Raw genomic sequence first — 57,671 nt, 5'->3', positions numbered from 1 at the left:
CGGGGCATTGAGCCCGGGCCAATCCCGGCTGGGTAGGCCTTCATTCAAAGGGTAGACCAATGCTGCACCATGCCTCCCTCGGCGTTTCCGATATTGAACGGTCGGCGGCATTTTACGATGCCACGCTGGCCGCGCTCGGTTATGTCAGGGTCTGGGACGACATCAGGCCGGGGCAAACAGGGCAGGCAATCGGCTACGGCCATCCCGGCGGCGGGGACAAATTGGCGATCAAGCATCGGCCGGATGGCCAGCGCCCGCCCGGTCCGGGCTTCCATCTGGCGTTTGCCGCTCCGAGCCGCCAGGCGGTCGATCGGTTTCATGCCGCGGCAATCGCGCAAGGCGGCAGTGACAATGGCCGTCCCGGCTTGCGATCTCATTACGGTGAGCACTATTATGCGGCGTTCGTCATCGATCCCGACGGACACGCTCTCGAAGCTGTGTTCAATTCGGCTGAGTAACAAAAGCAGTTTTGCTCAAACGTCCTCGGGACGGTCCTTTGGGTCGAATTGGATGATGGTGATCCACTTTGCCGTCAGCGCCGGCTTCCTCTCGTTTTCGATCTCGATCGTGACGTCATAGGTGGTCATCAGCATGCCGGCGCCGCGGAAGCGGGCTTCGGAGAGCAGGAAGCGGCCGCGGACGCGGGCGCCGCTTTTCACCGGCGTCATGAAGCGGACGCGATCGAAGCCGTAATTGATGCCCAGGGTCTGCTCGCGCACTTTTGGCAGGCAATTGTAGTTCATCGTCGACAGCAGAGACAGTGTCAGAAAGCCATGGGCGATGGTTCCTCCAAAGGGGCTCTCGGCGGCCGCTCGCTCAGGGTCGACGTGGATGAACTGATGGTCGTCGGTCGCCGCCGCGAAAGCGTCGATCATCGTCTGGTCGACGGTGACCCAATCCGAAAGGCCCGTTTCCATACCGATCAATCCCCGCACGTCGGAGAGTGAAATTTCCGTGACCATGAATTCCTCGTAAAATAAGCCGCCGCGGCAAAGCCTTATCGTGCATTTGTGACGATTGCGACAAGGATTTGGGTGAGGGAGGGGAGGCGGTCAATTTTCTACAAAAAAGGCGACGGAGCGCGGCTCGACGGTTGCGCGGCCACCGGCTTTCTTTGCACCATCCGGCGTCAACTGGCGCCAGGCCGGTTCGCTCTTAGACGGAAGCGTGAAAAATTGGCGGCTCCCCGAGCGGTTGAAAAGCACGCCAAGCCGGGTCTGCCTGCCGCGCGCGGAGCGGTCACCGGTCGATAGCAACATGCCGAGGGTGGACAGCGACGGCGTCTCCCAATCGGCAACGGTCATCGGCTCCCCGGAAAGCGAAATCCATTCGACATCGCCATTTCCCGCCAGGAAGCCCATTTCGGAAAAGACGGTGAAGCGGCGACGCAACCCCGCAAGGAAGGCGGTATGGGCGATGAGACTCTCGTCCAACGCCTTCCAGTCCAGCCAGGTGATCTCGTTGTCCTGGCAATAGGCGTTATTGTTGCCGTGCTGGCTGCGGCCACCCTCATCGCCCGCCGTCAGCATGATGCTGCCGCGGGTGGCAAAGAGCGTTGATATCAGCGCCATCACATCGTCCCGGCGACGCTTGCGGATCGTCGGATAGACGGTTTCCCCCTCGACGCCGTTGTTCCAGGAGTGGTTCTCGTTATGGCCGTCACGATTGTGTTCGCCGTTGGCGTCGTTGTGCTTTCCGGCGTAGGAGACGAGATCGATCAGCGTGAAACCGTCATGGGCGGCGAGGAAATTGACGCTGCGTGTTTCCTTGCCGTCGTTGCGGGAGAAGATGTCGGAGGAGCCGGCAAGTGCGGCTGCCAGCGCGCCGGTCTTCCAATCGTCGCCGCGCCAGTAGCAGCGCAGGTCGTCGCGAACCCGGTCGTTCCATTCAAGGAAGGGCAGCGGGAAATTGCCGAGCTGGTAACCGCCCGGGCCGATATCCCAGGGTTCGGCGATCATGATCCGGTCGGCCAGCGCATCGTCGGCCAGGATCGCGGCCAGTGTTCCGCCGTCACGCTCGAAGCCTGTCGCGGTGCGGCCGAGCACCGGGGCGAGATCGAAACGAAAACCGTCGACGCCGGCGTTCAGCACGAAATGGCGCAGACTGTCGATGACGAGACGACGGACCTCAGGATGATCGCAGGCGAGCGTGTTGCCGGTGCCTGTGTCGTTGACGAGTTCGCCCGGCCAATTCTGGGCGTGGCGATAATAATGCAGGTTGTCGAGGCCGCGCAGCGACAGCGTCGCGCCGTAACGGTCGCTCTCGCCGGTATGGTTGAAGACGAGGTCGAGGATGACGGCGATGCCTTCGGCATGGAGGGCCGCGACCGTCTCGCGCAATTCCGTCATGCCGCCGGGGACAAGCCGCGGATCGAGCGCCATGAAGGCAACGGGATTGTAGCCCCAACCGTTGGTAAGGCCGAGCGGCGGCAGGTGGCGTTCATCGATCCAGGCAGTGATCGGCATCAGTTCGACGGCATCGACACCGATCCGCTTCAGATGCGCGACGACGGAGGGATGGGCAAGCGCTGCGACCGTGCCGCGCTGGGCCTCCGGCACGTCGGGATGGAGAATGGTGAAGGGCCGTACCGCCACCTCATAGATAAAGCCGCCCGGTTTGAAGAGCGGCTTGCTGATCGCGGCTGGGGTATCGGTGGTGACGATCGCCTTCGGCATCAGATCCTGGCTGTCCTCGCCATAGATGCCGAGGCGGGGATCGTAGCGGAACGGCCTATCGATCTCCTTGGCGTAGGGATCGATCAGCAGTTTGGAGGGATCGTACCAGAGGCCGTTGTCAGGCGCGTAGATACCATCGGCGCGATAGCCGTAGCGCGCGCCCGCCTTCAATCCGTCGACAAAGAGACGATGGATGTGGTTGCTGTCGCGCGCCATCGGCAGGCGCGCGAATTCCCTGTTGCCGTCATCCTCGAAGAGGCAGAGTTCGATCTGTGCGGCATGATGCGACCACACGGCAAATTCGACGCCGGTCTCGAAGACGATCGCTCCGGCTTGCGCCGAACTGCTTCCCCGCATGTTCCCCCCGGATCAGGTGATCACGGTTGGCGCATCGCGTCCCGTGCGTTCACGAATGCTGGCAATGCTTTCGGCGGCCGCGATCAGATCGGCGAGCGCTTCCTGCGTTTCGATGTTGTGGCGAGTCGAATCCGGCTCGTAACGTTCGATATAGACACGCAAGGTTGCGCCAGACGTGCCGGTGCCGGACAGGCGGAAGACGACGCGGGAGCCGCCCTCGAAGAGCACGCGGATACCTTGATGTTCGCTCACCGATTTGTCGATCGGGTCGTGATAGGCGAAGTCGTCGGCCTTCTCGACCTTCAGGTTGCCGAAGCTCTCGCCGGGCAGGGTGGAAAGCTGGCTGCGCAGATTGTCCACTAGCCCGTTTGCGGCATCGGTGTCGAGGCCTTCATAATCATGGCGTGAGTAATAGTTGCGGCCGTAGGTCTGCCAGTGCTGAGTGACGATATCGGCGACGCTCTCGCCGCGCACGGCAAGAATGTTCAGCCACAGCAGCACCGCCCAGAGGCCATCCTTTTCGCGGACGTGACTGGAGCCCGTGCCGGAACTTTCTTCACCGCAGATCGTCGCCATGCCGGCGTCGAGCAGGTTGCCGAAGAACTTCCAGCCGGTCGGCGTTTCATACATGCCGATGCCGCGCTTTTCAGCGACGCGGTCGGCCGCGCCTGATGTCGGCATCGAGCGAGCGATGCCGGCAAGGCCGCCGGAATAGCCGGGGGCGAGATTGGCGTTGGCGGCAAGGATCGCCAAGCTGTCGGAAGGGGTGACGAAGATGCCCCGGCCGATGATCAGGTTGCGGTCGCCGTCGCCGTCGGAGGCGGCGCCAAAATCGGGCGCGTCATCGCCCATCATCTCATCGAAGAGTTCTTTGCAGTGAACCGGGTTCGGGTCCGGATGATGGCCGCCGAAATCCGGCAGCGGCATGAAATTGCGCACCGAGCCCGAGGGCGCGCCGAGACGATTTTCGAAGATTTCCTTGGCATAGGGGCCGGTGACAGCGCTCATTCCATCGAAGGCAATGCGGAAGCCGAGGCTGATCAGATTGCGGATGGCGCCGAAATCGAACAGCTCTTCCATCAGCGCGGCATAGTCCTCGACCGGGTCGATGACCGAGAGGATCGTGCCGCCGGGAAGCTCGTCCTTGCCGATGCGGTCGAGATTGACGTCGGCGAAATCAGCGATCTTGTAGCTGTCGATCGTCTTGGAGCGCGCATAGATCGCGTCGGTGATCTTTTCCGGCGCCGGGCCGCCATTGTTGATGTTGTATTTGATGCCGAAGTCTTCGGTCGGGCCGCCGGGATTGTGGCTGGCGGAGAGGATGATGCCGCCGAAAGCCTTGTATTTGCGGATGATGTGGGAAGCGGCCGGCGTCGAGAGGATGCCGCCCTTGCCGACCATGACCTTGCCGAAGCCATTGGCCGCGGCCATCTTGACCGCCTTCTGGATGACCTCGCGATTGTAGTAGCGTCCGTCGCCGCCGATGACGAGGCACTTGCCCTGATAACCTTCCAGCGAATCGAAGATCGACTGGATGAAGTTCTCCGCATAGTTCGGCTGTTGGAAGACCGGAACCTTCTTGCGCAGGCCCGACGTGCCGGGTTTCTGATCCAGATAGGGCGTGGTGGGGACGGACTTGATCATTTTAGGTCACATGCCTTTCGAGACGAGGCTTGAATAGAGGGCAGCGTAGCGTTCGGCGCTCTTCTCCCAGGAGACATCCGATTTCATGCCCTGCTTTTGCAATTGGGTCCAGAGTTTTCGGTCCTGATAAAAATGCATCGCACGGCGGATTGCCTGTAGCATGCCTGTTTCGGTTACGGGCGCAAATTGTATGCCGGTTGCGACTTTCGCCGCAAGTGCGGCGTGATTGGCGTCGATCACCGTGTCATTCAAGCCGCCGGTGCGGGCGACGATCGGCAGGCAGCCGTAACGCAGGCCGTAAAGCTGGGTCAGGCCACAGGGTTCGAAGCGCGAGGGGATGATGATCGCATCGCAGCCGGCCTGCATCAGGTGCGACATTGGCTCGTTATAGCCGATCGAGACGCCGATGCGGCCGGGATGGCGGGCAGCTGCGGCGAGCAGCGCGCCTTCAAGTGCGGCTTCGCCGGAGCCGAGCACGACGAGCTTACCGCCCATGGCGACGATCTCGTCGGCGACGTTAGCGACGATATCCATGCCCTTCTGCCAGGTGAGGCGGCTGATGACGCAGAAGATCGGGGAGTCGTCATTGTCGAGGTGGAAGAATTCGGCGATCGAGCGACGGTTCTCCTCGCGGTTCTTCAGCGTCGTCGGGCCGTAATGGGTGTGGACGACGGGATCGGTCGCCGGGTTCCAGATATCGGCGTCGATGCCGTTGACGATGCCGTGCAGATCGTCGATGCGGCTGGCAATGACGCCCTCCAGCCCCATGCCGAATTCCGACGTCAGAATCTCATCGGCATAGGTCGGGCTGACTGTCGTGATCGCATGCGCGGTCTTAAGCCCACCCTTGAGGAAGCCGACAGTGCCGTAATATTCGACGCTGTCGGTGGCGAAGGCATGGGCAGGCAGGCGCAGGCCGGGAAAGATCTCGGAACCGAACTGGCCCTGGAAGGCGATGTTGTGGATAGTCAGCACGCTCGGCAGTTCCGGCGTCGGATAATAACGCATATAGACCGACGTCAGCGCCGCCTGCCAGTCGTGGGTGTGGACGAGATCCGGCCGCCAGCCGGGCAGCAGGCCGGCGGCGATCTCGGAGGCGGCGAGCGACAGAGCGGCGAACCGACGCCAGTTGTCGGGATAGTCCTTGCCGAGCGGATCGAGATAGGGCCCGCCCGGCCTGTCGTAATAGGCCGGCGCATCGAGGATGAGCAGATCGAGGCCCTCGTGCTGGACCTCGAGCACGGTCGCTCGCTCACCGAGCAGGTCAGGGAATTCGAGCCTGACGACCGGGTCGCGAATGACCTTCATGACGGCGGGATAGCCGGGCAGAAGGGTCTTGGTCTCGACCCCGAAGGCTTTCAGAGCAATCGGCAGGGCGCCGGACACATCGGCCAGACCCCCTGTCTTGATCAAAGGGAAGACTTCGGACGAAACCGAAAGAACTTTCATAAGTCAGATATCCAGCTTGTCGATCATCGGTTGCGTGATCAGGCAAATGCCGCTTTCCGTCCGCCGGAAGCGCTTGGCATCGAGCTCGGGATCCTCGCCGACGACCAGGCCTTCCGGAATGACGACGACATGGTCGATCACCACATTCTTGAGCTGCGCGCGCCGCCCGATCTTCACGTTCGGCAGGATGACGGCCCCTTCCATCTTGGAGAAGGAGTTGGCCCTGACACCCGTGAAGAGCAGGCTGTTGTTGAGCATGGCGCCCGAGATGATGCAGTCGCCTGACACGACGGAGGAGGTGGCCGAGCCGCGGCGATCCTCGTCGTCATGGACGAATTTCGCCGGCGGGGTGATCTCGGCATAAGTCCAGATCGGCCAGGACTTGTCGTAGATGTCGAGCTCCGGAACGATCGCCGTCAGGTCGATATTGGCCTGCCAATAGGCATCGATCGTGCCGACGTCGCGCCAGTAGGGCTCGTGCTCGAAATCCGAACGGACGCAGGACTTGGCGAAGCGGTGGGCGACCGCCTTACCGTTCTTGACGATATAGGGGATAATGTCCTTGCCGAAGTCGCGGCTCGAGGTCGGGTCGGCGGCGTCGCGGCGTAGCGCATCGAGCAGGAACTTGGTGTGGAAGACGTAGATGCCCATCGAGGCGAGGGCGAAATCCGGCTTGTCGGGAATGGGCGGCGGATCGGCCGGTTTCTCGACGAAGGCGATGATCTCGTCCTTGTCGTTGACATGCATGACGCCGAAGCCGACCGCTTCCATGCGCGGCACTTCCAGGCAGCCGATGGTGACGTCGGCGCCGGAATCGACGTGCTGCTGCAGCATCCATTCATAGTCCATCTTGTAGACGTGGTCACCGGCGAGAATGACCATGTATTCGACGCCGTAATCCTGGATGATGTCGATGTTCTGATAGACGGCGTCGGCCGTGCCTTCATACCATTGCGTCTCGGAGACGCGCTGGCTGGCGGGCAGAATATCGAAGCTCTCGTTACGCTCGGGGCGGAAGAAGTTCCAGCCGCGCTGCATGTGACGGATCAGCGAATGGGCCTTGTATTGCGTCGCGACGCCGATGCGGCGGATGCCGGAATTCAGGGCGTTCGACAGGGCGAAATCGATGATGCGGGCCTTGCCGCCAAAATAGACGGCCGGCTTGGCACGCCGGTCGGTGAGTTCCTTGAGACGGCTTCCCCTACCGCCTGCCAGGACATAAGCCATTGCATCGCGGGCAAGTGGCTGAACGCGCTTTTCTACCATTTTCTCCTCCCACCAGTCACTAATTTTCAGGTTCAAGCATGATTGTCGCCAAGGGCGGCAAGGTAATCGAGCAGGTGATGTTGCCGCCGGCATCGACGGCCTGCACGCGCCCGCCATTGCCCTTGCCGCTGCCGCCGTAAATGTCGGCATCGGTGTTCAGGATTTCCCGCCAGCGGCCTGCGGACGGCAGGCGGATCGAGTAGTTCTCGCGATAGACAGGGGTGAAATTGGTGATGACGGCGACCGGCTTCTGGCCCGGCGCCTTGCGCAGCCAGGCAAAGACGGAATTCTGGTGGTCGTCTGCGACCAGCCATTCGAAACCTTCGCCCTCGCAGTCACGCTCATGCAGTGCCGGCTTGCTGCGATAGGTGAAATTGAGGTCGCGCACCAGGCGCCGCATGCCCTCGTGCATGCGATACTGAAGCAGGTTCCAGTCGAGGGCCTTCTCCTCGCTCCACTCGCTCCACTGGGCGAATTCCTGGCCCATGAACAGCAGCTTCTTGCCGGGATAGCCCCACATATAAGCGTAGTAGGCGCGCAGATTGGCGAATTTCTGCCAATCATCGCCTGGCATTTTGGCGATCAGCGAGCCTTTTCCGTGGACAACCTCGTCATGCGAGAGCGGCAGGACGAAATTTTCCGAATAGGCGTAGAGTAGGCCGAAGGTGAGCTCGTTGTGGTGGTGCCCGCGGTAGATGGGATCGCGGCTCATGTAGCTCAGCGTGTCGTGCATGAAGCCCATGTTCCACTTGAAGCCGAAGCCGAGGCCGCCTTCATGGACGGGCTGCGAGACCTTCGGCCAGGAGGTCGATTCCTCGGCGATGGTCATGACGTTGGAATTTTTGCCGTAGATGCGGATGTTGAGATCCTGCAGAAAACGCACCGCTTCGAGGTTCTCGTTGCCGCCATATTCGTTCGGGATCCATTCGCCGTGCTTGCGTGAATAATCAAGGTAGAGCATCGAGGCGACGGCATCGACGCGCAAACCGTCGAGATGGAATTTTTCGGCCCAGTAGAGCGCGTTGTTGACGAGATAGGAAACGACCTCGGTGCGGCCGAAATTGTAGATCGCCGTGCTCCAGTCCGGGTGGAAGCCCTTGCGCGGGTCTTCGTGCTCGTAGAGCGCCGTACCGTCGAACCAGCCGAGACCGTGTTCGTCGGTCGGGAAATGCGCCGGCACCCAGTCGAGGATGACGCCGATGCCGACCTTATGGCAGCCATTGACGAAACGGGCGAAACCTTCCGGCTCGCCGAAACGCGCGGTCGGCGCGTAGAGGCCGGTCGTCTGGTAACCCCAGGAGGGATCATAGGGGTGCTCGGTGATCGGCAGGAATTCGATATGGGTGAAGCCCATGTCGGCGCAATAGGGGATGAGGCTGGAGGCGAGCTCGTCCCAGGACAGCATTGTGCCGTCCTGCCGGCGTTGCCAGGAGGCGGCATGCACCTCGTAGATCGAGATTGGCTGGCGGCGCTTGTCGGTCTCGCGCCAGTGCTTCAGATGGGCTTCGTCTTCCCACTCCTGCACCAGTTCGGCGGCGGTGATGGAAGCGGTCTTCGGTCGGAGCTCACTGCGGCGGGCAAAGGGGTCGGCCTTCAACGGCAGCAATACGCCGTCCTGGCCGCGGATCTCGAACTTGTAGGCGACGCCGATCGGTACGTCAGGGGCAAAGATTTCCCAGATGCCGCTATCGGCGCGGAAGCGCATCACGTGGCGACGGCCGTCCCAATTGTTGAAATCACCGACGACGGAGACGCGCTGCGCATTCGGCGCCCAGACGGCGAAATGGATGCCCTGGGCGCCGTCATGCTTGATGAGGTGGGCGCCCATCTTGTCGAACAGGCGCAGGTGCGAACCCTCGCGGGCGAAATAATCGTCCATCGGTCCGAGCACCGGACCGAAACTGTAGGGATCAGTGACTGCCCATTCGGCATCCCCGCGCCGGGCGCGGTAACGCACCGGCTGGAGCTTGGTGAGGGAAACCGGGCCGGCAAAGATGCCGTCGGCATGGAGCTGTTTCAGTTCGCCGATGACGCTGCCGTCAAGCGTCATGGCGGTTACCTCCTCCGCGCCCGGGATGAAACACCGGGCGACGAAAGCGTCGCCGGCCTGGTGCACACCCAGGACGGCAAAGGGATTGGAATGCGAGCCGGCAAGGATTGCCGTGATTTCATCTGCCGAAATTTCCCAGGAAAGCTTTACTTCAGGGACGGTCTTCGGCGTTTTCATCCGGCTCTCCAGATTTCGTCTGCATATTGCCTGATGGTACGATCGGAAGAGAACCAGCCCATCCGCGCCGTATTGTTGATCGTCTTGGTGTACCAAGCGGACTGGTTGGTCCAGATCTGGTCGACTTCCCGCTGGGCCTGGGCATAGGCGTCGAAGTCGGCGGCGACCATGAACCAGTCATGCGAATAGATGCCGTCGATCAGCGCCGTGTAGCGATTGCGGTCATCAGGCGAGAAGACGCCAGAACCGATAGCGGCAAGCGCCTGGGCGAGTTCGCGCGATCCCTCGATGATGGCGCGAGGATTGTGGCCGTCACTACGGACCTTCGACACCTCGTCGGCCTTGAGGCCGAAGATGACGATGTTGTCCTCGCCGACATTGTCGCGCATCTCGACATTGGCGCCATCGAGCGTGCCGATCGTCAGCGCGCCGTTCAGGCCGAACTTCATATTGCCCGTGCCGGAGGCTTCCATGCCGGCGGTCGAGATCTGCTCCGAGAGGTCGGCGGCCGGAACCATGACTTCGGCGAGCGAGACATTGTAATTCGGCACGAAGACGATTTTCAGCAGGCCGCGTACCGACGGATCGTTGTTGATCGTGCGGGAGACGTCGTTGATCAGCTTGATGATGAGCTTGGCATTGTAATAACTCGGCGCCGCCTTGCCGGCGAAGAGTTTCACGCGCGGCACCCAGTCGAGCTCGGGATGCGAGCGAATCTGGTCGTAGAGCGCGACGGCCTCGATGATGTTCAGCAGCTGGCGCTTGTATTCGTGGATGCGCTTGATCTGGATATCGAACATCGCCGACGGATCGAGCTTCACACCCATGCGGCTGGCGACGAGGTTGGAGAGTGCCACCTTGTTGGCGCGCTTTACCGCTGCGAATTTCTGCTGGAAAGCCGGATCGGAGGAATGCACGTCGAGCGCACGCAGCTTCTCGGCATCATCGAGGAATTCGTCGCCGATCGCTTCTCGGATCAGGCCGGTGAGACCAGGATTGCACTGCTGCAGCCAGCGGCGCGGCGTGATGCCGTTGGTCTTGTTGTTGATGCGGTTGGGATAGAGCTTGTGCAGGTCGGCGAAGACCGTGACCTTCATCAGGTCGGTGTGCAGGGCCGAGACGCCGTTGATCGAATGCGAGCCGACAAAAGCGAGGTTGCCCATGCGCACGCGGCGATCGCCACTTTCATCGATCAGCGAGATCGAGCGGATTTCCGCATCGGAGAAGTTCTTGCCCTTGCGAGCGTCGATCAGGATCTTGGCATTGATCGCATAGATGATCTGCATGTGACGCGGCAGCAGACGCTCGAACAGCGGCACCGCCCAGCTTTCCAGCGCTTCGGGCAGAAGCGTGTGGTTGGTGTAGGAGAAGGTATGGCGGGTGATTTCCCAGGCCTGGTCGAAATCCATCCCGTGTACGTCACAGAGCAGGCGGACGAGTTCGGCGACGGAGACGGCGGGGTGAGTGTCGTTCAGCTGGATCGCCACCTTGTCCGGCAGCGAGGTGAAGTCGTCATATTGCTGCAGATGGCGGCGCAGAATGTCCTGCAGCGAGGCCGATGAGAAGAAGAATTCCTGGCGCAGGCGCAGTTCCTGGCCGGCCGGGGTGGCGTCGGCAGGATAGAGAACCCGGGTCAGGCTCTCGGCCTTGTTGCTTTCGCGGAGCGCGCCGATGTGATCGCCGGCGTTGAAGGCATCGAGCAGGATCGGATCGATCGGTTGCGCCGACCAGAGGCGCAGCGTGTTGACGCGCTTGCCGCGCCAGCCGACGGCCGGCGTGTCGAAGGCGGCGGCAATGACGCGCTCGGCCGGTTTCCAGACGTAGCGCGGCTGGTCGTCATGGGTGGTAATGAATTCGACGGCGCCGCCGAAGCCGATTTCATAGGCGCTTTCGCGGCGCTCGAATTCCCAGGGATTGCCATGGGCGAGCCAGTTTTCCGGCAGTTCCACCTGCCAGCCGTCGGCCAGCTGCTGGCGGAAGAGGCCGTGGACATAGCGGATGCCGTAGCCATAAGCGGGCACGTCGACCGTCGCCATGCTCTCCATGAAACAGGCAGCCAGACGGCCGAGGCCGCCGTTGCCGAGCGCGGCATCCGGCTCCAGGCCGGCGATGACGTTGACATCGACGCCGAGCGAGGCGAGTGCATCGCGCACCTCCTCCATCAGGCCGAGGTTGGAGACGGCGTCGCGCATCAGGCGGCCGATCAGGAATTCAAGAGAAAGATAATAGACGCGCTTGGCGCCGGTCGCATAAACCTCGCGGGTGGACGCCATCCACCTGTCGATGATGCGGTCGCGCACCACCAGGATCGTCGCCGTCAGCCAGTCATGCGGCTTTGCCACCTTGGCATCCTTGCCGATGCGGTAGGTCAGACGTTCGATGATTTCTTCAGCGAGAATTTCCGGCCTTGAACTGCGAGGGGCGGGGGAGGGGATGATCGGCTTGGAAACAGTGTTCATCGTCAGGTCTCGCCAATTTTAATTTGGTTTCAGGATGTTATGCCTGATTTAATCAATTCGTCGCTTGCGCCGGCGACAGTTTATGCATCGTTACTAAGCACTTGCAACAAGGGATTTGGACAAACGAAAAATTTGCGAAACCTTCATAATCAGGTGGGCCGAGGGGGTTGATTTCAATCGCTTTTCCCGATCAGATGGGTGGGATAGCGATAACGAAAAGCCGCTCCCTTTGTTCCGGAGCGGCTTTTTGTTCGGCTTTTCGCCGGGACCGATCGTCAGTTCGTCAGACGCGTCAGCTGCGCGGAGGCCTTCGCTCCGATCGCCTTGAAGGCGGCAAGCAGATCTTCCATCTTTTCCGCCTGGAAATAATGGGCGTCATCGGAGGCGCAATAATGCAGCAGCGCCTGTCCGCCGGAGGGTGCCATGAAGGCGATCGTATAGATTTCGATGCCCTTGGACTTTGCTGTGTCGCATGTCGTCTTGGTCAGTGTGTCGTATGAACGGCCGTTGCTGCTATCATTGTTATTGTCGCCGTCGGTCATGAAGACGATATACTTTTTCGGCACTTGCCCGGTTTTCTGCTTGTGGGCGGCGTCTTCGGCGTCGTTCCCAGCGGCGTTCTTAGCGGTCAAAGACGAGTAGGCCGTGTTCATTGCGCCGCTGGAATTTGTGCCGCCATTTGCCTGAAGTGCGTTGACATAGCTTGAGACACCGACAGTCCCCCAGGCGAGACTGCTAGCTGGGTATTCAACGATATCGTAGGATACCGCGCCTGTGCGCACATATTCTGCGTTGGGATCCGCGCTATTGAGTTGACCAAAAAGATTGCCGGCAGCGAGCTTCAGCGCCTCTATCTTGGTGTAGTAATTTGTGCGGCTGCCGGTGCATTTGTCGTAAACCCACTTATTATTCTTGCTGTTGTAGTGGAGGTTGCAGTCATAGGTAAAGGATTCGGTCGGATCATCTGCGTTAACGGTTGCGGTAGGGTCTCCCATCGACCCTGATTTATCGAGGGCGAGATACATCGAGATGGAGCCCTGGGTTTGCGAATGGCCGCTAACCGTCGTGCCCGACGTCGAAAGATGTTGCGTGCTGAAGCCGACCGCCTGCATGAGCGGGTTAACCGCTAGGTCATAACTCGGTGAAACAGTTACCTGGTAGGATGTCGACTTTCCCGATGTCGTTGCCCGGACATCGACGCCTGTCGTGCTTTTGATATCGACGCTGCTCTGCATGTAATTCGCCATTTGCCCGGCGACGAAATCCCGCGCGAAGGCCTCTGCCTGCGAGGTTTGGATCGTGCCGTTTGCCAGCGCGGTCGCGGTTGCCAGCGCGGCCGAATCGGCTGCTTCCTGCAACTGCTGCTTCGAGAGCAATATGTCGCCCACCTGGATCGCCATGCCGGCCGCCCCGAAAAGGACGGGCAGCAGGATCGCCGTCATGATTCCGAAATTACCGCCACGGTCGCCAAGCATGCGACGTAGGCAGGGAGTCTGTAGAAAGGAGGTGCTCATCATGTTCACCCGTATATGGAGGCCCTGTGGGGTGATATTAGGCACGCTCCTCCTTTCCGCTGTCCTTACGGCGTCAATACAATTTTAACGAATCGTCGGATTTTTCCAGTTTTGGGATTATTTCAGCGGAATGACGTCGACCGCCTGGACGGCGCGGTGGCCGCCATAACTCTTCAAGACACCGATGACGGGGACGACATCGGAATAGTCCCGGCCGTAGGCGACGACGATGTGGTCCATGCCGGCGGGAATGTTGTTGGTCGGGTCCAGTTCGATCCAGCCGATCGTCTCGCCGCACCAGATGCGCACCCAGGCATGCATGGCGTCCGCCCCTTCCAGCCGTTCCTTGCCTGGTGGCGGGATGGTGCGCAGGAAGCCGGAGACGTAGCCGGCCGGAATGCCGAGGCTTCTGAGAGCCTGGATCATCACATGGGTGAAATCCTGGCAGACGCCGCGCTTCAGCTTGAACGCCTCKATCGGCGTGGTGTCGACCGTCGTCGCCTCCGGGTCGTAGGTGAAATCCTTGTTGATGCGGGCGCAGAGCGCATGAGCGATCTGGATGGCCGTCAGATCAGGCGTGGCGCAGCTTCGCGCATAGTCGGCGATCTCGCGCGCTTCGGTGAGGCGCGGGCTGTCCCCGAGGAAGTGGTGCGGCGAATCCGGCGCCAGCGACCACATGCCTGATATCTCCTCCGGCAGGTCGGCAAGCAGCGGCGAGAAATCGGCGGCGATCGGCTGGCTTTCCACCTGCACGCGGGCCTGCATACGAATGTCAAGCGTCTCGTGCGGCGCGCGCAGCAGGAAGGAGGTGGTGGGGTGATGGAAGAAATCGACGAAATGCGACTGCTCGTCCGGCGAGGGCGAAATGGTGATCGAGCCGGCGATCAGCCGCTGCCGATTGGTGAGCGACAGGGGCATCAGGCGCATGATGTGGCGGGCGCCGGAGGCTGGCGCGTCGTAGCTGTAACCCATGTGCAGCGAGAGATCGTAGAGCATCGCCGTCACCCGAGATAAGTCTGGGCGAGCAGATCGGAAAGCTGCTCCAATTCGCGCTCGAGCCGTTGATAGACCTCGACCCCCATGCCCTCCGGAGTCATCACCGCCAGGCCGGAATGGAGCCGCATCGCCTCGCGGTAGAAGGGCGACATCTGGCCGTTGATCATGGCATTCGGCAGTTGTTCGACTTCGTGATGGATCTCGTTCACCTGGAAGAGGACCGAACGCGGGTTGAGCGGGTCGAGCGCCAAGAGGTCGGTGACAGTCAGCCGAGCGGTGTTGACGTTATAGCGGCGGCGATGGGTCATGACGCTGTCGCCGATCTCTAGCAGCATGTCGAGCGCGCCGTCAGGCGCTTCCGGGCCTGACATGTGGCCGAGCAGGCGCGTCATGTGCAGGCCGCGTTCGATATAACGGCCGAGCGAAAGGAACCGCCAGCCGGTGAAGCGGTACATGTTTTCGTGCATGAGACCGGCGAAGCCTGCAAGCTTCCGCAAGAGGATTGTCATCGCGTGGCTGGCATCGTCGCCGGCAGCGACGGTGACGTGGAAGCGGCGGGCGGTCTTGGCGAGATCGTTGAGCGCCAGCCAGCCGTCCGGCGAGAAACGGTCGCGGATGTTGCTGGCCGAATAAACAGCGCTGTCGATGTTGCGCAGCAGCGTTTCCGGCACGGCGTCGGCGGTATCGATATCGACGGCCGTGAGATAGTCGGAGACGTCGGCGAGCAGCGGCTGGCTCGGATCGGCGGCTTCGGCGAAACGCGCATGCCAGGCGCGCAGGATGCGTAGCGCCCCTTCGGCGCGCTCGATGTAGCGGCCGAGCCAGAACAGGTTGTCGGCAGCCCGACTCGGCAGGCTGCCCGGCATGTTGCGGGTGAAGCTGCCTTCGGCGGGCAGCAGCGTGTGGCGCTCGACCGGTTTGTCGCTGACGATCCAGACATCGGCGGCCGCACCACCGGACTGCATGGCGATCGCCGCAACATCGGCGCCGGAGCCGATGCGGGCAAAACCGCCGGGCATGATCTGCCAGCCGTTTGCGGTGCGCGCGGCGAATACGCGCAGCGACATCGGCCGCGGCACGAGCTTGCCGTCCACCCAGGCGGGTGTGGTCGACAGCGTGACGACCTCCTGGCCGACGAGCTTCGGGCCGTCCGAACTCAGCCAGTCGGTTATCGAATCCTTGGCAGCCGCGCGCAGCGATGAGCCGAGCACGGATTCGCCGTTATCGTCGAAGAAGGGAGCACGGGAATAGGCCGGGCCGATGACCATCTTTTCGATGTTTTTTGCCACGTGCTCGCGCTCTTCCTCCTGACCGCACCACCAGGTAGCGATCGAGGGCAAATGCAGATCCTCGCCAAGCAGATGGTGACAGATGGTCGGCATGAAGGCGAGAAGCGCCCGGGTTTCAAGAATGCCGGTGCCGAGCGCATTGACGATGGTGAGGCTTTCGGCGCGCAGCGCTTCCACGAGGCCGGGCGTGCCGATATGCGAATTTTGGTTCAACTCCAGCGGGTCGGCAAAAGCTGAATCGAGACGGCGCCAGAGCACGCCGATCGGCTTCAAGCCGGCGACGGTGCGCACCATGACACGGCCCTTGACGACGGTCAGATCTTCGCCCTCGAGCAGCATGAAGCCGAGATAGCGGGCGATGTAGGCGTGTTCGTAGTAGGTCTCGTTGGCGGGGCCGGGTGTCAGCACGGCGATGCGGTCGTCGCCCGAATGTTTCATGCCCTGTAGCGCGTCGCGGAAGGCGCCGAAGAAGGAGGCGAGGCGATGGACCGGGGTTTCAGCATAGATATCCGAGAAGGCACGAGTCGTCGCGACGCGGCTTTCCAGCGCGAAACCAGCGCCTGAGGGAGCCTGCGTCCTGTCGGCGAGCACCCACCAGTTGCCGTCGGGCCCGCGGCCGATCTCGAAGGCGCAGAAATGCAGATAATGGCCGGATGCCGGCTTGATGCCGGCGAGCGGGCGCTGGAATTCGGGATTGGCGGCGATCAGTGCCGGTGGGAGGAAACCTTCCTCCACCAGCCGGTTGTCGCCGTAGATATCGGCGATGATCGCTTCCAGCAGGTCGGCGCGCTGGACGAGGCCCGCCGACAGCGTCTGCCATTCGCGCTCGTCGATCAGCACCGGGATATGCGAGATCGGCCAGGCTCGCTCGCCGGTGCCCTTGCTGCCATAGGCGCGATAGAAGACGCCGGCATCACGGAGGTAGCGGTCGGCGCGGGCGAAACGCTCGGCGAGATCCTTTTCCGGCATTGCGCTCAGATGCGAGAGGAAATTCTGCCAGACGGGGCGGACGACGCCGTCGTTGTCGACCATCTCATCGGCGGTATCGGGCAGCGGCGCATAGTCGAAGGCCGCATTCTTGGCGATGCGGTCCTCTGCCTCTTCCTTGCGCTCCACTGCCGGCTTCTTGCCCATCAAAACTTAAGCCTCAAACCCTCGGCCTCAAACCCCGGCGGGCCGCCTCAGATCCAGCGTCAGCGGAAATTCCGGCGAACCCGTCTCGACGCGCGGAATGTATCCGCCCGCCGTATGCCCCCACGGCTCGAACCGGGTGAGCCGTCTTGCTTCCGCCTCGTTACCGTTGACCGGGAAGGTGTCATAGGTCCGGCCACCCGGATGGGCAACATGATAGATGCAGCCGCCGATCGAACGTTTCGACCATGTATCATAAATGTCAAAAGTCAAAGGTGTGTTGATCGGCAGGACGGGATGCAGACCCGAGGCCGGCTGCCACGCCTTGTAACGGACACCGGCGACCGACACGCCCGACGTACCTGTCGGCGTCAGCGGCAGGGTGCGGCCATTGCAGGTGACGGTATAACGCGAGGCATTGTCGGTTTCGAGCCGCACCTGCAGGCGTTCGACGGAGCTGTCGACGTAACGGGCGGTGCCGCCCGGCGCGCCTTCCTCGCCCATGACATGCCAGGGCTCCAGCGCCTGGCGCAGTTCCAGCTTCGAGCCCTCGTATTCGACCTCGCCGCAGAAGGGGAAGCGGAATTCGAGCTGGGCCTTGAACCATTCCGGGCTGACGTCGAAGCCGTTTTCGCGAAGATCGGCAAGCACGTCGAGGAAGTCGGCCCAGACGAAATGTGGCAGCATGAAACGGTCGTGCAGGGTCGTGCCCCAGCGGACGAACTTGCCGTCGACGGGATTGACCCAGAAGCGGGCGATCAGCGCGCGCACCAGCAATTGCTGGGCAAGCGACATGCGCGCGTTCGGCGGCATCTCGAAACCGCGGAACTCGATGAGGCCGAGCCGTCCTGTCGGGCCGTCGGGCGAGAACAGCTTGTCGATGCAGAWCTCGGCGCGGTGGGTGTTGCCGGTGACGTCGGTCAGAAGATTGCGGAACAGGCGGTCGACGAGCCAGGGCAGCGGCTGCTGGCCACGGCCGGGGGCTCCGATCTGCGCCATGGCGATCTCCAGCTCGTAGAGGCTGTCGTGACGAGCCTCGTCGATACGCGGCGCCTGGCTGGTCGGGCCGATGAACATGCCGGAGAAGAGGTAGGAGAGCGAGGGGTGACGCTGCCAGTGGAGGACGACGCTCTTTAAGAGATCGGGACGGCGCAGGAAGGGGCTGTTGTTCGGATTGGCGCTGCCGACGACGACATGGTTGCCGCCGCCGGTACCGGTATGGCGACCATCGATCATGAACTTGTCGGCGCCGAGCCGGGTGGCGCGCGCCTCCTCGTAGATCGCCGTGGTGATGTCGACGCAGTCCTTCCAGTTGGAGGCCGGATGGATATTGACCTCGATGACACCGGGATCCGGGGCGACGCGGATGACGTTGATGCGCTCGTCCTGCGGTGGCGGGTAACCTTCGATATGGACGGGAAGCTTAAGTTCGGCTGCGGCGTTTTCGGCGGCGGCGATCAGCTCGAGATAATCCTCGATGCGCTCGACCGGCGGCATGAAGATGCAGAGCCTGCCGTCGCGCGGCTCGACCGACATGGCGGTGCGCACAGCGCCGCGGAGCTCGCCGAGCGTCTGTTCGACCCGGCCGCGATTGCTCTCGTCGGCATGGAAAGAGGCTTCCGGCATGGCCCGGCCAGCCGGTACGAAGACATCAGGTAGCGGTTCGCGTGGGATCGTCGGATCGGCCGGGTGGATATAGGGGTAACGCGCCGGGGGAACATAGGGCAGTGTGCCGAGCGGCAGACGGTAACCGATCGGACTGTCGCCCGGGACGAGGAAGATTTTGCCGCGTCGGGTGCGCCATTTCTCGCTGACCCAGACTCGGCTTTGCGCTGCCTTGGCATTCCAAGCCTGAACCGGAAGGATGTAACCGGTCGGGGTGGTGAGGCCGCGGGCGAAGACGCGGGCGATGCGGTTGCGTTCCTCGGGATCCTTCAGCTTCGAATTCGCCGGGTCGACGTTTTCGGGAAGGCTGCCTTCCTTGATGATCCAGTCAGCGGGATCCTCATAGGCCGGCTGCACCATATCAGGCTTGATCGCCAGCTCCTTTGCGATTGCCGTCAGGAGCTTTTCGGCATCCTCGGCTTTGACGCCGGTATCCTTGCCTTCGGCGGCGACCAGATCGAGGTTCTGCCAGACCGGCTTGCCGTCGCGGCGCCAGTAAAGCGAGAAGGTCCAGCGCGGCAAGCTTTCGCCCGGATACCATTTGCCCTGGCCATAATGCAGGAAACCGCCAGGGGCGAAGCGTTCGTGCAGCTTGCGGATCAGGATGTCGGCCTTTTCGCGCTTGGTCGGGCCGACGGCGGCGGTGTTCCACTCCTCGGACTGGAAATCGTCGATCGAAACGAAGGTCGGCTCGCCGCCCATCGTCAGATGCACGTCCTCGGCTTCGAGGACGCGGTCGACCTTCTCGCCGAGTTCGTTGAGTTCCTCCCAGCTTTCATCGGAGAAGGGCTTGGTGATGCGCGGGTGTTCGGCGACGCGCGAGACCTTCATGTCGAAGGCGAATTCGGTTTCGGCCTCGCCGAAATAACCGCCGGAAATCGGTGCGGCGTTGCGGTAATGCGGCGTTGCGGCAAGCGGGATATGGCTTTCGCCGGTCAGCAGGCCGGACGTCGGATCGAGGCCAACCCAGCCGGCGCCGGGCAGATAGACCTCTGCCCAGGCATGCAGGTCGGTGAAATCGACTTCGGTGCCGGAGGGGCCGTCGAGCGCCTTCAGGTCCGGCGTCAGCTGGATGAGGTAACCGGAGACGAAGCGGGCGGCAAGGCCGAGATGGCGAAGGATCTGGACGAGCAGCCAGCTGGTGTCGCGGCAAGAGCCTTTGGCGGTTTCCAGCGTTTCTTCCGGCGTCTGCACGCCGGTTTCCATGCGGATGACATAGCCGATCTGCCGCTGCAGACGGGCATTCAGGCCGACGATCATATCGACCGTCGGCTGGTCGGGCGACCAGTCGAGCGTCGGCAGCAGCGCCTTCAAGCGCGGACCGGCCGGCTCCGGCGTCATGTAGATCGACAGATCCTCCTGGATCGTTTCAGGGTATCCGAAGGGCCACTTGGTCGCCTCTTCCTCGACGAAGAAGTCGAAGGGATTGTAGACCGTCATGTCGGCGACGAGATCGACCTCGATCTTGAACTCCGTCACCGGGTCCGGGAAGACGTAGCGGGCAAGGTAGTTGCCGTAAGGATCCTGCTGCAGGTTGACGAAATGGTTGGAGGGCGTGACCTTCAGCGAGTGGCTGAGCACCCGTGTCTTCGAATGCGAGGCAGGTTTCAGTCTGATGATCTGTGGGCCGAGACRGATCGGCTTGTCATAGGTGTAGTGCGTCAGATGATAGATACTGGCTTTGATCGACATATTTCTTTTTATCCGGCGCGCATCGTCGTGCGGCTTGCTGTTCCCAAAAAGCACTGTGTGCAATGCAGCGAAAGAAAGCAAGGTGGAAGGTCAAGGGGCCGACGGCTTTACGCCGCCTTGGTAAATGTGACGGCAGCCTTCAGGCCCCTGCCGTCCTTGCCCGGCTCCAGCGTCAGGGCGGCGTTGAAAAGATTGGCGATTTCATCGACGATCGGCAGGCCGAGGCCGGCACCCGGCGCACCTGTCTCATTGCCGCGCGAAAAACGTCCACGCACCGCCGCCAGCTTTTCTCGCGGAATGCCGGGGCCGTTGTCCTCGACTTCGAGGCGGATCGTCTCTGATGCGGCGATGATGCGGACGGTGACCTCAGCTCCCTTGCCGGCATAAGCGATGGCATTGCCGGCAAGGTTGCGCAGCATTTCGCCGATCAGCAGCGGCTCGGCGCGGACCATTGCCGGGCTTTCGCCCTCAAATCCGAGATCAATGCCGGCGACGGCGGCCGTCGGGATCTGCTCGCCGGTGATTTCTTGAGCGATGGCGGCAAGATCGATGGCGGAGGCGGTCAGCGCCTCCTTGGCGGTGGCGGCGTCGATCTTCGCCATCAGGAGAAGCTGGGCAAGGATGCGCTCGGCATGCGCCACGGCCTGATCGCCCTTCAGCGCTGCGGCCTGCGCCTCATTAAGCGAGCCGGCGCGGGCGGACAGGGCAAGCTGGGTACGGATGATCGCCAGCGGTGTGCGCAGCTGATGGCTGGCATTGCCGGTGAAATGGCGCAGCGCATCGAGCGCCGACTGCAGGCGGACCATAAAGGAATTCACCGTTTCGACCAGCGGCTCGACCTCGCTCGGTACGGTCTGCTTGATCGGATGCAGGTCATCGGGGCTGCGTTCGCCGATGGCGTCGCCGAGCTTGTAGAGCGGGCGGAGCGCCACCGTGACCGAGATCCAGACGATGACGGCCGCGCCCGCGATCATGAAGGCGAGGCGGAGTGCGGAGCGGACGAGAATCGCCTGCGCCAACTGCCGGCGGGCGATAGTGGTTTCGGCGACCGTCACGACAAAGGGCACGGACCGGATGCCCGTCGAGGCCGAGCGTTCGAGCGTGGCGATGCGGATCGGCTCGTCGCGGAAGGTATCGTCGGCGAAGGCGGCCGCATCGCCCGGCGTCTTCTTCAGGACCGGCAAGGACTGGTAGCCGGTGATGAATTGGCCCGGCGGGCCGTCGACGCGGTAGAAGACTCGATCCTGCGCGGCCGAGGTCAGCATCTCAAGTGCGACATAGGGGATATCGACCTGCAGCGTGCCGTCCTCGGCGACGACGACGCGTTCGGCGATCGCCAACGCGGAGCCGGCAAGCACGCGGTCGGAGACGATGTTCGATGTCTGGACCGCCTCGCGATAGGTATCGGCGAGTGCCAGCGTGCCGATGACGGCTGTGGAGACGAGCAGCCAGAAGAGCAGCCGGCGTCTGAGGGAATAGGCGGCTTTCATGAGGCCTCGGGCAGCTTGTCGAGATAATAGCCGATGCCGCGGGCAGTCTTCACAGTCAGGCCGTGCGGCGAGAGGCGCTTTCGCAGGCGGCTGACATATTGCTCGATGGCGTTTGCGGAAATGTCGTCGTCGAAGGCCGTCAGCGATTGAATGATCGCCTCCTTGGCGACGACCTTGCCGGCCCGCATGAACAGAATTTCGAGCAGGCCGAGTTCGCGGGCGGGAATATCGAGGGGCGTGGCGCCCGATGAAAAGGTGCGGGAATTGAGATCGAAGGAGATGCCGCCGAAGCTGACCATCGCCGAACGCAGGCCGGCCTGGCGACGCAGCAGCACGCGCACACGGGCCTCGAACTCGGCGATATCAAAGGGCTTGATCAGATAATCGTCGGCGCCGAGATCGAGCCCCTTCACGCGCTCTTCCGGCGTGCCGCGCGCGGTCAGGATGAGGACGGCCGCCTGGTTCTGCCGGGCGCGCATGGCGCGCAGCACGTCGAGTCCGTCCATCTCGGGCAGGTTGAGGTCGAGGATCACCAGATCGAAATTTTCTGCGGCGATGACCGCATTGGCAGACGCCCCGTCATGGACGACATCGACGGCATGGCCCGTGCCGCGCAAGATCGCCGACAGGCCGTCGGCCAGCGCGATATTGTCTTCGGTGAGCAGGATGCGCACGGATGTTTCCCCTGTTTTTCAAAGGAGATTACAGAGGTGAAGGAGGGATGTCACAGCGATTTTGAAATCTACGGTGCCGCGCGTCCTTCAGACGCGCAAAGGACGCTGTCATGCTTTGCACCTACGCATCGTGCTTTCCGAAAATCGATTCCGGTTTCGGGCCGAGGCGCTGGGTGAACGGCCGGGAAAGGCTCGATCTCAGCTTCCGGTTCTTTCGATCCGCTCGCGTTGCGTCATCGCGGCGGCGAGGAGTTTCCGGAAGCGGGGATCGCCGCGGATGTTGTCGAGGTCGGAATCGTTGTTAAACCATTTGATATGGTAGACGGAGCTGTTCGGCAGCAGCCTTTCAAGAAGGTCGATCGCCTGTTCGGCGTCGCCGAGGACGGAATAGACGCAGGCGAGATTATACTGCGCGACAATGTCATCAGGATCGATGGCGATCGCGCGGGCGGCCCAGTCGCGTGCCCTTGCCGCATCGCCGAGATGAGCTAGCGCCAGCGCGCCGCGATGGGCGGGGCCTGAATTTTCCGGATTGAGGTTCAGGGCGCGTTCGGCGCGTAGCAGGCCGAGGCGCGCCCAGTTTTCCGTGTCCAACACACGGCCGAGCGAGCGGTAGGCGGACATCAGATGGATCGGTGAGACATAGTCATCCGGGCGGATTGCGGCGGCGCGGGTGAAATATTGAACGGATTCGGCAAAGTTGCCGCGCATGAAGAAGAACCGGGCATAGTGGAAATTCGCCTCGAAGAGGTTCGGGTCGAGCGCCAGGGCACGTTCGAAGGCCGCCGCCGCCCTATCATCATAGCCGCTCTGATGCAGGGCGAGGCCGTGAGACGCATGGGCTTCGGGAAGGTCAGGGTCGAGCGCCAGGGCGCGGGCGCTCATGTCGAGGATGCGCCTCAGCGGCACGTCATCAGCTGCCCAATCGCGGATCGCCGCGTCGCAATCGGCGATGCCGGCATAGGCGCGGGCATAGTCCGGGTCGAGCTCGACCGCCTTGCAGAACATCCGCCTTGCGAGCTGGAGATAGGACTTTGTCCAGGTGTGGGAGAGCTGGCGGCCCCTGAGATAATAGGTATAGGCCTCGACATTGGCGGTCGGTTCATTGGCGATCGCCTTCTTCTCTTCCGGCAACAGACGCACCTTCAACTGGCCGACGATCGCATGGGTGATCTCGTCCTGGATGGCGAAGATGTCGGTCAGGTCGCGGTCGTAACGCTCGGCCCAGAGATGGTCTCCATTGGCCGTGTCGATCAGCTGACCGGAGATGCGCACGCGATTGCCGACGATGCGCACACTTCCCTCAAGCACGTAGCGCACGCCAAGCTCCTGAGCGAGCCGCTTCACCTTTACCGATATGCCCTTGTAGGTGAAGATGGTGTTGCGCGGCACGACGTGCAGGCTGGAGATCTTCGAGAGATCGGTGATGATGTCTTCGGTAATGCCGTCGGAGAAATAATCCTGATCGGCATCGCCGCTCATGTTGGTGAAGGGCAGCACGGCAATGAAGCAGGTGTTGCGGTTCTGCGCGACCAATCTGGCGGAGGAGGGTGGCGCCAAGCTGACGGTATAGACCTGGACGGGTTGTCTGATGTTTTTCAGCATATGTTCGCCGATGAATTCGAAGCCGAGATTGAGGCGCGAGCCGACCTGGTCACGCACCGAGGCCGACACGGCGATGCCGCCCGGCGTTGCGATACGCTCAAGCCTGGCGGCGAGATTGACGCCATCTCCGAATATGTCGCCGTTCTCGACCACGACGTCGCCGAGATTGATGCCGATGCGGAATTCGACGCGCTCGTCCTTGGGCACGTTCTCGTTGCGGGCCGCCATGCTGCGCTGGATCTCGGCGGCGCAGGCGACCGCATTCACCACGCTCTGGAATTCGGCAAGGATGCCGTCGCCGGTGAGTTTGAAGATCCGGCCCTTGTAGTCTGAAATACGAATATCGACCAGCTCACAGCGATGGCGGTTCAACGCCTGCAACGTGCCGGATTCATCGATGCCCATCAGCCGGCTGTAGCCGACGACGTCTGCAGCAAGAATAGCGCTCAGTCGTCGTTCYATGACCCCTCCCATGGATCTTCCCAGTTTAGTCTAGCTTTTTATAGAGTTTTTGTCGCGTAGAGTCGTCCCCCGAATAATAAATTCGGGCGGTCTCGACGTTTTTAACGCGGCAGCGCGACCATATAACGTCGTCGATCTTCATCAATACTCTAAATGGGTGAAGGATGGCGGTCGTCCCTAATCCTTTGTGATGAAAATGGGATTCTAACCGGAGAAGGCGGCAGTGTTCTGCTTTGGCCGATGCTTCTGGAATCGGCATCATGAAACCGATCGCCGATGGATTTAGGGCTTGAGCCGGACCTAATGGCATAACTTAGAAGACGAATCGCGAGGGAAACAACACGGACGAAATGGTGATTTGCGCTTGCTTCAACCGTTGCCGTGAGACCGGCGCAGGTTATTGTGGCGACGTTTCATGCGCAAAAGAGGTTTTGGATGACAGCTTCGACCCGAAATTTTCTGGAGTTTCATAATATTCCGGAGGCCGGGCTTCGATCGATTGTCGCTCGCGCCGGCGAGCTCGCCGGCGCCTGGGATGAGCGTGCGATGCCGCAGAGCCTTGCGGGAAAACGCGTCGCGCTGATTGTCGACGACGGCGGCTGGCGCAATACGACCGCCTTCGATCTCGGCATCCAGGCGATGGGCGGCATCTGCGTGCATGTACCAATCAGCTTTAATACCAGGGAGGAAACCAGCGATCTTGCGGGTTATCTTGGAAACTGGTTCGACATGCTGGTGATCCGCACGAAGGAGCTTGCGACACTGAAGGCGGTCGCTGCTGTCTCGCCGGTGCCTGTCATCAACGCGCGGACGCGTTCCAACCACCCTTGCGAGACGCTCGGCGACCTTGCCTATATCAAGAGCCGGCGCGGCTCGATCGACGGGTTGAAGGTAGCCGGCGTGGCGGCGGACGCGAATATCTTCCGCTCCTGGGTCGAAGCGTCGATTGCGCTGCCGATCGAGGTGGTGCAGGTCTATCCCGAACGCTGGCATGTCCGAGACAGCGCGCTGCTCAATGGGCGCTTCCGCGCGAGCACCGACATGGGCGAGCTATCGGATGCCGACCTCGTAATCACCGATTCATGGCCTGGTGACGCCGCCTCGGACGCGCTGGCCGGCTACCGGATCGGAGCCGATGTGCTCGACCGTTTGCGGGAGGACGCGATCTTCCTGCCATGCCCGCCGGTTAAGCGCGGCCAGGAGGTGACGGCCGAGGCGATGGAGCATCCGCTCTGCCAAAGTCGCGCCGCCAAGGCCTTTCTGCTGCATGCGCAAAATGCACTGATGGAGTGGGTCGCCTCCTAGTTCCGGCCTTCGATCTCCACCGCGCAACACGTTCATGATAGAAGAGGCGAGGGATCGGGAGGTTTGGCAGATGGGAGAGTTGACGATCGAGCTCGCGAAAGGTCCGGTAGAGATCGCCGCAGTGCGGGATCTCTGCCGATCATTCCGGCAATGGCTCTATGACAATTATCCCCAGCATCGGCCGGTGATCGATCTCTATTACAATCCGCAAAAATTCGAGGCGCTGCTCATCGACCTGCCGCAGATTCACGCAAGGCCGAAGGGCGCGATCTTCCTGGCGCGGCTCGACGGAGAGCCTGTCGGCTGCGTCATGCATCACGAGCAGGCGCCTGACATTGCTGAGATGAAAAGGCTTTTCGTCTCGGCCGTCGCTCGCGGTCATGGTGTTGCCGTTGCGCTCTGCGAGGCATCGATCGCCCAGGCGAGAGCTGACGACTATCACTCGATGCGGCTTGACACCGGCATTTTTCAGACGGCAGCGCAGGGGCTCTATCGGCGCCTCGGCTTCCGGGAGCGGAATGCCTACTATCAGGTCCCGCCGGAGCTCGAACAGATCCTGCTCTTCTTCGAGCGGGAACTGTGATCCCGTCACGCACCGCGTGCCGCCTCGGTCGCGGCCTTGCTCCTCCCGGCGTGCTCAGGCATTGTTGCAGGATGAGGAGAGCTTTCATCTTGCTGCTGGCGTTCTGGCCGGGTTTTGCCTTGGCGGATCAGGCCTTCTATCCGGCAAAATCGGGCAACGCCGATGCGCCGGTGCTGACGGTTTATTCCTCGCTCGACGAACCGTTGGCGCGGCCGATGATCCGGGGTTTCCAGGAGGCCAATCCCGACGTTGCGGTCAAATATGAGGACATGCTGACCGGCGACATCTACGACCGGATCGTCCGGGAAACGGATGCCGGCAAGAAGACGGCGGACTTCGCCTTTTCCTCGGCGATGGACCTGCAGGTGAAGCTCTCCAACGACGGATATGCGCAGGTCAGCAACCTGCCGATGAGTGCGCCATGGCCGAAATGGGCGAACTGGCGTAACACCGCCTACGCGCTCACCTTCGAGCCGGCTGTGTTCGTCTATCACAAGCCGAGCTTCGCGCATGAGCCGGTGCCGAGCTCGCGGGCTGAATTCGTCGATTATCTGAAGCGCAAGGGCAACGACGTCCATGGGCGGATCGGTACCTACGATATCGAGCGCTCCGGCGTCGGCTTCCTTTTCATGGCGCGCGACCAGGAGCAGTTCGGCGACATCTGGTCGGTGATCGGGGCGATGGGGGCTGCCGGCGTCAAGCTTTATTCGACGAGTTCGGCGATCCTCGAACGCGTTGCCGACGGGCGCTTCGTGCTCGGCTACAATATTCTCGGCTCCTATGCGGCCGACTGGGCCTCGCGCTATCCCGACGTCGGCATCGTGCTGCCGAAGGATTATACGGTAGTGATGTCGCGGATCGGACTGGTGCCGCAGGCGGCCGCCGAGCCGGAGCTCGGGCGGCGTTACCTCACCTTCTTCATGTCGCGGGAAGGGCAGACGATCATGGCGCGCGAACTGCAGATTCCGGCCGTCAGCCCCGAAGTGGCGGGGGAGAATACCGCCAATACGCTGCAGGAACTGCTCGGTGCCCAACTGCGGCCGGTGCCGGTCAGCCCCGGGTTGATGGTCTATCTTGACCAGGTGAAGCGGGCGCGGCTGATCGCGCACTGGAACGAGGTTCTGCGGACGCAGTGAAGGCGCTTTCGGTGGGCTTCGCTCTCCTTAGAGAGCTTTGGGTCGCTGCGCCCGGAGTCTCGCCAGACAAAGCCCTGCAGCCGTACTTCGGCGGCGGGTAATGCACCTGCCATCGGCAGCGAAGAACCGGGATTTAGATTGGCGCCTGCCAATTACGGCAAAAAAGTGTCGTCTCCTTCTGGATATCTCGCCGATGTCAGCTAAATGACAGGTTGTTGTGGTCGCTTTGGCTACTTCTTCTCCGTGGAGGCGGAGAGTTGAAGCCTTGGGAGGTATTCCGCTCGTCATTCAGGACACGTGTGTCCGCTGGCCGGCCATTCCTCCCGATTCCCAGAGAACAACAGGTGGTTCGCTCAGCCGCCGACGGAGGACACATCGTGAAGCATACGTTCATCGCAACCCTTTTCGCAGCGACTATCGCGCTGCCGGCCTATGCGGCCGACTACACCATCATCGCGCCGGCCGCGCCCGGCGGCGGCTGGGACCAGACGGCCCGTTCGCTGCAGACCGCGCTGCAGCAGGAGAAGATCTCCGGCAACGTGCAGGTCCAGAATGTTCCCGGCGCGGGCGGCACCATCGGCCTTGCGCAGTTCAGCAGCCAGGCTGCCGGCAACCCGAATTCGCTGATCGTCGGCGGCTATGTCATGGTCGGCGCGATCCTCACCAACAAGTCGCCGGTGACACTGAAGGACGTCACGCCGATCGCCCGTCTGACCGGCGAGTATGAGGCCGTCGTCGTTCCCGCCGCGTCCGAGATCAAGACGATGGCCGATCTGGTCGCTGCGCTGAAGAAGGATCCGGGTGCGGTTTCCTGGGGCGGCGGCTCTGCCGGCGGCACCGACCACATCGCCGTCGGCCTGATCGCCAAGGCTTCGGGCGTAGATCCGACCAAGATCAACTATGTCGCCTTCTCCGGCGGCGGTGAAGCGCTCGCCGCCATTCTCGGCGGCCAGGTCACGGCCGGCGTCTCGAGCTATAGTGAGTTCGAATCGCAGGTGAAATCCGGCACGCTCCGTCTTCTCGCCGTATCCAGCGACAAGCGTATCGACGGCGTCGATGCCCCGACGCTGAAGGAAGCCGGCACCGACGTCACCATCCAGAACTGGCGCATGGTTGCCGCTGCTCCCGGCCTGTCGGCAGAGCAGGTGGCAAGCGTCACCGCCGATTTCGAGAAGCTGCACAGCTCCGCCACCTGGCAGGAAACTCTGAAGACCAAGGGCTGGGCCGACACCTATCTGTCCGGCGACGCCTTCAAGGCGCAGCTCGAGAAGGATGTCTCCGCCACTGAAGGCATTCTCAAAGATATYGGACTTGTTCAATGAGCGAGGATAACACCTCCTCGGCAACCGAGCGCCGCCCTGATTGGGCGGCGTTCATCATTGCCGTTTTCCTCTTCGTCGTCGCCGGCGTGATGGCCTGGGATGCCTTGCATCTGAAAACGATTGCGCAGTACGACCGCATCGGTCCTGCGACAGTGCCTCAAGTGGTGGCGTTCGGCCTCTTCTGTCTCGGGATCTGGACCGCCTTCGAAGCCTGGCGCGGCGATTTTCCCGAACGTGACCGGCAGGAAGTCGCACCCGTCATCTGGATCGTTGCCGGTCTTGCCGGCCAGATGCTGCTTTTGCGCGTCGCCGGCTTCTCGATCGCGACCGGCATCCTCTTCGCGCTGACGGCACGCGGCTTCGGCAAGCGTAAGCTCTGGATCTCGCTGCCGCTTGGCATCGTCCTCAGCTTCGTCGTCTGGGCGATCTTCTMGCAGCTGCTGCAACTGACGCTGCCGGCCGGCCCGCTCGAACATCTGTTCTTCTGACCGCGCGGACGCGCTGTCAGCTCTTTTGATTTTGCGCGGCGCCTGACCCCGAAATCGGATGGTCGGGAAGGCCGCTTGGGACACCAAGATGAGCACATTCGAATTCCTATGGCAGGGTATCCTGGTTGCGATGCAGCCGATGAACCTGGTTTATGCACTGGTCGGCGTGACGCTTGGCACCGCCGTCGGCGTGCTTCCCGGCATCGGCCCGGCACTCACCGTGGCGCTGCTGTTGCCCGTCACCTACAAGCTCGATCCCGGCGGCTCGCTGATCATGTTCGCCGGCATCTATTACGGCGGCATGTATGGCGGTTCGACGACCTCGATCCTGCTCAACACGCCGGGTGAAAGCGCCTCGATCGTCACCGCGCTCGAGGGCAACAAGATGGCGCGCGCTGGGCGCGGCGGACCGGCGCTGGCGACGGCGGCGATCGGCTCCTTCGTCGCCGGCCTGATCGCGACGCTCGGGCTTGCGTTCATCGCTCCCTATGTCGTCAAGCTGGCGCTGGTCTTCGGGCCGCGCGAATATTTCGCGCTGATGGTGCTCGCCTTCGTCACCGTCTCCTCGGCTTTCGGCGACTCCGCCTTGCGGGGCCTGACTTCGCTATTCATCGGCTTTGCGCTCGCGATGGTCGGCATCGACCAGCAGACAGGGCAGGCCAGGCTTTCCTTTGGCATTCCCGACCTGCTCGACGGTGTCGAGGTGACGACGCTTGCCGTGGCGATGTTTGCGATCGGCGAGACGCTTTATATCGCCGCACAGGGCAACCGGATCGCGGAGAAGGTCGAGGCGGTCAAGGGTTCGCTCTGGATGACCGCTGAGGACTGGGCGCGTTCGTGGAAGCCCTGGCTGCGCGGCACGCTGATCGGTTTCCCGATCGGCGCGATGCCGGCGGGCGGCGCCGAAATCGGCACCTTCCTCTCCTATGCGACCGAAAAGCGGCTGGCGAAGAACCCGGAAGAGTTTGGCCATGGCGCGATCGAAGGCGTGGCCGGTCCCGAGGCGGCGAACAACGCCTCGGCCGCCGGCACGCTGGTGCCGCTTCTGACACTCGGCCTGCCGACGACGGCGACGGCGGCGATCATGCTTGCCGGCTTCCAGCAATACGGCTTGCAGCCGGGGCCGCTGCTGTTTGCCACCAATCCGCAGCTCGTCTGGGGACTGATCGCCAGCCTGCTCATCGCCAATGCGATGCTTTTGGTGCTGAACCTGCCGATGATCGGGCTCTGGGTGCGGTTGCTGACCATTCCAAAGCCGTGGCTCTATGCCGGCATCCTGCTGTTTGCGACGCTTGGGACAATCGGCGCCAATCCATCCGTGTTCGAGCTCGGCATGCTGCTCACTTTTGGCCTGCTCGGCTATGTGATGCGGCTCTTTGGCTATCCGATCGCGCCTACCGTCGTCGGCCTGATCCTCGGGCCGCTTGCCGAACAGCAGCTGCGCCGGGCGCTGGCGATCAGCCAGGGCGATGTCACGACGCTGGTGATGTCGCCGATCGCCGCGGGTCTGCTCATCGTTGCCGCGGCCGCCTTCCTCATCCCGTTGATCCTGCGGCTTCGCGGCAGGGGACAGGTACTGTCGCAGCTGGCGGCAAACGAAGACTAAAATAAGAAGACGACCCACCCCCTCCTCGAGGCTGGCCATGGAGACATGCGCTGGCCTCCCGTTTTTTGCATGGCTGAGGTGATTTTCTGAGCATTGTGGAGGCATATGCGCGATGCCATCTATGAGCAGTCAATCGTAGAGCAAGAGGAAAAGGACAATGTCCGCACTCCGCAATTCAGTCCGTACTGGCTTCCTTGGCCGCGCATTCGCCCTCCTTGGGGCTGCAAACGCCGTCAGCGCTGCTGTCGAAGCAGGTCGCCGTCCGCGCGCCAACGACCTCACCACACTCGGTATCGACCCGACCTCCTTCGATCAGGTCTCCCGCTAAGACCTCCAAGTCATGCATGAATGAATTAGCCCGCAACCGGATGGTCGCGGGCTTTATTTTTATCTGCAAGAGTGTCGCACACTGCGGCTTCTTGCATCGTCAGGCGTGAAGTTCCTCCTGCCGGGCGACGTGACCCTCCACCTTTTCGCGCCTGTTGTGGCGGATGGATGACCAGAGGGACAGGCCGATCAGCGCAGCGCCGCCGAGGCCGGTGATGACTTCGGGGATGTGCACCAGCGTCTGCACATACATGATCACCGAGAGGATCAGGATGGCGTAGAAGGCGCCGTGCTCGAGATAGCGGTATTCGGCAAGCGTTCCCTTCTCCACCAGCATGATCGTCATCGAGCGCACGTACATGGCGCCGATGCCGAGGCCGATCGCGATGACGAAGAGGTTCTGCGTCAGCGCGAAGGCGCCGATGACGCCGTCGAAGGAGAAGCTCGCATCCAGCACCTCCAGATAGATGAAGGCGCCGAGGCCACCCTTGGCGGCAGCACTCATCGTCTGCTGCGAAGCATCGAGCAATCCGCCGACCACCTCGACCGCGAGGAAGGTGAGCAGGCCGTAGATGGCGCAATGGACGAAGACGGTGGCCTCCTCGCCGCCGATCAGCCAGGAAAAGACCAGCATCAGCGCCAGCACGAAGGCGATCTCGATACCCTTGATGGTGGCGGAGCGCGCCATCATTTTTTCGAGGCCGCCGATCCAGTGAACTTGCTTCTCGTGATTGAAGAAGTAGTTGAGGCCGACCATCATCAGGAAAGTGCCGCCGAAGGCTGCGATCGGCAGATGTGCGTCGTTCATGATGCGGGCATATTCCGCCGGCTCGCGGGCGGCAAGCACCAGAGCGTCCCAGGGGCCGATCTGTGCCGCGATCGCGACGATTGCCAGCGGGAAGACGATGCGCATGCCGAAGACGGCGATGACGATGCCCCAGGTGAGGAAGCGCTTCTGCCAGACCGGCGTCATCTCCTTCAGCTTGTTGGCGTTGACGATGGCATTGTCGAAGGAAAGTGAGATCTCCAGCACCGCAAGCACCGTGCAGATGAAGAAGACGGTCGCCATGCCGCCGATCGTGCCGGTCGTCTGCCAGCCGAGTACGGCGCCGAGAACGAGGCCGAGGGCGGTGACGATGAAAGCCCAGCGGAAATAGCCGAGCGAGGATTTAGGGGTCTGAGGTTGATTCATGGCCGCACCTCGCGGCCGCAAATCGTGTTGAAGAGAGTGGATATATTGGAGAAACGCGGCACGCCACAACGGGCACGCGGGTCAGGCATGGTGAGCTTGGTCATCGATGAAAAATCCGCCGGCTAAGCTGCAGGCGGTACCGACATCACGAGAGCGCCGTAAAAACTCTCGCCAGAGGGGCCCGGCACCAAAGTTCCCCCGTCAGCCGATGTCTGGAAGGCTGCGGGATAGGCTCTAGGTAATGGGCTTCCCGGGCCAGTCAAGGCCGACAGGCATGCCGAGATTGGGTAATTTTTTTGGAACCATCCTGATGCCCGCCCGTTAGGCACTGTTGAGCTTAAAAAAGGAGGCCGATGATGCACACTTCGACCCATGTTCCCGATAAACGCACGGAGGCATCCGACCGCATGAAGCGGGCGAAGCCAAACCGCATGCAGAAGGCGCAGGTGCTGCCGCCGCATCATGTCGATCTGACGCTGACGCCCGGTGTCTATCACGACATTCACGTGCCGGCCCATGTTACCGGTGCCGATCTTTCCAAGGGTGGTCTCGACATTAAAGGCCCCGATGTGAAAGCCAATGCAGAGACCAAGAAATAACGGCTATTCCGGAAGCCTCTTTGGGGCGCTGACGGTAGATTTGAAACAGGGTGAGAAACATATGACGATCAACTTTGTGCCCCGCGAGATCTTCATCCGGCACGAAAATGAATGGCAGGCTGTCCGCGAGGCGGCGGACGAGCACATCAATATCGGCAAACGGCAGAAGCCGCTCGCGTCCATCGGCGGCACGGCGTCGGTTGGGAAAAACGATGCTTCGGCCGCGCGCTCCGAATGACCAACGGACGGTCACGCTGACATTAGCGACATTAGCGCCCGGCATGATGCCGGGCAGTCGCGTGCCTCACGCTCGAAGCCGATCAGGCCGCCGCAGACGATAGCGCCGAAGAACCGGGCGAAGATGACGGGATAGTGGATGCGCGACGCCGGCATCATGTCGGCGATGATGCGATCCATGGATTTTTCCCTCGGAACAGATGAAATTTTCGCTGGCTAATGTCTGAGCGCGGAATTTGTTCAGCTTTTTCCCCTCATGCGTTTCGGCAGCCGCGTTGGCCCCACCGATGCACCTAGGCGTTTTCATGTCATTCGAGGGAAAGATCGGCGAGCCAGGCATCATCCTGTCGCCGCGCCAACCTTTCGGAAAGGATTGGGCAGCGATAATCCCGGCCTCACGGGAATCGGACAGATGGCCAAGACAGCGACACGCGGCCGCCGCAAGGCGCCGGCGAGAGGAAAGAGCAAAGCGCGCAGCAGCGGTGGCGGATTGCTGCCCTGGGCGGTGATCGGCATTGCCGCGATCGGCGGCATCGTCGCCCACGACCATTGGAAGAGCATCCAGCCGATGCTTGCAAGGCAATCGGCATCGATCACGCGGGAAACGGCGGAGCCGAGGCCTGTCGTCAGGAAGGACGTGCCGCCGAAGCAGGTGGCGCTTGCCGCCCCCACGCCGAAAGCCGCAGCGTCGGTGCCTCAGTCGCAGATGCTGCCGCCGGCCGCGATCCCGACGCCGATGATCCAGCCGATAAAGGCAGTGCCGTCCCCGGCCTCCCCTGCCGTTTCGGAAACCGGGACAGTCGCCTTCGGCTATTGCGGCCAGGGCGCCCATATCAATTGCGTCGGCGACGGCGGCGTCTTCTGGTACAAGGGCGAAAAGATCGTGATCGCCGACATGGCAAGCCCGGTGGTCGATCAGGCGCGCTGTGACGGCGAGCGCCGGGTGGCCTTTGCCGCCAAGTCGCGGCTGCTGGCGCTTCTGAACGCCGGACCCTTCACCATGAACGCTGCGGGCAAGAGCGAGCCCTCAGGCGTGCCGCGCGTCGTCTCGCGCGACGGGCGCTCTTTTGGTGCGCAGCTGATCAACGAGGGCTTGGCACGCAAGCCCGGGGCTGCCGGCAGCGCCTGGTGCGCCTGACGGCTACTGCATAATTCCTTAAATCGGAATCGATGTAAAACCGCTGCGCACTTTTGCTGGAATTGCTCGGGCTACTTACCCTTTTTCACCAGCTTGCCGCCGGTGCGGAAGCTGCCGGTGAAGGAGGAATCCTTGCTTTCGGCGGTGCATTCGATCGCGATCGGCTTGCCGGCATAGGGATTGCCGAAGGTGCAGAAGCCGGCAACCTTGACCTCCCCGGTCATCTTGTTGCCGACGCCCGTGGTGACGAGGCTGAGCGGCAGGCGGGCATTGCCGTTGGAGGCGGGCTTGATGCCGCTGCCGTCGCCCTGGAAGCCGAGCGCCTTGCCGTCTGAAGTGAAGATGAAGGTCACCAAGCCATTGGCCAGCGTGACGCTGGCAAGCTCGTTCTTGCAGCCCTTGGTGGCGTCGAATTTGGCGACGACCAGCTTGGCGCATTTGCCGGAAAGCGTAATGACGCCGGGTGCACCGGGAAAGGTCTCGGCGGGTGCGGCCGGCGCTGCAGAGGCCGGCACGGCGAGGACGGCAGAAAAAATTGCGGCGGCTGCCGGTGCGAAAAGTCTCATTGTCTGTCTCAACCCCATCTGTCTGCGACGGCGAATCGGCCATGCGCTGGATGGTCAGGCAATGGCACGGTTCTGTGACTTATTTTGGTCTTGCCCGGCGTCGAACGGATGTCGAACAGGGCGTTAGGAACTTTTGAAGTCGTCCCAGAGGATTGCTGCCCCGGCCGCGAATATGGTGATCGGAATCAGCCAAAACTTGATGCTGACGGGTTCGATGACATGAAACTGCATATATCCGAAACCGAAGAGGCCAGCCCCAACCAGGGCGAGGCCGAGGATTATGGATATCGCTTTGCGCGTCCGCGTCCTTTGCGTCATTCATCCCCCTATCTCCCACGTGTGGGGCTATCCTACAGCCATTGAAATCCTGTCCGGATCATGGTCGCCGACCAATCACGTGCAAGCCCTCGCTCCGCAAAGTGCCGGATCTGGAGCACGTGCCAGGCTCAGGAATCAAAAAATCCCCAAGGGGGGATTTATCAACGATGTCAGGGAGATCGGATGGTGGGCGTGACAGGGATTGAACCTGTGACCCCTACGATGTCAACGTAGTGCTCTCCCGCTGAGCTACACGCCCATCCGATGGCGGCGCATAGATCACAAAACCTTCGGAGCCGTCAATAGGCTTTTTTCAGTTTTGTGACGCGCCGCTCGTCACGCCTTATGCGGCAAGCATTTTGTTGACCTCATCGACGAGGTCGCGCAGGTGGAAAGGCTTGGAAAGGACCTTGGCATCCTTCGGCGCCTTCGAATCAGGGTTCAGCGCCACGGCGGCAAAACCGGTGATGAACATTACCTTCAGGTCGGGGTCGAGTTCGGTGGCGCGGCGCGCCAGCTCGATGCCGTCCATCTCGGGCATGACGATATCGGTCAGCAGCAGGGAAAACGGCTCCTCGCGCAGCCGGTCATAGGCGCTGGCGCCATTGTCGTAGGAAAGGACCTTGTAGCCGGCCTTTTCGAGCGCTTTCACCAGGAAGCGGCGCATGTCATTGTCGTCTTCGGCGAGAAGTATCTTCTGAGTCATCAATCCAGACCGCGATCCATAAGTTTTTGGTGGGCTACCAGCCGTTTACACTAGTCTTTACCCGGTAAACAACCGGTGAATTGCCTGTGCCTGACCGCCATCCCTTCTACATAGTATGGACTTGCGGCCGGGCAACTGGCAACATGGGCAAAGCAGTCAGTTCATGACATGGTAAAGAGGGCCGAAAGTGCCGGAAATACGCGAGTACGAGCTTTTTGAGGTCCATGAGCCCGTGTCGCAGACCATTCCCTTCGTCTACAACTCCCCCCATAGCGGCCGTATTTATCCACCGGAATTTATTGCCCAGTCCAGGCTGGAGGGCATCGCCATCCGCCGTTCCGAGGATCACTATGTGGACGAGCTCTTCGGCTCGGCCGTCGCACTCGGCGCGCCGCTCCTGGYGGCCAACTTCCCGCGCGCCTATCTCGACGTCAATCGCGAGCCCTACGAGCTCGATCCGCGGATGTTCGACGGGCTGCTGCCGCCCTATGCCAATGTCAATTCGCTCAGGGTCGCCGGCGGGCTCGGCACCATTCCGCGCATCGTCGCCGAGAACATGGAGATCTATGCGCGGCGCCTGCCGGTGCAGGAGGGGCTCGACCGTGTCGAAGCGGTCTACAAGCCCTATCATGCGGCGCTTCGCCGGCTGATTGCGCGAACGCATGTGCAGTTCGGCTTCGGCGTGCTGATCGACTGCCACTCGATGCCCGGCAATGTGCGCGTCGCCGGCAGCACTTCGCGACCTGATTTCATCATTGGTGATCGCTACGGCACCAGCGCTTCGGCCGAGCTTTCGCGCGCAGCCATCGCCATCCTCGAGGAAATGGGTTTTGCTGCGATCCGCAACAAGCCCTATGCTGGCGGCTTCATCACCGAACATTACGGCCGGCCTTCGCGCGGCCTGCACGCGCTGCAGATCGAGGTGAACCGGGCGATCTATGTCGATGAGCTGACGCTGGAGAAACGCGAAGATTTCGCCGGGGTGGCTGATGCCGTCACGGACTTCATGCAGCAGATGGCGGAATACGTCGAGAAATTTGCCGGAGATCGGGCGCTGGCCGCCGAATAGATCTCTTTTCGATGTCGCTGACGTCTGACCTTCGTCTTCCCAGCCAAAAAAAACCGCGCTTGTGAGCGCGGCTAAGTCTAGGGAGGAAACACCCAAGGAGGGTATTTACAGTCAGAAGACTGTATGAAGACGCTACTATTGCATTGCACAAATGTCAAGCAATATATTGCGCTGCGATATCTTTGGGCAGTTAGAGCCAAATTGCCTGCTGCGTTTGCATTCCCGTTGTTTTTCGCTATGAAAAGCGCCATTCCCGCCAGCCAAACGGATCCATCATGTTTCCTGACCGTTCGTTCTTCAACCGCCTGGCGGAGGCCGCCCGAGCCGAGACGCTTCCGCGCTTCCGCTCCGGCCTCGATGTCACGAACAAGCTTTCCTCCGGTTTTGATCCGGTAACGGAGGGCGACCGGGCGGCCGAGCTCGCCATCCGGGCGCTGATCGAGGAGAATTTCCCCGGCCACGGCATTCTCGGCGAGGAACATGGCGATGTCGGGCTCGACCGCGAATATGTCTGGGTGATCGATCCGATCGACGGCACGCGCGCCTTTATATCCGGTGTGCCGGTGTGGGGAACGCTGATCGGCCTGCAAAAAGACGGCCGGGCGATCATGGGCATGATCGAACAGCCCTTTACCGGCGAACGTTATTTCGCCGACCAGAATGGCTCGATCTATACTGGGCCTGAAGGCGAACGGCGGCTGGCGACGCGCCAATGCGACGCGCTGTCGAACGCCATCCTGTTCACCACCTCGCCGCATCTCTTTGCCGGCGAGGAGATGGAGAAATACCGCGAGATCGAAGGCCAGGTGCGGCTCTTCCGCTACGGCTGCGACTGCTATGCCTATGCGCTGCTTGCCGCCGGCCATATCGATCTCGTCATCGAAAACAGCCTGAAGCCCTATGATGTCGGCGGCATCATTCCCGTCATCGAGCGAGCGGGCGGCATCATCACCACCTGGGACGGCGGACGGCCGGAAAACGGCGGCTCGATCATCGCTGCCGGCAGCCGGGCGGTCTACGAACAGGCGATCGCCATCCTGCAGCGCTGATCCCAGGGTCAGCAGCGCTGATCCCGATCAGTTGCGCTGGCCTGGTCACGTGCCGAGGGCGGCGACGTCCTGGTTTTCTTCGGCATCGCTGCCGGGAATGAAGGCGTGGAAGGCGGCAAGGGCGGCGGCGCGGTAGATATCCCGTTCCTGGAAGATCTCGTGGCGGGCGCCGTTGATCGGCACCAGCTGACCGGCGCGGAAATAACGCGAGAGCCGCTCCTGCGCCGTGTAGGGCACCACACCGTCACGCGTCGGGGCAATGATGACGGTCGGGATGGTGATCGAGAAGAGATGGTAGGGCGAGGTAACCCGGTCCATCGTGCGAAAGGCCTCGGTCAGCCAGCGGGCTGTGGGTGGCCCGAGTGTCAGCTCCGGATGGGCTTTCATCATCGCGACATTGCGCTCGAAGCGGTGCTCGTCCGAGGTCAGCGGATTGTCGCGGAAATCCGACTCCTTCAGTTTCGAGGTCAGCGGCAGGAAGCCTAGGCCGACGGCGTTCAGCGTGCCGGCAAGGGTGCGAATGACGCGGGGCGAAGCCGCCTGGCCGGTCAGGCCGATGAAGGGCGCCGACAGCACCATGCGATCGATACGGGTGGTGAGATAGGGGGCGGCCGAGAGCGCGATCAGGCCGCCTGTGGAATGCGCGAGCAAGTAGAAAGGCAGGCGGGTATCCRGCAGCACCACCTTTTCGAGGAAGGTGTCGAGATCGCGCTCGTAATCGACGAAGCGGCGGATGTGGCCGTGGTTGCGGCGTTTCAGGAGCCGCTGCGAGCCGCCCTGGCCGCGCATGTCGAAGGTCGCGACCCAGAGACCCCTGGCCGTCAGGTCGCGGATCGTCTCGAAATATTTCTCGATATATTCGTTTCGGCCGTGCAGGATGACGACGGTGCCCTTGGCAATCTGGCCGCTAGAGCGGAAGACGGCGTAACGCAGTTGGTGGCCGTCATGGGTTTCGAAGAACCCCTCCGTGCGGTTTTCCGGAGCGGGATTGTCGGGCGTCGAATAGAGAACCTGATCCATGACTTTGCCAATGCGCCGCTGCTGACTGCTTCCACCGTCAGGGATAGCGCATGGCATCCGGCTTGGAAAGCGGTGCGGCCGCAAGGCCAACCGCATAATTCCTTCAATCGGCATCGATTGAAGGATAAAATTATTCAGCATTTCAAAGTGTTACAGCGCCCTTTGCGCGTCTTTTCGGACGCGCGGCGCTGTCGTGCGGGAAAAGGGCCGGCAGGAGCATGAGGGTGCTCGCGGCCGGCCGAAGTTGAGACTGAAGAAGAAGGGACGATGCACTTCAGCCATCGGGACCAGATTCACCCGACGCCGAAATTTCTAKGCGAATGCGCCTGAACGCGCTCCGAACCGGTCGTTCATGCGCGGTTCACGGGCCGATCAAGGCGATTCCGGAAAGGTCTTGAACTCGTCAAATCCCATCACCATCTCCTTTCTGCGGGTGCCGGAAAGGGCCCGCGCAACCGTCCCGAGGCCGCCAAAGATGGGGTTTCAGGGGCATTTCATCGCAACACGTCGCTTCCACAGGAGGACATCATGCGTCACGTAGACTTCTCTCCCCTTTATCGTTCGACCGTCGGTTTCGACCGGCTCTTCACCATGCTCGACAGCCTTGCCCAGCCGGAGCAGGCGCAGACCTATCCGCCCTATAATATCGAGCGCACCGGTGAAAACACCTATCGCATCACCATGGCCGTTGCCGGTTTCGACGAGACCGAACTTTCGATCGAAGCCCATGCCCATGTCCTGTCCGTGAAGGGTGAAAAGAACGAGGAACCTGCCGAAAGCGGCGAATTCCTCTACCGCGGCATTGCCAAGCGCGCCTTCGAGCGCCGCTTCCAGCTTGCCGACCATGTCGAGGTGACCGCTGCTTCGCTGAAGAACGGCCTGCTGCACATCGACCTTCTGCGCAATATTCCCGAGGCCATGAAGCCCCGCAAGATTACGATTGCTGCAGAACCGGTCGAGGCTCCGAAGGCCATCGAAGCGCAGATCATCAACGGCTGATCAGATCTTTATCGATGAAACGAACGGCGCTCCATCGGGGCGCCGTTTTTCGTTGCCGCTTGGCGCGACATGCTTCATGCCGGGCTGGCGGCTTCGTCGATTTCCTTGTCCGTTGCGCGGCGGGCCGCGGCGGCGGCGTATTTCTGGGCGATGACGGCGCAGACCATCAGCTGGATCTGGTGGAACAGCATCAGCGGCAGCACGATCGCGCCGATCGACTGGCCGGCGAAGATGACGTTCGCCATCGGTACGCCGCTTGCGAGGCTCTTCTTCGAGCCGCAGAAGGTGATGGTGATCTCGTCGGCCTTGTTGAAGCCCAGCCAACGGCTGCCGAACATCGTCAGCACCAGGACAATTGCCAGCAAGACCACGTCGGCGACGATGACGACGGCGATATCGGCGATCGAGAAGGTGTGCCACAGGCCCTCGACCACAGCCGTGCTGAAGGCGAGATAGACGACCATCAGGATCGAGCCGCGGTCGACAGGCATCAGGATCTTCTTCTTGGCGCGAATCCAGTCGCCGATCCAGGGCTGCAGAATCTGGCCGACGATGAAGGGGGCAAGCAGCTGCAGCAGGATCTGCTCCAATGCGTCGAAGGAGAAGCCGCCGTGGCCGCCGACGGAAAACAGCAGGCCGACGAGCAGCGGTGTCAGGAACATGCCGAAGATGTTGGACGCCGAGGCCGAGCAGATGGCGGCCGGCACGTTGCCGCCCGCCATCGAGGTGAAGGCGATCGACGACTGCACCGTCGATGGCAGCACGCAGAGGAAGAGGATGCCGAGATAAAGCGGCTGCGGCAGGATCGTGTCGGGGATCAGTCCGAGCGCCATGCCAAGCAGCGGGAAGATGCCGAAGGTCGTCAGCAGGATGACGAGATGCAGGCGCCAGTGCAGCAGGCCTGATATGACGACGTCGCGCGACAGGCGGGCGCCGTGCAGGAAAAACAGCAGCGCGATGGCAAGGTCGGTGGCGATACCGAAATAATCCGCGAATGTGCCGCGCGCCGGCAGCAACGAGGCAAGGATGACGGTGCAGACAAGCAGGATGGTGAATGTATCGGGCAGAAAGCGGCGCATGGCGATCTCGCGGCGTGATAAAACAGTCATTRTTCTGTCGTCCATTATGATCCAGGATGCAAGGAATTACAGTTATCGAGAAACCGGATCATGCTGGACCTTTCGCAATTGCGCAGTTTCGTTGCTGTCGAACAGATGGGCAGTTTCACGCTCGCGGCAGAGAGGCTCGGCCTCGGTCAGTCGACCGTCAGCCAGCACATCCAGCGGCTGGAGACGGCACTCGGGCGCAAGCTGCTGGCGCGCGACACGCATAAGGTGATGTTGACCGGCGATGGCGAGGCGCTGCTGTCGCATGCGCGCGCCATGCTTTCGATCGAGGGGCAGGTACAGTCATTATTTAAGAGCCACAGCCTGCGCGGCAGCCTGCGGCTCGGCGTGTCGGAGGATTTCGTCACCAGCCAGCTGCCGGCGGTGCTCGAGGATTTCGTTCGTTCGCACCCCTCCGTCGACCTCGAGCTGACAGTGGCGCTTTCCGGCGTCCTTTACGAGATGCAGGACAATGGCGAGATCGATCTGGTGCTCGCCAAGCGCCGGCTCGGCGATGCGCGCGGAAAGCTCGTCTATCGCGAGCCGCTCGTCTGGCTGGCGCGCGATCCCGACCGTGTTCTTGCCTCCGGCCCTTTGCCGCTGATCGCCTTTCCGCCGCCGAGCGTCACGCGGGTGATCGCGCTCGAGGCTCTCGGGCGAAACGGGGTGCCGTGGAGGATCGTCTGTACCTGCGGCAGCCTGAGCGGGTTGACGGCAGCGGCGCGGGCCGGGATGGGCGTGCTGGTGCAGCCGCGCAGCATGGCGCCCTCAGGGCTGAAGGAAATCGCTGCGGGAAGACTTCCGGTGCTGGAGGATGTGGAATTCGTGCTGGTTCCGCGCAAGGGCGCGGATCAGGCGCTGGTTTCAGCACTGTCGGAGGATATTCTGCAAAAGGTGAGGGGATTGAGGTCGGCGTGAGTCCTTGCCCGCCACCGAAGGGCCTGCCGGGCGCAAGCCTTTCGGGCAGGCGATCAGGCGGCCAGGTACTTCAAGAAGCCATCGACATCCGCTTCGGTCGTCGCGAAGCTGGTGACGAGGCGGATCAGGGTTTCGCTTTCGGAAACGAGTTCGGGCGTTGCCGCCGGGACCGGCCATTCGTAAAATTTCGCGCCCTTTTCCTCCGCAATTTTTGCGGCACTCTTGCTGACGACGGCAAAGACTTCGTTGGACGCGGTCGGCCAGGCGAGGCGGGCGGAATTGCTCGTGCCGATGCCGGCGCGCAGCCGGTCGGCCATGCCGTTTGAAAGACGGGCGAGATCGAGCCAGAGGCCGTTTTCGAAATAGGCGTCGAACTGGGCGGCGATGAAACGCGACTTGGAGAAGAGCTGGGCGGCGCGCTTGCGGATGAAGGGCATTTCCCGGGCCTGATCCGGATTGAAGAAGACGATTGCTTCCGCACACCAGCAGCCGTTCTTGGTGCCGCCGAAGGACAGCATGTCGACGCCGCGCTTCCAGGTCATTTCGGCCGGGGTGGCGCCGAGTGCGACCAGCGCGTTGGCGAAGCGGGCGCCATCCATGTGGAGCGGCAGATTGCGCTTTCTGGCGATGGCGGCGATCTCCCCGATCTCCGGCAAGGAATAGACGGTGCCGATCTCGGTGGTCTGGGAGATGGTCACAGCGCTGGCGCGGCCGTGACGGACGGCATCCTCGGGAAAGCTTGCGATCTTCGCCGAGAGCTTTGCCGGGTCGATCTTGCCGGCTTCGCCGTCAACGGCAACCAGGCGGGCGGAGCCGGAGAAAAATTCCGGCGCGCCGCATTCATCCCGGATCACATGGGCCTCCGAATGGCAGAAGGTGATGCCGCCGGGGCGCTGGACGCTTGCCAGCGACAGCGAGTTGGCGGCCGTGCCGGTGGCGACGAAGAAGATCGAAACCTCACGCTCGAAGATCTCGGAAAAACGGGCTTCGACCTTTCTGTCGAGATCGCCGGCGCCATAGGCGGCGGCAAAGCCGGTCGATTCCGTCAGCAGACGTTCGGCAATGGATTTGTGGGCGCCGGCCCAATTATCGGAAGCAAAGAACATGTAGGGAAACCGTTGGAAAGGAAGGGGTTGGCAAGTCCGCAGCGGACATTACGCCAAAGCTTCACAGGATCAAGGTTGTCGCCCGCGACACATCACGGAAATTGAACTACGCAATTAATAAACAAAATAATACGTAACAACGTAATTTTCTTTCGTCATCGCCACTGCGTAGGCAATCTTCCGTCGCAAATTGACGTTTTTTGACGGAGCGCTCTTGCAGAGCCGGATGCTTTCTGGCATAGAACTGATGAATTAGGACAGTGTTGCTGTCCTATTTTGGCCTTTATGACCGAAGAGGCGCCGAAAGCCCTGGAACAGACCGGCTTTCACGCTATAGTTCTTCCGAGCGTCAAGCCTCAAGGGCGGCGCGCGGAGGCGAATGGCAGGCGCGGAACGCGACGGTTTGCTTTCCTTTAAAGCAGATGTCTGCGGCCGATCTTCACAATGCAACAGCGCTGTCATGCGCCGAACCTATCTTCGGGTTGCGGCGCGGGACGAAAAGCCGCCCGCGGCCCCGCGGGCTTCGACAGGAGGAAAGATGATGACGAAGACGCCATCCATGGAAGTTGACCGGTTTGCTGCTGCAGAGCTGCGCGCGACGGCCAATATGTCCAAATTCGCCTCCGGCCTGCCGAAGAAACAGGGCCTCTACGATCCGCGCAACGAACATGATGCGTGTGGCGTCGGCTTCGTCGCGCATATGAAGGGCCAGAAGTCACACCAGATCGTCAAGGATGGCCTTTTCATCCTCGAAAACCTGACGCATCGCGGCGCCGTCGGCGCCGATCCGCTGATGGGTGACGGCGCAGGCATTCTGGTGCAGATCCCCGACCGTTTCTTCCGCGAGGAGATGGCCGAGCAAGGCATCACCCTGCCGCCGGTCGGCGAATACGGCGTCGGCCATATCTTCATGCCGCGCGATGAAAAGCAGATCGAGCACTTCAAGAAGGTGATCAAGGACGTCATCACCGAGGAAGGTCAGGTCTTCATCGGCTTCCGCGACGTGCCGGTCGACAATTCCTCGCTCTCCAAGGCGCCGGCCATTGCCGCAACCGAGCCGCATCATGTGCAGGTCTTCATCGGCGCCGGCGAGGATGCCGAAAACAACGACGAGTTCGAGCGTCGGCTGTTCACGCTGCGCAAGGTGATCTCCAACCGCATCTATGACGAGTTCGACGGCGAGGAGAGCAATTTCTATCCGGTATCGCTGTCGTCGGCGACGGTGGTCTACAAGGGCATGTTCCTGGCCTATCAGGTCGGCGTCTATTACAAGGACCTGTCGGATCCGCGTTTCGAAAGCGCGGTCGCCCTGGTGCACCAGCGCTTCTCGACCAACACCTTCCCGTCGTGGAAGCTGGCGCATCCCTATCGCATGGTCGCCCATAATGGCGAGATCAACACGCTGCGCGGCAACGTCAACTGGATGGCGGCGCGCCAGGCGTCGGTCTCCTCGCCGCTGTTCGGCGAGGACATCTCCAAGCTCTGGCCGATCTCCTACGAGGGGCAGTCGGACACCGCGTGCTTCGACAATGCGCTCGAATTCCTGGTTCGCGGCGGTTATTCGATGGCGCATGCGGTAATGATGCTGATCCCGGAAGCCTGGGCCGGCAACCAGTCGATGGCCGCCGAACGCAAGGCTTTCTACGAATATCATGCGGCGCTGATGGAGCCCTGGGACGGGCCGGCCGCGGTCGCCTTCACCGACGGCAAGCAGATCGGCGCGACCCTCGACCGCAACGGCCTGCGGCCGGCGCGTTATCTCGTCACCAATGACGATCGCGTCATCATGGCGTCCGAAGCCGGCGTGCTGCCGGTTCCGGAAGAGATCATCATCCAGAAGTGGCGGCTGCAGCCGGGCAAGATGCTGCTGATCGACATGGAAGAAGGCCGTATCATCTCCGACGACGAGGTGAAGTCGCAGCTGGCGACGGCGCATCCCTATCGCAGCTGGCTCAACCGCACGCAGCTCATCCTCGAAGACCTGAAGCCGGTGGAACCGCGGGCGCTGCGCCGCGACGTGTCGCTACTCGACCGCCAGCAGGCATTCGGCTACACGCTCGAGGATACACGCATCCTGATGTCGCCGATGGCGACGACGGGCCAGGAGGCGATCGGTTCGATGGGCACGGATACGCCGATCTCGGCGATGTCGGAAAAGTCGAAGCTGCTCTACACCTATTTCAAGCAGAACTTCGCGCAGGTGACCAACCCGCCGATCGATCCGATCCGCGAGGAACTGGTGATGAGCCTGGTTTCCTTCATCGGGCCGCGGCCGAACATTCTCGACCATGAGGGGGCGGCCAACGCCAAGCGGCTCGAAGTGCGCCAGCCGATCCTGACCAATGGCGATCTCGAAAAGATCCGCTCGATCGGCCATACGGAAGACCGTTTCGACACCAAGACGCTCGATTTCACTTATGATATCGAGCGCGGCGCCGAAGGCATGCCCGAGATGCTCGACCGGCTCTGCGAGCGCGCGGAAGCGGCCGTTAAGGGCGGCTATAACATCATCGTGCTCTCCGACCGCCAGATCGGGCCGGACCGGATCGCCATTCCTGCACTGCTGGCGACGGCTGCCGTGCACCATCATCTGATCCGCAAGGGGCTTCGCACCTCGGTCGGTCTCGTCGTCGAGACCGGAGAGCCGCGCGAGGTCCATCATTTCTGCCTGCTCGCCGGCTACGGCGCCGAGGCGATCAACCCTTATCTTGCCTTCGACACGTTGCTCGACATGCATGCCAAGGGCGAATTCCCGAAGGAAGTGGATGCTTCCGAAGTCGTCTACCGCTACATCAAGGCAGTCGGCAAAGGCATCCTCAAGGTCATGTCGAAGATGGGCATCTCGACCTACCAGTCCTATTGCGGCGCGCAGATCTTCGATGCGATCGGCCTGCAGTCGGAACTGATCGACAAGTATTTCTTCGGAACCGCGACGATGATCGAAGGCGTCGGCCTCGAGGCGATCGCCGCAGAAACCGTCGCCCGCCATAACGCGGCCTTCGGTACCGATCCGCTTCTTGCCACGACGCTCGACATCGGCGGCGAATATGCCTACCGCATGCGCGGCGAAAGCCATGCCTGGACGCCGGATGCGGTCGCGGCCCTTCAGCATGCCGTGCGCGGCAATGCCGAGGACCGTTACCAGGAATTCGCCGAGATGGTGAACAACTCGACGCTGCGGATGAACACGATCCGCGGGCTGTTCAAGATGAAGAGCGCCGAAGCGCTTGGCCGCAAGCCAGTATCGGTCGACCAGGTCGAACCGGCGGCCGATATCGTCAAGCGGTTCTCGACGGGCGCAATGTCCTTCGGCTCGATCTCCAGAGAGGCGCATACGACGCTGGCGATCGCCATGAACCGGATCGGCGGCAAGTCGAACACCGGCGAAGGTGGTGAGGAATCCGACCGCTACATGCCGCTGGCCGATGGTTCGATGAACCCGGAACGCTCGGCGATCAAGCAGATCGCCTCGGGCCGCTTCGGCGTCACCACCGAATATCTCGTCAATGCCGACATGCTGCAGATCAAGGTGGCGCAAGGCGCCAAGCCGGGCGAAGGCGGCCAGCTGCCCGGTCACAAGGTCGATGCGACCGTTGCCAAGACTCGCCACTCGACGCCGGGTGTCGGCCTGATTTCGCCGCCGCCGCACCACGACATTTATTCGATCGAAGATCTGGCGCAGCTGATCTACGATCTGAAGAACGTCAACCCGACCGCCGATGTTTCGGTCAAGCTCGTCTCGGAAGTCGGCGTCGGCACGGTTGCCGCCGGTGTCGCCAAGGCACGCGCCGACCATATCACGGTCGCCGGCTTTGACGGCGGCACGGGTGCGTCACCGCTGACGTCGCTGAAACATGCCGGCAGCCCCTGGGAGATCGGCCTTGCCGAGACACAGCAGACGCTGGTGCTGAACGGCTTGCGCTCGCGCGTCGCCCTTCAGGTGGACGGTGGGCTGAAGACCGGCCGCGACGTCATTATCGGGGCGCTGCTTGGAGCCGACGAGTTCGGCTTTGCCACCGCGCCGCTGATTGCCGCCGGCTGCATCATGATGCGCAAATGCCATCTCAACACCTGTCCGGTGGGTGTGGCGACCCAGGATCCGGTGCTGCGCAAGCGCTTCAAGGGCGCGCCGGAGCACGTCATCAACTATTTCTTCTTCGTCGCCAACGAAGTGCGCGAAATCCTCGCCTCGCTGGGCTTCACCCGGCTCGACGAGATCATCGGCGCCTCGGAGCTTCTGGAGAAGGACGAGATGCTGAACCACTGGAAGGCCAAGGGCCTCGATTTCAGCCGTATCTTCCACAAGGTCGACGCTCCCAAGGAAGAGACCTTCTGGACGAGCCGGCAGAAGCACCCGATCGACGACATTCTCGACCGCGTGCTGATCGAACAGGCGCAGCCGGCACTGACGGCCAAGACACCCGTTGCCTTCGAGGTCGGCATCAAGAACGTCGACCGTTCGGTGGGCGCGATGCTTTCCGGCGAGGTCGCCAAGCGCTACCGCCATCGCGGGCTGAAGGAAGACACGATCAATGTGACGCTTCGCGGCACGGCGGGGCAGAGCTTCGGCGCCTTCCTGGCGCGCGGGGTCACTTTCAACCTGATCGGCGACGGCAACGACTATGTCGGCAAGGGCCTTTCGGGCGGCAAGATCATCATCCGGCCGCCGGAGAATTCGAGGATCGTGGCCGAGGACTCGATCATCGTCGGTAACACCGTGCTTTATGGTGCGACCGAGGGCGAATGCTATTTCCGCGGTGTGGCGGGCGAACGTTTCGCCGTGCGCAATTCGGGCGCGATCGCCATCGTCGAGGGTGTCGGCGACCATGGCTGCGAATACATGACCGGCGGGGTCGTCGTCGTGCTCGGCGCCACGGGCCGCAACTTTGCGGCCGGCATGTCCGGCGGTGTCGCCTACGTGCTCGATGAGACCGGCGATTTCGCCAGCCGCTGCAATATGGCGATGGTCGAGCTCGAGCCGGTGCCCGAGGAAGATGACATGCTGGAGAAGCTGCACCATCACGGCGGTGACCTCATGCACAAGGGACGCGTCGACGTCTCTGGCGACATGACGCGCCATGACGAGGAGCGCCTCTACCAGCTGATCTCCAACCATCTGCACTATACGGGCTCGGCCCGCGCCACTGAGATTCTCGACAACTGGGCCGACTATCGTCCGAAGTTCCGCAAGGTCATGCCGGTCGAATACCGTCGGGCGCTCGAGGAAATGGAGCGCAGCCGGATGGGCATCGCCGCGGAATGAATTGCACCGGGACATCCGTCACCTGCTGACTGCTGGTGACGGATGACGAAAATATCTCAATGACCCGTGACGATCACGCCGATGGCCAAGGCAGTTCAGATCGCACGGATGTCTTGCAGGGGATATGGTCCAATGACGGTCAAGACAAGCAACTTGCCCCGGGTACCGGGACTGACGATAGACAGATTGGCTGCGGTGAGGCGGTCATGAGGGTAAGGGACGAAAACATGGGTAAGGTAACAGGGTTTCTGGAAATCGACCGGCAGGTGGCGAAGTACCAGCCGGCGTCGGATCGTATCCGCCATTTCCGCGAGTTCACGATCCCGATGTCGGACCCGGAAGTGCAGAAACAGGCCGCGCGCTGCATGGACTGTGGCATCCCCTATTGCCACGGCCCGACCGGCTGCCCTGTTCACAACCAGATTCCCGATTGGAACGACCTCGTCTACAACAACAACTGGGAAGCGGCGATCCAGAACCTGCATTCGACCAACAACTTCCCTGAGTTCACCGGTCGCGTCTGCCCGGCGCCCTGCGAGGAAGCCTGCACGTTGAATCTCGAGGATGCGCCGGTCGCCATCAAGACGGTCGAACAGGCGATCGCCGACAAGGCCTATGAGCTCGGCTTCATCCGGCCTCAGCCGGCCACGGTCCATACCGGCAAGAAGGTCGCCGTCATCGGCTCCGGCCCCGCCGGCATGGCGGCCGCCCAGCAGCTCGGCCGCGCCGGCCACGAGGTGCATCTGTATGAGCGCGAGACCAAGCCGGGCGGCCTGCTGCGCTACGGCATTCCCGATTTCAAGATGGAGAAGAACTTCATCGACCGCCGTGTCGAGCAGATGAAGGGCGAGGGCGTCACCTTCCATTGCGGCGTCAATGTCGGCGTCGACGTCAAGGTCGAGCAGCTGCTCGCCGATCACGACGCCGTCCTCTACTGCGGCGGCTCCGAGACGCCGCGCGAGGCGGGCATTCCGGGCACCGACCTTGCGGGCGTGCATGATGCGATGCCCTATCTCGTGCAGCAGAACCGCCGCGTCGGGCGCGAAAACATCGACAGCATCGGCTGGCCGTCGGACCCGATCCTTGCCGGCGCCAAACATATCGTCGTCGTCGGCGGCGGCGATACGGCTTCTGACTGCGTTGGCACGGCCTTCCGCCAGGGGGCCGTCAGGGTTACCCAGCTCGACATCCGGCCGCAGCCGCCGGAGAAGGAAGACAAGCTTGCCGTCTGGCCCTTCTGGGCGACGAAGATGCGCACCTCCTCCTCGCAGGCCGAGGGCGCCGTGCGTGAATTCCAGGTGGCGACACTTGAATTCGTCGGCGAAGATGGTGTGCTGACCGGCGTCAAGTGCTGCGAGGTCGATGAGCGCCGGCGGCCGGTTCCGGGTACGGAATTCGTCATCAGGGCCGATCTCGCCTTCATCGCCATCGGTTTCCGCGGCCCCTTCACCGGCAGCGTGCTGAAGGAACTCGAGGGTAAACTGACGCTCAACACCGACAAGCGCGGCTCGACCAACGTCGTCGCCAACGACCGCGACTACAAGACTTCGGTCGACAAGTTCTGGACGGCGGGTGACGTGCGCCGCGGCCAATCGCTGGTGGTCTGGGCGATCCGTGAGGGCCGCCAGGCGGCGCGCGCCATCGACGAGGAGTTGATGGGTTCGACCGTTCTGCCGAACTGACTATCGGCTACGCACCTTGCCGAAGACCACGAACTCCGCCCCTCCGGCGGAGTTTTTTCATGGTGCGCCGCGCTGTAGTGCGACCGCTTGACGCGGAGGCCGTGCGCCGCAAGCCTCAGGCAATGCCGGGAAGCGAGATTTTCCGCCGGACGCGGGCTCAGGTGGAGCCAGCGGCGACCGAAGCGGAGGTGCCCCGCTGTTTTGGTCGTAATGCATTTCCATCGGCTGCGGCGTGAGGCCGCGAATGATCGACAAGGACATTTCAAATGGTTTCCGCACTTGACAGCACGCGGTTGGTTTCGGCCCAATATGCCCTGAAAAACCTTCGCAGTTCCGACGACAGCGAGCAGGATACGCAAAGTTCTTCGGCCGCCAGCATTCTGAGCAGTTACGGGCTCGATCCGAGCTCCGCCTCGCTTCTTTCCAACCAGGCCCTTTCCGGGCTGCTCGACACGCTTTCAGCCCAAAGCGACACGTCTGACGAGACCGATACGACGGGTGACGGCGCCGATGTCACCAGCGCCTCCTTCATGTCGATGCTGAAGCAGCAGCTGCAGGATGCGGCTGCGGCCGAAGGCGAGAGCGGCAAGGCCCATGACATGCTGGCCGCCCTCGAGGCAGGCACACTCACCATCACCGATCCGACGCAGGGCGTGTCGGTCAACGCCTGGGATGTCGATGATCCCGACGAGGCCGACACCGAGAGCAAGGCCGGCAAGGATATCGATGTCAGCGGCTGGAGCGACTTCCTCGACGCGCATCTGGAGCGCGGCGCCGATGGCGCCTTCGTCAAGGAAAACGGCAGCTATGTCGACCAGACGAACGACAGCAACGCCTTCTTCGGCCTGATCGGCTCAAACTACTATTATCTGAGCTGGCCGCAGGCGACGGCGAAGTAGACGGAACGAAGCGGAGGGCTACCTCAGACGGCGCTTTTCACTTGACCGAGACTTCGGCCGGCGCCTTAACCACAGGCAGGCGGTAATCATCGACGCGGCCGGGAGGTGCTGGCGTCATTTCGCCCTGCTCGACGAGGAGATCGCGCGGCGACCGCGTCAACGTCATCGGCGGCGGCCTGGCGCCGAGAAGCTCGGCGCCGCCGTCGAGATTGGGATCGGAGAGACTGATCGGCACGGTATGTTCGACCGGATTGGCGGGAAGGCCGAGACCGGGCAGATTGCTGGAGTCGAGGCGGACCAGATCGGGGCTTGCCTGCGTGCCGAGAAGACGCCGCGCCGGTTTTTCCACATAGAAGGCAAGTTTGCGCCGGCCGGCCTGGGTCAGGTTGATGCCATCGGAGGTGCGCAGGCGCACCTGCTGGCCGTTCACATCCGAACCGGTGACGATGAAATTGCCGTTTTCGTCGACGAAACCATCCCAGATATCGACGAATTCGCCGCCGATGCTTTCGACCTGGTTGCGGTAAAGCTGATTCATCTGGACGGCATCGGCCGTCATCGAATCTGATTCGAAGGCGGGAAGGCCAACCCAGAGCAGCGGGATCTTGCGGCCGGTAACTTCCTTGCCGAAGGAAAGGACACGACGGCGGTATTCGCTGGTCCAGCCGTCGGTGCGGAATTTTTCCTTGGCGGTGTCGGTCACCATCTGCTGGCGGTCGTTGGCGCCGATCATGACGACGACCATTGCCGGCTTCAGCTCGTCGATCATCTTCGGCAGCTGTTCCGGCCAGTCGTAATAATCGTCGCGGACAAGACCCGAGGAGACGTTGCCGCGGGCTTCGACGACGACGCCGGGCGAGGTCTCGAAGGCGGCGGTGAGGCCGTCGCCGAGGCCGCTGGCCAGGAAATCGCCGACGATCAGGATCGTCCGGGCGTCGCCGAGCTTTTGCACCGCCGGCTCCTCCTGTACGGGAGCGCGGACCGGCGGCGCGGTGCGGGTATTGACGATGGCCTTCGGCGCCGGCGGGCGTTTGCGCTGCTGGCGTCTCGGCTGCTGGACGTCAGGGGCTTGCGGCGCGTCATCGAGATAGCGCCGGCCGAGAAAGAAATCGAGGATCGATCGGCGTTGATAGCGCTGCTCCTGGGCTTCGGCGACATGCACCGGCGCAGACACGCCAAGGCATAGCGAAGCCGCCGCCAAGGCGAGCACGAGCCAGCGGATTTTACAGGTCCGATCAGTTTTCTCAGTCATGGGCAGTTCCGCATCTGCCGGCATCTTGCACGCAGGGTAGGCCAGCGTCCACTCCCGCTATTATCTAGGTCACGGTTCTGCCTGTTGTAGAGCATCATGCCAAAAAGTGTGTGGGGTTTTCGGGCGGTATCATGCCCTACTTCCTTGATTCAAATGCGGATTGAGATTTCCGGCCGGTCCGGCCGGGATCATCCCGATCTAGCGGCGCAATGCGTTCAGAAGCGGCAAGGAGGGCTCGCCGTCCGGCTGCATGCCGATACGCGACTGCACGGCTGATATCGCCGCCTTCGAACCCGAGCCGAAATTGCCGTCGACTTCGCCATTGTAGTAGCCGAGCGTCTTCAGACGGGTCTGCAGCTCGAATTTCTCGGTGATATCGAGGGCGCCGTCCGGGCGCGGCCAGCGTTGCTGCATGCCGCCGTAGCCGGCGATCTGGTCGGCCAGCAGGCCGACGGCAAGCGCGTAGCTATCCGAGGCATTGTAGTTCTTGATGGTGAAGAAGTTGGCCGTCATCAGGAAGCCCGGGCCGCCGRCTCCGGCCGGCATCTTCAGTACGGCTTTGGTGGCGCTCTCGCGGAAGGCCTTGCCGTTCGGGCGTGTCAGGCCGAGTGCTGCCCATTGGGCCAGTGTATGGGTCTTGCCGGCCTGTTTGGCGGCCGCTGCGGGAACGACGACCTCATAACCCCAGGTCTTGCCGGTGTCCCAGCCGTTTTTCATCAGGAGGTTGGCCGAGGTCGCCAGCGCGTCAGGCACCGAGTTCCAGATATCGCGATGGCCGTTGCCGTCGGCATCGACGGCATAAAGCAGGTAGCTTGTAGGGATGAACTGGGTGTGGCCCATGGCGCCGGCCCAGGAGCCGGTCATCTCGCGTGCCGGTACATCGCCGTTCTGCAGGATCTTCAGCGCGGCGACCAGCTGCTTCTTGGCGAATTTGGCGCGGCTCGGATCGGCATAGGCAAGCGTGGCCAGGGCGCGCGGCACGTAGTGCAGCCGGTCGTCCTTGTCGAGAACCGCGCCGTAATTCGATTCCATCGACCAGATGGCCAGCAAAATGGTCTTGTCGACGCCGAAACGCTGCTCGATCGCAGCGAGCGTCCTTGCGTGTTTGGCGGCCATCTCGCGGCCGATTTTGACCGTATAGGGGTTGACGCGGGAATCGACATAGTCCCAGATCTTCGAGGTGAATTCCGGCTGGTAGGCGGCCTTTTCGAGCACGGTCGGATCGGGCTCGCTCACCCCGGAAAAGGCCTTTTGATAGGTTGCCTTACTGATGCCACTCTGAGCGGCAGTCTGGTAAAAATCCGCGATCCATTTCTGGAAGCGGGAATCAGCTTTCGCGTTGTCGGGGACCAGTGCCACCTGGGCAGCGACAATGAGGGCGAGAGCAAGACCACGAAGGGAGTTTTTGTGATTCTGGGTCATCGACAGTCGTATCCGTCATCTTCAGTTTCTGGTGCAGCGGGGCATCATTTCCGCCCAGACCCGAGACTACAGGAACGGAGTCAACAAATTCTTTACCATGGCGATCCGCTGCGGTCACCATTTGCAAAACAGTAGCAATTCTATACTAGTTAAAGCTAAAAAACTCCATTTMCAAAGCGATATGATCGAAGCAGGAGGCCGGGTGTGGCTCAACACAACAAAGTTCGTAAAGCAGTATTTCCGGTTGCCGGGTTGGGAACGCGATTCCTTCCGGCGACAAAGGCTGTTCCGAAGGAAATGTTGACCGTCGTCGACAAGCCAATCATTCAATATGTCGTCGACGAGGCGATCGAAGCCGGGATCGAACATCTGGTCTTCGTCACAGGACGCAACAAGCACGTCATCGAAGATTATTTCGACATTCATTTCGAGCTGGAACAGACGCTGCGCGAGCGCGCCAAGAAGGCGGAAATTACCCTTCTCGCCCAGCAATTGCCGAAGGCCGGCACGGTGAGCTTCACTCGCCAGCAGGAGCCTCTCGGCCTCGGCCATGCCGTGTGGTGCGCCCGCGAGATCGTCGGCGACGAACCCTTCGCACTGCTGCTGCCGGATATGATCATGAAGGGCGACAAGGGCTGCATGAAGGGCATGATCGACCTTTATGGCCAGAGCGGCGGCAATATCATCGCCGTCGAGGAATGCGCGCCAGACCAGGCGCATAAATACGGCATCGTCGGCGTCGGCGAGGCGATCGGCGACGGCTTCCGCATCACCGGCATGGTGGAAAAGCCTGCCAAGGGGACGGCGCCTTCCAACTTCTTCATCAACGGCCGCTATATCCTGCAGCCGGAGATCTTCAAGATCCTCGAGACCCAGGAGCGCGGCGCCGGCAACGAGATCCAGCTTACCGACGGCATGCTGAAGCTGCTGAAGGAACAGGATTTCGCCGGTTACCACTTCCGCGGTGCGACCTACGACTGCGGCGCCAAGGACGGCTTCATCCTGGCAAACGTCGCCTTCGCCCTCGAACGCGCCGATATCCGCCCCTCCGTCGAGGGCGGCTTCAGGGAACTGCTGGCCGGCCTGAAGTAAGGCATCCGCTCAGCGCAGATTCAAAGTGATAGAGCGCCGCGCTTCCTATCGGACGCGCGGCGCTTCCATTTTCCAGATGCAAGCCGCTCCCGCACTTTTGCTGGAGTTGCTCTAGCGTTTCAGCTTGAGACCGACGCCGGCTCGCCATTGCTGCGAGTCGGTGCCTTCCTTGCGCGTCGTTAGCTCGTAGCCGAGCGTGCTGGTCAGATCGAGATAGCGGTTGATGTTCCAGGTCAGGCCGGTCGCGGCGGTATAGACGAGCTCGTCGTTGATGGTGCTGTCCGTGGGATAATCGCGCCATATTACCCCGCCGATCATCGTCCCGACCAGATTGTCGCGCAGCTGGTGGGTGACCGTCGTCGTCAGCGCGTGCGAGACGTAGCCGCTTTCGCCTGCCGTGGTCGAGGGCTGGATGCTGGTCTGAAGGTCGAAATTGACATCGGTGCCGCGGATCGGCGACCAGAGCAGGCTCGCATCGAGCGTGGCCGTATCGATCGAGGACAGGCGGCTGTCTTCGAAATCCGCCATCTCGTAGCCGACACCGACTTCACCCTTCAGCTTTTCACCGAGATCGACCTCGACGCCTGCCTTGGCGCCATAGCTATGGCCGGAACGCTCGTAGCCGGCGGAATCTTGCGTTTCGTCATAGACCGTGCGGCCGATGTTGACCTCGATGAAGGGGATGAGCGCGGGTGACAGTTCGTAGCCGACACGGCCACGCAACGTGCCCGTCGTCTGATTGCGGTCGCTGAGGGAGACGTTCGTGCCGTTCGAAAGTTTAGCGTCCGAATAGATCGAGCGTGTCAGCGCAAGTGCAGTCGTGCCGCGCAGGATGCCAAAATCGCGCTGGACGGAGGCGCCGGCCGAAAATTCCTGGACGTCCGACTGCTGCGCGGCGTTGGTGATCGCGTCGGGATCATCGGTGTCCTCGCGGTAGAAATTATAGCCGGCGATGAGGTGCGCCGTGGTGTCGTCTGGAAGATCGAGCCTGAGATCGCTGTTGATCTTGAAGGAGGGCTGTTCCTCACCCTCGCCGCTGACATTCTTCTGCCAGGCGCCTTCCGAGGTCACGGTCAACTGATGCCGGCCCCAGTCCGAGGTCAGGGTCGCTGCTGCGTCCGTTTCAAGAAAGGCGCGCCGTTGCGTGGTATTGCCGTCCTTGGTGGTTTCGGTGTTGATGCTCTGGGTGACGCTCGGGCGGAGCACAAACGTGCCGATCGGGATTCCCGGCGTTTCCTCTGTCGAGGCACTTTCGGCGGCCCTGCGGCGCGGCAGTGCCTCGTCGAGCGGCGCTTCACGGGTGTTTAGCCGGCGTATGTCCTCGTCGAGGATAGAACCGGTAATGTCGTCGCCGGCTTGTGCATCCGGTATGGCGGGCCGCTGCTGGGCGTCGTCCGCGTTTGCGGTCGTGCCGTTTGCCGCGGGAGCGGCGGTATCGTCGGTCTCGTCATCGAAACCGGCGGCGGGTGCGGTGTTATAAGTGGTGCGGTTATCCTGGGAGGCGGCGGAGCGGCTGTTTGCCGGTTGCGACGAGGCGGATTGCGCGAAGGCTGCCGTCTGGCTGAGAAGCAAGCAGCCGAACGCGGCAAAAGAGACGGCACGGCTCATGGCGCGGAGCGGCGTCACACTGCTCGTCTGTTTTGGGTGGCCCATGCAATTCGCGCCTGACATGCTTTCGGTTCTTACCCAAAGGTAAAGCCTCGTGGTTAATCATTCGTTGCCGTCGGCGGGCGCTGTTCACAATTCGGAAAGAGTGCGGGGTGGACTTGGAAAGTGAAAAGGTCTAACGCAATTTCATGAACAGAAGAGCGATCAACCTCGTTGAAAACAGCGTGCTCGAATCGGCAAAACGCACGATAGAGACCGAAAGACGCGGTCTTGAAGCGCTCGAACAGGCTTTTGACGATGGATTGGCCGGCCCTTTCACCCGGGCCGTCGAAGTCATCGGCGACATCTCCGGGCGCGTTATCGTCACCGGCGTCGGCAAGAGCGGGCATATCGGCGCCAAGCTCGCGGCGACATTCGCCTCAACCGGGACACCTGCCTTTTTCGTGCATGCGGCGGAGGCCAATCACGGCGATCTCGGCATGATCGCGCGCGATGACGTCGTGCTGGCGATTTCCAAGGGCGGCGAGAGCGCCGAACTCAAGAGCATCATTTCCTTCACGCGGCGCTTCTCCATTCCGCTGATCGCGATCACCTGCAGCGAAGGGTCCTCGCTCGCGGCCGCCGCCGATATCGTCCTTCTGATGCCGAACGAGCAGGAGGCCTGCCCCAATGGGCTGGCGCCGACGACCTCGACGCTGATGCAGCTTGCGATCGGCGACGCTCTGGCGGTGGCGCTCCTGGAGGCGCGCGGCTTTACCGCCACGGATTTCCACGTCTTCCATCCCGGCGGCAAGCTGGGCGCGAGCCTGATGCATGTCGCCGATATCATGCATACCGGCGAGCGGCTGCCGCTCGTTGCCAAGGGCACACCGATGCCGGAGGCGATCACGGTGCTGTCGCGCAAGCATTTCGGCTGCGTCGGCGTGCTGGACGAAGATGGGCGGCTCTGCGGCATCGTCACCGAAGGCGACATGGCGCGCAACCTGACGCGCAATCTTGCCGAGCTTGCCGTCGACGACATCATGACGCGGACGCCGAAGACGGTGAAGCAGACGGTGCTGGCGACCG

45 protein-coding genes, 1 tRNA gene and 1 pseudogene (2 of these 47 cut by a window edge) are annotated in these 57,671 nt (G+C 62.0%); 21 read left to right on the top strand and 26 right to left on the bottom strand.

Annotated features, from left to right (window positions below):
* Together soxG and AC1ECN_RS01040 are read left to right on the top strand one after the other, a co-directional pair.
* Nucleotides 1–11: the 3' portion of a sarcosine oxidase subunit gamma family protein gene (soxG, locus tag AC1ECN_RS01045; RefSeq protein WP_075224416.1), read on the top strand. The gene continues 538 nt to the left of window position 1, outside the view; the window shows 11 of its 549 coding nt (coding positions 539–549); its start codon lies off the left edge, out of view; the stop codon is at nt 9–11.
* A 48-nt stretch (nt 12–59) separates the two neighbouring features.
* Entirely contained in the window at nt 60–458 is a 399-nt protein-coding gene (locus AC1ECN_RS01040) for a VOC family protein (RefSeq protein WP_130673102.1), read from the top strand.
* 15 nt (nt 459–473) lie between these two features.
* Here the strand turns inward: AC1ECN_RS01040 and AC1ECN_RS01035 are convergent, their stop codons facing one another.
* The 14 genes from AC1ECN_RS01035 to AC1ECN_RS00970 form a co-directional block, all read right to left on the bottom strand.
* Nucleotides 474–962 carry a MaoC family dehydratase gene (locus AC1ECN_RS01035; protein ID WP_130673101.1) on the bottom strand — a complete coding sequence of 163 codons (489 nt, stop codon included), beginning with the start codon at nt 960–962 and terminating at the stop codon, nt 474–476.
* A 90-nt stretch (nt 963–1,052) separates the two neighbouring features.
* Nucleotides 1,053–3,032 carry a glycogen debranching protein GlgX gene (gene glgX / locus AC1ECN_RS01030; RefSeq protein WP_130725897.1) on the bottom strand — a complete coding sequence of 660 codons (1,980 nt, stop codon included), beginning with the start codon at nt 3,030–3,032 and terminating at the stop codon, nt 1,053–1,055.
* Nucleotides 3,033–3,044: 12 nt separating this feature from the next.
* The gene (locus AC1ECN_RS01025; RefSeq protein ID WP_128403360.1) at nt 3,045–4,676 is read right to left on the bottom strand and encodes an alpha-D-glucose phosphate-specific phosphoglucomutase; all 1,632 of its coding nucleotides are present in this window, start codon (nt 4,674–4,676) and stop codon (nt 3,045–3,047) included.
* Between the two features lie 6 nt (nt 4,677–4,682).
* A complete protein-coding gene (glgA, locus tag AC1ECN_RS01020; RefSeq protein WP_128403361.1) occupies nt 4,683–6,125 on the bottom strand; it encodes a glycogen synthase GlgA in 1,443 nt (480 codons plus the stop codon).
* Between the two features lie 3 nt (nt 6,126–6,128).
* Nucleotides 6,129–7,391, bottom strand: a complete 1,263-nt coding sequence (gene glgC / locus AC1ECN_RS01015) for a glucose-1-phosphate adenylyltransferase (RefSeq protein ID WP_477951903.1) — start codon at nt 7,389–7,391, stop codon at nt 6,129–6,131.
* Nucleotides 7,392–7,410: 19 nt separating this feature from the next.
* Nucleotides 7,411–9,618 (bottom strand): 1,4-alpha-glucan branching protein GlgB, encoded by a 2,208-nt coding sequence (glgB, locus tag AC1ECN_RS01010; protein WP_130673099.1) that lies wholly within the window; start codon nt 9,616–9,618, stop codon nt 7,411–7,413.
* Nucleotides 9,615–12,077: a glycogen/starch/alpha-glucan phosphorylase gene (locus AC1ECN_RS01005; RefSeq protein WP_075224411.1), complete on the bottom strand. Its 2,463-nt coding sequence runs from the start codon at nt 12,075–12,077 to the stop codon at nt 9,615–9,617. The genes glgB and AC1ECN_RS01005 overlap by 4 nt, the downstream gene beginning before the upstream one ends.
* A gap of 275 nt (nt 12,078–12,352) precedes the next feature.
* Nucleotides 12,353–13,591 carry a pilus assembly protein gene (locus tag AC1ECN_RS01000; protein WP_024322321.1) on the bottom strand — a complete coding sequence of 413 codons (1,239 nt, stop codon included), beginning with the start codon at nt 13,589–13,591 and terminating at the stop codon, nt 12,353–12,355.
* Nucleotides 13,592–13,708: 117 nt separating this feature from the next.
* Complete coding sequence (locus tag AC1ECN_RS00995; RefSeq protein ID WP_477951900.1) at nt 13,709–14,587, bottom strand: transglutaminase family protein; 879 nt, start codon at nt 14,585–14,587, stop codon at nt 13,709–13,711.
* A 5-nt stretch (nt 14,588–14,592) separates the two neighbouring features.
* A complete protein-coding gene (locus tag AC1ECN_RS00990; RefSeq protein WP_130662234.1) occupies nt 14,593–17,010 on the bottom strand; it encodes a circularly permuted type 2 ATP-grasp protein in 2,418 nt (805 codons plus the stop codon).
* A 27-nt stretch (nt 17,011–17,037) separates the two neighbouring features.
* Nucleotides 17,038–20,364 carry a transglutaminase family protein gene (locus tag AC1ECN_RS00985; protein WP_477951898.1) on the bottom strand — a complete coding sequence of 1,109 codons (3,327 nt, stop codon included), beginning with the start codon at nt 20,362–20,364 and terminating at the stop codon, nt 17,038–17,040.
* 107 nt (nt 20,365–20,471) lie between these two features.
* The gene (locus AC1ECN_RS00980) at nt 20,472–21,854 is read right to left on the bottom strand and encodes a sensor histidine kinase (RefSeq protein ID WP_130662232.1); all 1,383 of its coding nucleotides are present in this window, start codon (nt 21,852–21,854) and stop codon (nt 20,472–20,474) included.
* Complete coding sequence (locus AC1ECN_RS00975) at nt 21,851–22,528, bottom strand: response regulator (protein ID WP_130662231.1); 678 nt, start codon at nt 22,526–22,528, stop codon at nt 21,851–21,853. The genes AC1ECN_RS00980 and AC1ECN_RS00975 overlap by 4 nt, the downstream gene beginning before the upstream one ends.
* Nucleotides 22,529–22,726: 198 nt before the next feature.
* Complete coding sequence (locus AC1ECN_RS00970) at nt 22,727–24,595, bottom strand: adenylate/guanylate cyclase domain-containing protein (RefSeq protein WP_130662230.1); 1,869 nt, start codon at nt 24,593–24,595, stop codon at nt 22,727–22,729.
* A 435-nt stretch (nt 24,596–25,030) separates the two neighbouring features.
* Between AC1ECN_RS00970 and AC1ECN_RS00965 the strand changes: the two genes are divergently transcribed.
* The 7 genes from AC1ECN_RS00965 (at nt 25,031) to AC1ECN_RS00935 (ending at nt 31,363) form a co-directional block, all read left to right on the top strand.
* The gene (locus tag AC1ECN_RS00965) at nt 25,031–25,900 is read left to right on the top strand and encodes an ornithine carbamoyltransferase (RefSeq protein WP_130662229.1); all 870 of its coding nucleotides are present in this window, start codon (nt 25,031–25,033) and stop codon (nt 25,898–25,900) included.
* Between the two features lie 70 nt (nt 25,901–25,970).
* Nucleotides 25,971–26,483, top strand: a complete 513-nt coding sequence (locus AC1ECN_RS00960) for a GNAT family N-acetyltransferase (protein WP_024322327.1) — start codon at nt 25,971–25,973, stop codon at nt 26,481–26,483.
* 89 nt (nt 26,484–26,572) lie between these two features.
* Nucleotides 26,573–27,619: an ABC transporter substrate-binding protein gene (locus tag AC1ECN_RS00955; RefSeq protein ID WP_018072797.1), complete on the top strand. Its 1,047-nt coding sequence runs from the start codon at nt 26,573–26,575 to the stop codon at nt 27,617–27,619.
* 377 nt (nt 27,620–27,996) lie between these two features.
* Nucleotides 27,997–28,941 carry a Bug family tripartite tricarboxylate transporter substrate binding protein gene (locus tag AC1ECN_RS00950; protein WP_018483552.1) on the top strand — a complete coding sequence of 315 codons (945 nt, stop codon included), beginning with the start codon at nt 27,997–27,999 and terminating at the stop codon, nt 28,939–28,941.
* Nucleotides 28,938–29,429 (top strand): tripartite tricarboxylate transporter TctB family protein, encoded by a 492-nt coding sequence (locus AC1ECN_RS00945; RefSeq protein ID WP_477951893.1) that lies wholly within the window; start codon nt 28,938–28,940, stop codon nt 29,427–29,429. Before AC1ECN_RS00950 ends, AC1ECN_RS00945 begins: the two co-directional genes overlap by 4 nt.
* Before the next feature lie 88 nt (nt 29,430–29,517).
* Nucleotides 29,518–31,035: a tripartite tricarboxylate transporter permease gene (locus tag AC1ECN_RS00940; RefSeq protein WP_024322328.1), complete on the top strand. Its 1,518-nt coding sequence runs from the start codon at nt 29,518–29,520 to the stop codon at nt 31,033–31,035.
* A 157-nt stretch (nt 31,036–31,192) separates the two neighbouring features.
* A complete protein-coding gene (locus AC1ECN_RS00935; RefSeq protein WP_165406139.1) occupies nt 31,193–31,363 on the top strand; it encodes a hypothetical protein in 171 nt (56 codons plus the stop codon).
* Between the two features lie 99 nt (nt 31,364–31,462).
* Here the strand turns inward: AC1ECN_RS00935 and AC1ECN_RS00930 are convergent, their stop codons facing one another.
* Nucleotides 31,463–32,554 carry a DUF475 domain-containing protein gene (locus AC1ECN_RS00930; protein WP_130662228.1) on the bottom strand — a complete coding sequence of 364 codons (1,092 nt, stop codon included), beginning with the start codon at nt 32,552–32,554 and terminating at the stop codon, nt 31,463–31,465.
* A gap of 353 nt (nt 32,555–32,907) precedes the next feature.
* On the opposite strand from AC1ECN_RS00930, the gene AC1ECN_RS00925 reads away from it, so the two are divergent.
* Nucleotides 32,908–33,153, top strand: a complete 246-nt coding sequence (locus AC1ECN_RS00925) for a hypothetical protein (protein ID WP_024322330.1) — start codon at nt 32,908–32,910, stop codon at nt 33,151–33,153.
* 61 nt (nt 33,154–33,214) lie between these two features.
* The gene (locus tag AC1ECN_RS00920; protein ID WP_165406138.1) at nt 33,215–33,391 is read left to right on the top strand and encodes a hypothetical protein; all 177 of its coding nucleotides are present in this window, start codon (nt 33,215–33,217) and stop codon (nt 33,389–33,391) included.
* A gap of 14 nt (nt 33,392–33,405) precedes the next feature.
* Here AC1ECN_RS00920 and AC1ECN_RS00915 read toward each other — a convergent pair.
* Nucleotides 33,406–33,570: pseudogene (locus AC1ECN_RS00915) on the bottom strand (MgtC/SapB family protein); the annotation flags it as partial.
* Nucleotides 33,571–33,802: 232 nt separating this feature from the next.
* On the opposite strand from AC1ECN_RS00915, the gene AC1ECN_RS00910 reads away from it, so the two are divergent.
* The gene (locus AC1ECN_RS00910) at nt 33,803–34,528 is read left to right on the top strand and encodes a hypothetical protein (RefSeq protein ID WP_130662227.1); all 726 of its coding nucleotides are present in this window, start codon (nt 33,803–33,805) and stop codon (nt 34,526–34,528) included.
* A 71-nt stretch (nt 34,529–34,599) separates the two neighbouring features.
* Here AC1ECN_RS00910 and AC1ECN_RS00905 read toward each other — a convergent pair whose 3' ends face one another.
* From AC1ECN_RS00905 to cpdR1, 4 genes are all read right to left on the bottom strand, one after another.
* On the bottom strand, nt 34,600–35,094 hold the full coding sequence (locus tag AC1ECN_RS00905; protein WP_245002690.1) for a hypothetical protein: 495 nt from the start codon (nt 35,092–35,094) through the stop codon (nt 34,600–34,602).
* Nucleotides 35,095–35,217: 123 nt separating this feature from the next.
* Nucleotides 35,218–35,412, bottom strand: coding sequence for a hypothetical protein (locus AC1ECN_RS00900; protein ID WP_130673098.1), 195 nt, complete (start codon nt 35,410–35,412; stop codon nt 35,218–35,220).
* Nucleotides 35,413–35,596: 184 nt separating this feature from the next.
* A tRNA-Val gene (locus AC1ECN_RS00895) sits at nt 35,597–35,671 on the bottom strand.
* 84 nt (nt 35,672–35,755) lie between these two features.
* On the bottom strand, nt 35,756–36,118 hold the full coding sequence (gene cpdR1 / locus AC1ECN_RS00890; protein WP_003542883.1) for a response regulator CpdR1: 363 nt from the start codon (nt 36,116–36,118) through the stop codon (nt 35,756–35,758).
* A 187-nt stretch (nt 36,119–36,305) separates the two neighbouring features.
* On the opposite strand from cpdR1, the gene AC1ECN_RS00885 reads away from it, so the two are divergent.
* Nucleotides 36,306–37,187, top strand: a complete 882-nt coding sequence (locus AC1ECN_RS00885) for an N-formylglutamate amidohydrolase (RefSeq protein ID WP_477951887.1) — start codon at nt 36,306–36,308, stop codon at nt 37,185–37,187.
* 275 nt (nt 37,188–37,462) lie between these two features.
* Entirely contained in the window at nt 37,463–38,236 is a 774-nt protein-coding gene (gene hisN, locus AC1ECN_RS00880) for a histidinol-phosphatase (RefSeq protein WP_130656226.1), read from the top strand.
* A gap of 45 nt (nt 38,237–38,281) precedes the next feature.
* Here hisN and AC1ECN_RS00875 read toward each other — a convergent pair whose 3' ends face one another.
* Nucleotides 38,282–39,256, bottom strand: coding sequence for an alpha/beta fold hydrolase (locus tag AC1ECN_RS00875; RefSeq protein WP_477951885.1), 975 nt, complete (start codon nt 39,254–39,256; stop codon nt 38,282–38,284).
* A gap of 528 nt (nt 39,257–39,784) precedes the next feature.
* Between AC1ECN_RS00875 and AC1ECN_RS00870 the strand changes: the two genes are divergently transcribed.
* The gene (locus tag AC1ECN_RS00870) at nt 39,785–40,255 is read left to right on the top strand and encodes an Hsp20 family protein (RefSeq protein WP_018072811.1); all 471 of its coding nucleotides are present in this window, start codon (nt 39,785–39,787) and stop codon (nt 40,253–40,255) included.
* 74 nt (nt 40,256–40,329) lie between these two features.
* On the opposite strand, the gene AC1ECN_RS00865 is transcribed toward AC1ECN_RS00870, so the two are convergent.
* Nucleotides 40,330–41,379, bottom strand: a complete 1,050-nt coding sequence (locus tag AC1ECN_RS00865; RefSeq protein ID WP_477951883.1) for a bile acid:sodium symporter family protein — start codon at nt 41,377–41,379, stop codon at nt 40,330–40,332.
* 45 nt (nt 41,380–41,424) lie between these two features.
* On the opposite strand from AC1ECN_RS00865, the gene AC1ECN_RS00860 reads away from it, so the two are divergent.
* The gene (locus AC1ECN_RS00860; protein WP_018072813.1) at nt 41,425–42,279 is read left to right on the top strand and encodes a LysR substrate-binding domain-containing protein; all 855 of its coding nucleotides are present in this window, start codon (nt 41,425–41,427) and stop codon (nt 42,277–42,279) included.
* 53 nt (nt 42,280–42,332) lie between these two features.
* Here the strand turns inward: AC1ECN_RS00860 and AC1ECN_RS00855 are convergent, their stop codons facing one another.
* Entirely contained in the window at nt 42,333–43,385 is a 1,053-nt protein-coding gene (locus tag AC1ECN_RS00855) for a threonine aldolase family protein (RefSeq protein ID WP_130673095.1), read from the bottom strand.
* 538 nt (nt 43,386–43,923) lie between these two features.
* On the opposite strand from AC1ECN_RS00855, the gene gltB reads away from it, so the two are divergent.
* The 3 genes from gltB (at nt 43,924) to AC1ECN_RS00840 (ending at nt 51,229) form a co-directional block, all read left to right on the top strand.
* Complete coding sequence (gltB, locus tag AC1ECN_RS00850) at nt 43,924–48,648, top strand: glutamate synthase large subunit (RefSeq protein WP_197727417.1); 4,725 nt, start codon at nt 43,924–43,926, stop codon at nt 48,646–48,648.
* A gap of 227 nt (nt 48,649–48,875) precedes the next feature.
* Complete coding sequence (locus tag AC1ECN_RS00845) at nt 48,876–50,330, top strand: glutamate synthase subunit beta (protein ID WP_026170954.1); 1,455 nt, start codon at nt 48,876–48,878, stop codon at nt 50,328–50,330.
* Between the two features lie 266 nt (nt 50,331–50,596).
* Entirely contained in the window at nt 50,597–51,229 is a 633-nt protein-coding gene (locus tag AC1ECN_RS00840) for a hypothetical protein (protein ID WP_024322341.1), read from the top strand.
* A gap of 37 nt (nt 51,230–51,266) precedes the next feature.
* On the opposite strand, the gene AC1ECN_RS00835 is transcribed toward AC1ECN_RS00840, so the two are convergent.
* Nucleotides 51,267–52,505, bottom strand: coding sequence for an SGNH/GDSL hydrolase family protein (locus AC1ECN_RS00835; RefSeq protein WP_197727416.1), 1,239 nt, complete (start codon nt 52,503–52,505; stop codon nt 51,267–51,269).
* Between the two features lie 174 nt (nt 52,506–52,679).
* Nucleotides 52,680–53,903, bottom strand: coding sequence for a lytic murein transglycosylase (locus AC1ECN_RS00830; RefSeq protein ID WP_477951881.1), 1,224 nt, complete (start codon nt 53,901–53,903; stop codon nt 52,680–52,682).
* A 204-nt stretch (nt 53,904–54,107) separates the two neighbouring features.
* Here AC1ECN_RS00830 and galU point away from each other — a divergent pair, with 204 nt between their 5' ends.
* Nucleotides 54,108–54,995, top strand: coding sequence for a UTP--glucose-1-phosphate uridylyltransferase GalU (gene galU / locus AC1ECN_RS00825; RefSeq protein ID WP_018072820.1), 888 nt, complete (start codon nt 54,108–54,110; stop codon nt 54,993–54,995).
* Nucleotides 54,996–55,106: 111 nt separating this feature from the next.
* Here the strand turns inward: galU and AC1ECN_RS00820 are convergent, their stop codons facing one another.
* Entirely contained in the window at nt 55,107–56,648 is a 1,542-nt protein-coding gene (locus tag AC1ECN_RS00820) for an outer membrane beta-barrel protein (protein ID WP_130673091.1), read from the bottom strand.
* Nucleotides 56,649–56,791: 143 nt separating this feature from the next.
* Here AC1ECN_RS00820 and AC1ECN_RS00815 point away from each other — a divergent pair, with 143 nt between their 5' ends.
* On the top strand, nt 56,792–57,671 hold the 5' portion of the coding sequence (locus AC1ECN_RS00815) for a KpsF/GutQ family sugar-phosphate isomerase (RefSeq protein WP_018072822.1). It continues 116 nt past the right edge of the window; 880 of the gene's 996 nt are visible here — the first part of the coding sequence; the start codon lies at nt 56,792–56,794; its stop codon lies off the right edge, out of view.

This window comes from Rhizobium sp. 01N447_2 (genome assembly GCF_056399245.1).
The sequence above is the reverse complement of the archived record's forward strand: the minus strand, read 5'-3'. Positions and strand labels throughout refer to the sequence as shown.

Excerpts from the sequence above, each read along its gene's own strand:
- AC1ECN_RS01040 (WP_130673102.1), top strand. The coding sequence starts at position 60 with ATGCTGCACCATGCCTCCCTCGGCGTTTCCGATATTGAACGGTCGGCG.
- AC1ECN_RS01035 (WP_130673101.1), bottom strand. The coding sequence starts at position 962 with ATGGTCACGGAAATTTCACTCTCCGACGTGCGGGGATTGATCGGTATG.
- glgX (WP_130725897.1), bottom strand. The coding sequence starts at position 3,032 with ATGCGGGGAAGCAGTTCGGCGCAAGCCGGAGCGATCGTCTTCGAGACC.
- AC1ECN_RS01025 (WP_128403360.1), bottom strand. The coding sequence starts at position 4,676 with ATGATCAAGTCCGTCCCCACCACGCCCTATCTGGATCAGAAACCCGGC.
- glgA (WP_128403361.1), bottom strand. The coding sequence starts at position 6,125 with ATGAAAGTTCTTTCGGTTTCGTCCGAAGTCTTCCCTTTGATCAAGACA.
- glgC (WP_477951903.1), bottom strand. The coding sequence starts at position 7,391 with ATGGTAGAAAAGCGCGTTCAGCCACTTGCCCGCGATGCAATGGCTTAT.
- glgB (WP_130673099.1), bottom strand. The coding sequence starts at position 9,618 with ATGAAAACGCCGAAGACCGTCCCTGAAGTAAAGCTTTCCTGGGAAATT.
- AC1ECN_RS01005 (WP_075224411.1), bottom strand. The coding sequence starts at position 12,077 with ATGAACACTGTTTCCAAGCCGATCATCCCCTCCCCCGCCCCTCGCAGT.
- AC1ECN_RS01000 (WP_024322321.1), bottom strand. The coding sequence starts at position 13,591 with ATGAGCACCTCCTTTCTACAGACTCCCTGCCTACGTCGCATGCTTGGC.
- AC1ECN_RS00990 (WP_130662234.1), bottom strand. The coding sequence starts at position 17,010 with ATGGGCAAGAAGCCGGCAGTGGAGCGCAAGGAAGAGGCAGAGGACCGC.
- AC1ECN_RS00980 (WP_130662232.1), bottom strand. The coding sequence starts at position 21,854 with ATGAAAGCCGCCTATTCCCTCAGACGCCGGCTGCTCTTCTGGCTGCTC.
- AC1ECN_RS00965 (WP_130662229.1), top strand. The coding sequence starts at position 25,031 with ATGACAGCTTCGACCCGAAATTTTCTGGAGTTTCATAATATTCCGGAG.
- AC1ECN_RS00960 (WP_024322327.1), top strand. The coding sequence starts at position 25,971 with ATGGGAGAGTTGACGATCGAGCTCGCGAAAGGTCCGGTAGAGATCGCC.
- AC1ECN_RS00940 (WP_024322328.1), top strand. The coding sequence starts at position 29,518 with ATGAGCACATTCGAATTCCTATGGCAGGGTATCCTGGTTGCGATGCAG.
- AC1ECN_RS00935 (WP_165406139.1), top strand. The coding sequence starts at position 31,193 with ATGTCCGCACTCCGCAATTCAGTCCGTACTGGCTTCCTTGGCCGCGCA.
- AC1ECN_RS00930 (WP_130662228.1), bottom strand. The coding sequence starts at position 32,554 with ATGAATCAACCTCAGACCCCTAAATCCTCGCTCGGCTATTTCCGCTGG.
- AC1ECN_RS00925 (WP_024322330.1), top strand. The coding sequence starts at position 32,908 with ATGATGCACACTTCGACCCATGTTCCCGATAAACGCACGGAGGCATCC.
- AC1ECN_RS00920 (WP_165406138.1), top strand. The coding sequence starts at position 33,215 with ATGACGATCAACTTTGTGCCCCGCGAGATCTTCATCCGGCACGAAAAT.
- AC1ECN_RS00910 (WP_130662227.1), top strand. The coding sequence starts at position 33,803 with ATGGCCAAGACAGCGACACGCGGCCGCCGCAAGGCGCCGGCGAGAGGA.
- AC1ECN_RS00905 (WP_245002690.1), bottom strand. The coding sequence starts at position 35,094 with ATGAGACTTTTCGCACCGGCAGCCGCCGCAATTTTTTCTGCCGTCCTC.
- AC1ECN_RS00900 (WP_130673098.1), bottom strand. The coding sequence starts at position 35,412 with ATGACGCAAAGGACGCGGACGCGCAAAGCGATATCCATAATCCTCGGC.
- cpdR1 (WP_003542883.1), bottom strand. The coding sequence starts at position 36,118 with ATGACTCAGAAGATACTTCTCGCCGAAGACGACAATGACATGCGCCGC.
- hisN (WP_130656226.1), top strand. The coding sequence starts at position 37,463 with ATGTTTCCTGACCGTTCGTTCTTCAACCGCCTGGCGGAGGCCGCCCGA.
- AC1ECN_RS00870 (WP_018072811.1), top strand. The coding sequence starts at position 39,785 with ATGCGTCACGTAGACTTCTCTCCCCTTTATCGTTCGACCGTCGGTTTC.
- AC1ECN_RS00860 (WP_018072813.1), top strand. The coding sequence starts at position 41,425 with ATGCTGGACCTTTCGCAATTGCGCAGTTTCGTTGCTGTCGAACAGATG.
- AC1ECN_RS00855 (WP_130673095.1), bottom strand. The coding sequence starts at position 43,385 with ATGTTCTTTGCTTCCGATAATTGGGCCGGCGCCCACAAATCCATTGCC.
- gltB (WP_197727417.1), top strand. The coding sequence starts at position 43,924 with ATGATGACGAAGACGCCATCCATGGAAGTTGACCGGTTTGCTGCTGCA.
- AC1ECN_RS00845 (WP_026170954.1), top strand. The coding sequence starts at position 48,876 with ATGGGTAAGGTAACAGGGTTTCTGGAAATCGACCGGCAGGTGGCGAAG.
- AC1ECN_RS00840 (WP_024322341.1), top strand. The coding sequence starts at position 50,597 with ATGGTTTCCGCACTTGACAGCACGCGGTTGGTTTCGGCCCAATATGCC.
- AC1ECN_RS00835 (WP_197727416.1), bottom strand. The coding sequence starts at position 52,505 with ATGCCGGCAGATGCGGAACTGCCCATGACTGAGAAAACTGATCGGACC.
- AC1ECN_RS00820 (WP_130673091.1), bottom strand. The coding sequence starts at position 56,648 with ATGGGCCACCCAAAACAGACGAGCAGTGTGACGCCGCTCCGCGCCATG.